Origin of the sequence: uncultured Nitratireductor sp. (assembly GCF_913053745.1) — a bacterium.
Taxonomy (GTDB): domain Bacteria; phylum Pseudomonadota; class Alphaproteobacteria; order Rhizobiales; family Rhizobiaceae; genus Nitratireductor.
The window spans coordinates 1-47,483 of the sequence record NZ_CAJXGF010000014.1; the positions used below are offsets into that span (position 1 = coordinate 1).

46 protein-coding genes, 3 pseudogenes and 1 riboswitch are annotated in these 47,483 nt (G+C 59.9%); of the genes and pseudogenes, 15 read left to right on the forward strand and 34 right to left on the reverse strand.

From position 1 onward, the window contains the following. Both QZ638_RS03925 and QZ638_RS03930 read left to right on the forward strand, forming a co-directional pair. On the forward strand, positions 1-414 hold a 414-nt coding region (locus tag QZ638_RS03925), incomplete at its 5' end, for a DAK2 domain-containing protein (RefSeq protein ID WP_295807133.1). Positions 415-922: 508 nt separating this feature from the next. Beyond that, a pseudogene (locus QZ638_RS03930) lies at positions 923-1,042 on the forward strand (NADH-quinone oxidoreductase subunit B); the annotation flags it as partial. Positions 1,043-1,085: 43 nt separating this feature from the next. On the opposite strand, the gene QZ638_RS03935 reads toward QZ638_RS03930, so the two are convergent. The 8 genes from QZ638_RS03935 to QZ638_RS03970 all read right to left on the reverse strand — a co-directional run bounded on the left by QZ638_RS03935 (position 1,086) and on the right by QZ638_RS03970 (position 5,800). Beyond that, complete coding sequence (locus QZ638_RS03935; protein ID WP_295807136.1) at positions 1,086-1,403, reverse strand: hypothetical protein; 318 nt, start codon at positions 1,401-1,403, stop codon at positions 1,086-1,088. A gap of 394 nt (positions 1,404-1,797) precedes the next feature. Continuing rightward, the gene (locus tag QZ638_RS03940) at positions 1,798-2,940 is read right to left on the reverse strand and encodes an FAD-dependent oxidoreductase (RefSeq protein ID WP_295807140.1); all 1,143 of its coding nucleotides are present in this window, start codon (positions 2,938-2,940) and stop codon (positions 1,798-1,800) included. Then, positions 2,937-3,419, reverse strand: coding sequence for an SgcJ/EcaC family oxidoreductase (locus tag QZ638_RS03945; RefSeq protein ID WP_295807143.1), 483 nt, complete (start codon positions 3,417-3,419; stop codon positions 2,937-2,939). Before QZ638_RS03945 ends, QZ638_RS03940 begins: the two co-directional genes overlap by 4 nt. 124 nt (positions 3,420-3,543) lie before the next feature. Then, entirely contained in the window at positions 3,544-3,915 is a 372-nt protein-coding gene (locus QZ638_RS03950; protein WP_295807147.1) for an NAD(P)-dependent oxidoreductase, read from the reverse strand. A 5-nt stretch (positions 3,916-3,920) separates the two neighbouring features. Then, positions 3,921-4,526: an EamA family transporter gene (locus tag QZ638_RS03955; RefSeq protein WP_295807150.1), complete on the reverse strand. Its 606-nt coding sequence runs from the start codon at positions 4,524-4,526 to the stop codon at positions 3,921-3,923. Continuing rightward, positions 4,523-4,930: a PaaI family thioesterase gene (locus QZ638_RS03960; RefSeq protein WP_295807152.1), complete on the reverse strand. Its 408-nt coding sequence runs from the start codon at positions 4,928-4,930 to the stop codon at positions 4,523-4,525. Before QZ638_RS03960 ends, QZ638_RS03955 begins: the two co-directional genes overlap by 4 nt. Positions 4,931-4,953: 23 nt before the next feature. Next, a complete protein-coding gene (locus QZ638_RS03965; protein ID WP_295807155.1) occupies positions 4,954-5,289 on the reverse strand; it encodes a cupin domain-containing protein in 336 nt (111 codons plus the stop codon). Positions 5,290-5,341: 52 nt separating this feature from the next. Then, positions 5,342-5,800: a carboxymuconolactone decarboxylase family protein gene (locus tag QZ638_RS03970; protein ID WP_295807159.1), complete on the reverse strand. Its 459-nt coding sequence runs from the start codon at positions 5,798-5,800 to the stop codon at positions 5,342-5,344. 115 nt (positions 5,801-5,915) lie between these two features. On the opposite strand from QZ638_RS03970, the gene QZ638_RS03975 reads away from it, so the two are divergent. Together QZ638_RS03975 and QZ638_RS03980 are read left to right on the forward strand one after the other, a co-directional pair. After that, the gene (locus QZ638_RS03975; RefSeq protein ID WP_295807161.1) at positions 5,916-6,866 is read left to right on the forward strand and encodes an RNA polymerase sigma-70 factor; all 951 of its coding nucleotides are present in this window, start codon (positions 5,916-5,918) and stop codon (positions 6,864-6,866) included. Positions 6,867-7,264: 398 nt separating this feature from the next. Then, a pseudogene (locus QZ638_RS03980) lies at positions 7,265-7,428 on the forward strand (chloramphenicol/florfenicol efflux MFS transporter FloR); the annotation flags it as partial. A gap of 589 nt (positions 7,429-8,017) precedes the next feature. On the opposite strand, the gene QZ638_RS03985 reads toward QZ638_RS03980, so the two are convergent. Continuing rightward, entirely contained in the window at positions 8,018-8,698 is a 681-nt protein-coding gene (locus QZ638_RS03985; RefSeq protein ID WP_295807163.1) for a DJ-1/PfpI family protein, read from the reverse strand. 187 nt (positions 8,699-8,885) lie between these two features. On the opposite strand from QZ638_RS03985, the gene QZ638_RS03990 reads away from it, so the two are divergent. Continuing rightward, positions 8,886-9,881, forward strand: coding sequence for a GlxA family transcriptional regulator (locus tag QZ638_RS03990; protein WP_295807165.1), 996 nt, complete (start codon positions 8,886-8,888; stop codon positions 9,879-9,881). Positions 9,882-10,109: 228 nt separating this feature from the next. Then, positions 10,110-10,615: pseudogene (locus QZ638_RS03995) on the forward strand (hypothetical protein); the annotation flags it as partial. A gap of 151 nt (positions 10,616-10,766) precedes the next feature. Here the strand turns inward: QZ638_RS03995 and QZ638_RS04000 are convergent. The 5 genes from QZ638_RS04000 to QZ638_RS04020 are packed head-to-tail and all read right to left on the reverse strand — an operon-like array spanning position 10,767 to position 15,290. After that, a complete protein-coding gene (locus tag QZ638_RS04000) occupies positions 10,767-11,993 on the reverse strand; it encodes an MFS transporter (protein ID WP_295807167.1) in 1,227 nt (408 codons plus the stop codon). Between the two features lie 54 nt (positions 11,994-12,047). After that, positions 12,048-12,473 carry a pseudoazurin gene (locus QZ638_RS04005; protein ID WP_295807169.1) on the reverse strand — a complete coding sequence of 142 codons (426 nt, stop codon included), beginning with the start codon at positions 12,471-12,473 and terminating at the stop codon, positions 12,048-12,050. Continuing rightward, entirely contained in the window at positions 12,470-13,246 is a 777-nt protein-coding gene (locus QZ638_RS04010) for an ABC transporter ATP-binding protein (RefSeq protein ID WP_295807171.1), read from the reverse strand. Before QZ638_RS04010 ends, QZ638_RS04005 begins: the two co-directional genes overlap by 4 nt. Continuing rightward, positions 13,243-14,271: an iron ABC transporter permease gene (locus QZ638_RS04015; RefSeq protein ID WP_295807173.1), complete on the reverse strand. Its 1,029-nt coding sequence runs from the start codon at positions 14,269-14,271 to the stop codon at positions 13,243-13,245. The genes QZ638_RS04010 and QZ638_RS04015 overlap by 4 nt, the downstream gene beginning before the upstream one ends. A gap of 8 nt (positions 14,272-14,279) precedes the next feature. Continuing rightward, positions 14,280-15,290: an ABC transporter substrate-binding protein gene (locus QZ638_RS04020; RefSeq protein WP_295807180.1), complete on the reverse strand. Its 1,011-nt coding sequence runs from the start codon at positions 15,288-15,290 to the stop codon at positions 14,280-14,282. Between the two features lie 265 nt (positions 15,291-15,555). Then, positions 15,556-15,752: riboswitch (cobalamin riboswitch) on the reverse strand. Positions 15,753-16,245: 493 nt separating this feature from the next. Between QZ638_RS04020 and QZ638_RS04025 the strand changes: the two genes are divergently transcribed. The 3 genes from QZ638_RS04025 to QZ638_RS04035 are packed head-to-tail and all read left to right on the forward strand — an operon-like array spanning position 16,246 to position 19,054. Continuing rightward, a complete protein-coding gene (locus tag QZ638_RS04025) occupies positions 16,246-17,268 on the forward strand; it encodes an iron ABC transporter permease (RefSeq protein ID WP_295807182.1) in 1,023 nt (340 codons plus the stop codon). A gap of 2 nt (positions 17,269-17,270) precedes the next feature. Continuing rightward, on the forward strand, positions 17,271-18,062 hold the full coding sequence (locus QZ638_RS04030; protein ID WP_295807186.1) for an ABC transporter ATP-binding protein: 792 nt from the start codon (positions 17,271-17,273) through the stop codon (positions 18,060-18,062). Further along, complete coding sequence (locus QZ638_RS04035; protein WP_295807188.1) at positions 18,059-19,054, forward strand: ABC transporter substrate-binding protein; 996 nt, start codon at positions 18,059-18,061, stop codon at positions 19,052-19,054. Before QZ638_RS04030 ends, QZ638_RS04035 begins: the two co-directional genes overlap by 4 nt. Before the next feature lie 480 nt (positions 19,055-19,534). Here the strand turns inward: QZ638_RS04035 and QZ638_RS04040 are convergent, their stop codons facing one another. Together QZ638_RS04040 and QZ638_RS04045 are read right to left on the reverse strand one after the other, a co-directional pair. After that, positions 19,535-19,846, reverse strand: coding sequence for a putative quinol monooxygenase (locus tag QZ638_RS04040; protein WP_295807191.1), 312 nt, complete (start codon positions 19,844-19,846; stop codon positions 19,535-19,537). Positions 19,847-19,904: 58 nt separating this feature from the next. Continuing rightward, positions 19,905-20,471 carry an antibiotic biosynthesis monooxygenase family protein gene (locus QZ638_RS04045; protein WP_295807194.1) on the reverse strand — a complete coding sequence of 189 codons (567 nt, stop codon included), beginning with the start codon at positions 20,469-20,471 and terminating at the stop codon, positions 19,905-19,907. A gap of 203 nt (positions 20,472-20,674) precedes the next feature. Here QZ638_RS04045 and QZ638_RS04050 point away from each other — a divergent pair, with 203 nt between their 5' ends. Beyond that, entirely contained in the window at positions 20,675-21,595 is a 921-nt protein-coding gene (locus QZ638_RS04050; protein ID WP_295807197.1) for a LysR family transcriptional regulator, read from the forward strand. Between the two features lie 115 nt (positions 21,596-21,710). Here the strand turns inward: QZ638_RS04050 and QZ638_RS04055 are convergent, their stop codons facing one another. Further along, entirely contained in the window at positions 21,711-22,514 is an 804-nt protein-coding gene (locus QZ638_RS04055) for a helix-turn-helix transcriptional regulator (protein ID WP_295807200.1), read from the reverse strand. Positions 22,515-22,604: 90 nt separating this feature from the next. Here QZ638_RS04055 and QZ638_RS04060 point away from each other — a divergent pair, with 90 nt between their 5' ends. Continuing rightward, on the forward strand, positions 22,605-24,182 hold the full coding sequence (locus QZ638_RS04060) for an MFS transporter (protein WP_295807202.1): 1,578 nt from the start codon (positions 22,605-22,607) through the stop codon (positions 24,180-24,182). A 23-nt stretch (positions 24,183-24,205) separates the two neighbouring features. Here QZ638_RS04060 and QZ638_RS04065 read toward each other — a convergent pair whose 3' ends face one another. The 5 genes from QZ638_RS04065 to QZ638_RS04085 all read right to left on the reverse strand — a co-directional run bounded on the left by QZ638_RS04065 (position 24,206) and on the right by QZ638_RS04085 (position 28,832). After that, complete coding sequence (locus QZ638_RS04065; protein WP_295807204.1) at positions 24,206-24,994, reverse strand: phosphodiesterase; 789 nt, start codon at positions 24,992-24,994, stop codon at positions 24,206-24,208. Further along, complete coding sequence (gene arsH / locus QZ638_RS04070) at positions 24,991-25,758, reverse strand: arsenical resistance protein ArsH (RefSeq protein WP_295807206.1); 768 nt, start codon at positions 25,756-25,758, stop codon at positions 24,991-24,993. Before arsH ends, QZ638_RS04065 begins: the two co-directional genes overlap by 4 nt. Next, on the reverse strand, positions 25,755-26,942 hold the full coding sequence (locus QZ638_RS04075; RefSeq protein ID WP_295807209.1) for an MFS transporter: 1,188 nt from the start codon (positions 26,940-26,942) through the stop codon (positions 25,755-25,757). Before QZ638_RS04075 ends, arsH begins: the two co-directional genes overlap by 4 nt. 97 nt (positions 26,943-27,039) lie before the next feature. Next, a complete protein-coding gene (locus QZ638_RS04080; RefSeq protein WP_007009413.1) occupies positions 27,040-27,360 on the reverse strand; it encodes a PadR family transcriptional regulator in 321 nt (106 codons plus the stop codon). A gap of 236 nt (positions 27,361-27,596) precedes the next feature. Then, positions 27,597-28,832 carry an MFS transporter gene (locus tag QZ638_RS04085; RefSeq protein ID WP_295807217.1) on the reverse strand — a complete coding sequence of 412 codons (1,236 nt, stop codon included), beginning with the start codon at positions 28,830-28,832 and terminating at the stop codon, positions 27,597-27,599. 176 nt (positions 28,833-29,008) lie between these two features. Here QZ638_RS04085 and QZ638_RS04090 point away from each other — a divergent pair, with 176 nt between their 5' ends. Then, positions 29,009-29,914, forward strand: coding sequence for a LysR family transcriptional regulator (locus QZ638_RS04090; RefSeq protein WP_295807221.1), 906 nt, complete (start codon positions 29,009-29,011; stop codon positions 29,912-29,914). A gap of 579 nt (positions 29,915-30,493) precedes the next feature. Here QZ638_RS04090 and QZ638_RS04095 read toward each other — a convergent pair. The 9 genes from QZ638_RS04095 to QZ638_RS04135 form a co-directional block, all read right to left on the reverse strand. Then, on the reverse strand, positions 30,494-31,423 hold the full coding sequence (locus tag QZ638_RS04095; RefSeq protein WP_295807224.1) for a GntR family transcriptional regulator: 930 nt from the start codon (positions 31,421-31,423) through the stop codon (positions 30,494-30,496). A 576-nt stretch (positions 31,424-31,999) separates the two neighbouring features. Continuing rightward, positions 32,000-32,830, reverse strand: coding sequence for a carbon-nitrogen hydrolase family protein (locus QZ638_RS04100; RefSeq protein ID WP_295807227.1), 831 nt, complete (start codon positions 32,828-32,830; stop codon positions 32,000-32,002). Positions 32,831-32,853: 23 nt separating this feature from the next. Next, the gene (locus tag QZ638_RS04105) at positions 32,854-34,680 is read right to left on the reverse strand and encodes an ABC transporter ATP-binding protein (RefSeq protein WP_295807231.1); all 1,827 of its coding nucleotides are present in this window, start codon (positions 34,678-34,680) and stop codon (positions 32,854-32,856) included. Further along, a complete protein-coding gene (locus QZ638_RS04110) occupies positions 34,677-35,498 on the reverse strand; it encodes an ABC transporter permease (protein WP_295807233.1) in 822 nt (273 codons plus the stop codon). Before QZ638_RS04110 ends, QZ638_RS04105 begins: the two co-directional genes overlap by 4 nt. Next, positions 35,495-36,433 (reverse strand): ABC transporter permease, encoded by a 939-nt coding sequence (locus QZ638_RS04115; protein ID WP_295807236.1) that lies wholly within the window; start codon positions 36,431-36,433, stop codon positions 35,495-35,497. Before QZ638_RS04115 ends, QZ638_RS04110 begins: the two co-directional genes overlap by 4 nt. A gap of 36 nt (positions 36,434-36,469) precedes the next feature. After that, positions 36,470-38,077 (reverse strand): ABC transporter substrate-binding protein, encoded by a 1,608-nt coding sequence (locus tag QZ638_RS04120; RefSeq protein WP_295807239.1) that lies wholly within the window; start codon positions 38,075-38,077, stop codon positions 36,470-36,472. A gap of 39 nt (positions 38,078-38,116) precedes the next feature. After that, on the reverse strand, positions 38,117-39,205 hold the full coding sequence (locus tag QZ638_RS04125; RefSeq protein ID WP_295807241.1) for a C45 family peptidase: 1,089 nt from the start codon (positions 39,203-39,205) through the stop codon (positions 38,117-38,119). Beyond that, positions 39,202-40,047, reverse strand: a complete 846-nt coding sequence (locus QZ638_RS04130) for an alpha/beta hydrolase (protein ID WP_295807243.1) — start codon at positions 40,045-40,047, stop codon at positions 39,202-39,204. Before QZ638_RS04130 ends, QZ638_RS04125 begins: the two co-directional genes overlap by 4 nt. Positions 40,048-40,569: 522 nt before the next feature. Further along, positions 40,570-41,367 carry an SDR family NAD(P)-dependent oxidoreductase gene (locus QZ638_RS04135; protein ID WP_295807246.1) on the reverse strand — a complete coding sequence of 266 codons (798 nt, stop codon included), beginning with the start codon at positions 41,365-41,367 and terminating at the stop codon, positions 40,570-40,572. A gap of 102 nt (positions 41,368-41,469) precedes the next feature. On the opposite strand from QZ638_RS04135, the gene QZ638_RS04140 reads away from it, so the two are divergent. Beyond that, positions 41,470-42,363, forward strand: a complete 894-nt coding sequence (locus QZ638_RS04140; protein WP_295807250.1) for a LysR family transcriptional regulator — start codon at positions 41,470-41,472, stop codon at positions 42,361-42,363. 236 nt (positions 42,364-42,599) lie between these two features. Here the strand turns inward: QZ638_RS04140 and QZ638_RS04145 are convergent, their stop codons facing one another. From QZ638_RS04145 to QZ638_RS04155, 3 genes are read right to left on the reverse strand one after another with little or no spacing between them, the layout of a single operon-like run. After that, positions 42,600-43,850, reverse strand: a complete 1,251-nt coding sequence (locus QZ638_RS04145; protein ID WP_295807252.1) for a cyclopropane-fatty-acyl-phospholipid synthase family protein — start codon at positions 43,848-43,850, stop codon at positions 42,600-42,602. Then, on the reverse strand, positions 43,847-44,635 hold the full coding sequence (locus tag QZ638_RS04150) for a DUF1365 family protein (protein WP_295807254.1): 789 nt from the start codon (positions 44,633-44,635) through the stop codon (positions 43,847-43,849). The genes QZ638_RS04145 and QZ638_RS04150 overlap by 4 nt, the downstream gene beginning before the upstream one ends. Continuing rightward, positions 44,632-45,990, reverse strand: a complete 1,359-nt coding sequence (locus QZ638_RS04155) for an NAD(P)/FAD-dependent oxidoreductase (RefSeq protein ID WP_295807256.1) — start codon at positions 45,988-45,990, stop codon at positions 44,632-44,634. Before QZ638_RS04155 ends, QZ638_RS04150 begins: the two co-directional genes overlap by 4 nt. Before the next feature lie 244 nt (positions 45,991-46,234). Here QZ638_RS04155 and QZ638_RS04160 point away from each other — a divergent pair, with 244 nt between their 5' ends. Beyond that, positions 46,235-46,801, forward strand: coding sequence for a sigma-70 family RNA polymerase sigma factor (locus tag QZ638_RS04160; RefSeq protein WP_295807258.1), 567 nt, complete (start codon positions 46,235-46,237; stop codon positions 46,799-46,801). Between the two features lie 142 nt (positions 46,802-46,943). Further along, positions 46,944-47,372 carry a cupin domain-containing protein gene (locus QZ638_RS04165; RefSeq protein WP_295807260.1) on the forward strand — a complete coding sequence of 143 codons (429 nt, stop codon included), beginning with the start codon at positions 46,944-46,946 and terminating at the stop codon, positions 47,370-47,372. Positions 47,373-47,483 lie beyond the last annotated feature (111 nt).

The window sequence follows — 47,483 nt, forward strand, 5'->3', positions numbered from 1 at the left end:
TTGTCCGATCACACACAGCTCCTGCGCGCGCTGGGTCAGGAACTCAGTCAGACCATGGGTGGTTCATCGGGAGTATTGCTTGCGATCTTCTTCGCGGCAGCGGGCGATGCCGCTTCCAGCGGCGAGCCGATGGGGGCTGCGCTGAAGACCGGGCTTGCGCGCATGCAGGAAATTGGTGGTGCTGGGCCGGGTGACCGCACCATGGTGGATGCGCTGGCGCCCGCCCTTGAAGCCTTGCAGAGCGGTCTTCCCGCTGCCGCAGCGGCAGCCCGTGCCGGGGCGCAGGAAACGGCCACGATGGCACAGGCGCGCGCTGGGCGATCTGCCTATATCAACGCCCGGCAACTGGAGGGAAATGTCGATCCGGGCGCGGAGGCCGTCGCTGTATTGTTTGAGCATTTGGCGCGACGATAGACTTGGCCCAGTCGCCGTCCGCTTCGGGCGACGGCGTTCTGCGGGTGACCGAACCGCGCGATGGCCCTGTCAACGCATCGACGCGGAAGTCCGCTGGGACGGTATCGGATAAACGTCAATTGGCACCTTGAATGAGGCCGGTCCATCATCGCACGAGATACGGGAGCCGACCTGCTCTCCTGGAGCGAATAGGCCCGTTCGCAGACCGGCTCGACAAGGACGACTCATTGCACAACGTGGTGATCGCTTTCTCAGTTGGAAGACTCTCTATGCCGCTCCGGGTGTCAGGTCTGTAGTCTCTTCGCGCCATCGCTGGGACCGGGGGCAGGGCCTATACGCTCAGCGAGCTGTTGAAAGCAAACCTGGACTATCCTGGGCGGCTATGCCGCCGCTTGGAAAAGGCCCTGCTGACATTGATGGTTGCCTGCCCCCGCAAACCAATGTGATCGAATAGGCCCCGTCACCCTTGTGACGGGGCTTTTTTGATGTCGTCAATGAGGTGCCGGCCGATCGGTTGCTTCCGGTCGATGTCTGTGTGCCCGGCTGCCCTCCAACCGCAGAAGCGTCGCTCTATGGTGTTCTTCTGCTTCAGAAAAAGATTCCGAGGACTGGCACCATCGAAAGGTGACTGCGATCGAAGCTGTGCAGGCTCGCTCCTGCGCCCTTCGTTTTCAACCCGCCAGAAACATCGTCCCGGCAGCATGCATCGCAAACCCTACCAGGAAAATGATCGTGATCCCTACCGAACGGCGGTCTCGCATGGAGAACAGCAAAGGCTGTAGCGTGGATCGAAGAAGCCAGAAACCTGCGCCGGCAACCAGGAGGAATGGATGCGGCTGATTGGAGCTCAAGGCGCTCCAGGTAAGCGCCCCGCCATACATCAGAAAGCAATAGGTCAGAACGATGTTGAGTGTCTGGGTAATCGCGGCATTGATCGCGCCCGAAGGTCGCAGCCCGGCGGGCCATCGAAACAGGGCCCAGAAAGCCATGTGAAAGACTGCAAAACCCAAATTGTAGAGACCACATACCAAGAGATACGTTGTTTCGGGTTGGAGCAGGGCGGTAGCCGTGTTCAAATTGTTCATGGGAGGGGTTCAGTTCCAATGATGGCGGCAGGGCGGCGCAACATTGCCGGTGTCGATAGGCTGGTCACCACAGCGGATCAATCACCAATGGCAGTTCGCGCTAATCCTTGGCGGCGTGGCGTGGTTGCACCCCTATCCAACAGCGGTGAAGGTTTGTCTGCTTCCGGTAGTGGAAGCCGTTGAACGGCGTCGTTCAAGGCTTCGGCAACGCTTGTCACGCTTCCCGATGGAGGCACAGTGTAATCTATGACGGAGTAGAAGCCATTCAAAGGTCTCATCTGCCGTTCCTTCGTGTCGATCATTCTGTCCCCGACAGCGTCCGGGCCACCTGGCGGCGGATGAACGGAAACGTAGATGCCGTACGGATGATAGCGTTACGCGCAATGCGCAATGGCTGGTTCTTCAAGGTGGCAATCGCGGTGAGGCGATCGGTCATGTGGAGAATGTCTTCAGCCGCGGCACGACGCGTTTTGGCATAAGTCTCCAGCGGCTGTTCGGTGTCACCCTCCAAGGCCTGCTGCAGTGCGTCCGCCAGGGAGACGGCATCCTTGAGGCCGAGATTCATGCCCTGACCGCCGGCGGGAGAGTGAACGTGCGCGGCATCGCCCATCAATATGACGGGCTCTTGATAGAACCGGTCAGCCAGTTTGTGGTGGACCTGAAAGCGAGACCCCCAAAGCACTTCGCTCACGCGTGCACCAGTTTCGGGTCCGCGTTCGTCGATGACGGCCTGGACATCCGCAATCGTCGGGTCAGAAGGCGCATTCTGCCTCTGTGCGACCACGCGATAGCGGTCTTTCGACATGGGTGCGACGACCAGCGTTCCCTCGCGCGAGAAAAACAGCGTTACCTCGTCTTTGGCTATGGGCCATGCCATCCGCACGTCGGCCAGCATGAAGGAGCCGTAGGTTTCACCCGGGAAAGGGATGTCTGTCTGCGTTCGTACAGTGCTTTTTTCACCATCGGCACCCACGACATGCCGGGCGTGGATGAGTGAACCGTCATCGGTTGTGAGGATGACTCCCACCGAACGGCGCTCGATGGCTACGAGCCTGTGTGGCCTTCGCACCTGATGACCCAGAGATAACAGCTTCGCGGTCATGAGCGCTTCCGACTCATCCTGCGGGATCATCAGGGCATAGGGAGTTGGCGACGTCAGCACGCCGAAATCGGCACGGAGCAGGACTTTCGAGCGCTCGCGAATGCGGAAGTTGCGAACCTTGATACCGGCCTTTATCAGATCGTCCGCAATGGCGAGCTTGCTGAGGGCCTCCAGCGTGCCGGCGTGAATGACCGCCGCCCGCGAGGTGTTCTGTGCCTCGGGCAGAGCATCGAGAATGACAAAATCGATGCCGCGTTGGGCCAGGCCAATCGCAAGAGCAAGGCCCGTGGGGCCCGCGCCGACAATGGCGACATCTACCTTCTTCGGTAATGATCTCATTCCAGGACCTCGACAGCTCTTGATTGTGCCTCCACTGCGTTGGCCTGAAACCGCGTGTTCTGCCCGACAGCGATTAGCCAGTTCCCGTCGACCTTCGACATGACATAGAGCGGTCGCCCCTCCGGCTCGTTTCTATCCGGCTTCCCTTTGCCATCAATTGGCTTTTGAACCACGTTCACCGCAGCGACAGTGTCCGAGAGAAACGTGACATGCGCAATCTCGTAGGAGGCGTAATGTTCGCCCAATGCCGGAGTGAGCACCTTGTGGGTGAATGCGCTGATCTCCTCCCAGCCGGTCAAGCGCTTGCCGATGGCCGTGACCCAGACGGCTTCGCGTGCCAAAAGGCGCATGAAACCTTGGGGGTCACGATCGCGCTGGGTTGCCTCGACCTCGGCAACCACCTTCTCGATGCGTGCGAGATCGTGTGTGCGCGCACTGTGTTGCGGGGTGGTGCTTTCTGATGGAGGTTCGACGGTCATGAAAGGCTCCGATCCGAAGATGAATGCGGTGGGCAGGAATTGTATCGATAGGCGACGGTAAAGCGCTCACAGCGATGCTGGAGCATCTCGAGGAAAGCTATGGCGAGATTTCCCATGGAGATCATCACAGGCCGTGATGATCGAGAATAAGTGCGTCCCCGTCAGGTACTTTGACCTTGCCGGCGCCGCCGACAAGAATGAGCCGCGTGCCGGTAAGTCGGAGGCATTTGAGAAGATTCTCGGCAGTGCTTGGATGCTCTTGCTTGGAGCCCAGCTTTGGTCGGGTCGCGCTCACCGCAACATCCTGATCGGCGCTCAGCCGGGCGACATTCCTGGGCTCGGCTGCATTGCCGACGGCAGCGCTTGCGTTTTCGGGGGAGCGGCGCGCGTGGTCGGGATCACGGACGACGGCGTTCACCTCATGCCCAGGTTGCAGGGCTCCGGCGACCATATGGCGTCCCACACTCTCCGCAGCTCCCAAGACAAGGATACGCATGATTGTCAAACTCCGGTTCTGGCAGATGGATCGATCGCGGTTCGTGATGTGGGAGCAGGTTGCGGCTGCCTTGTGGAGCGGCGCAGAAGGAGGAGGATCGCAAGGATCACGACGACACTGCCCGGTAGCCAATGCCAGCCGATCGCTCCCGGGGCATTGACGAACAGAACGAGCATGGAGACGAATGGGATGAGGTGGGTGTAGACTGTGACCTTGCCTGGAGTCAGGATCTCTGTTCCTTGTTGCAAAAGCCAGAAAGTGACACCGCTGGAAAAGATGCCGAGATAGGCAACGAGCAGGAGGTCGGTAGCAGTTATCCTGCCCAGCGCATGGCTTGGCTCGAAGACGACGCCGAGCAGCCCGATCAGGAGCCCGCCGGCGATGAGGCTCCAGAATGTCGGTATTGCCCATCCATTCTTCCCACGCTGAACCAGCGGTTTAAAGAATTGCGGGAGGCGCTGCTGGTGCGCCGGGTTCCGGAGGGCTATTGGGTAACGCCTCTTGAACTTGCCATTTATGACAAGTTCGTGCCTTTGGGGCGCTTGCCAAGAAATGGGGCACGGCGCTTGAGGACAGGGAATCCGACAAGGCGGAAGGCCGAGCCCGTTCATTTGACAAGGGCGACAATTGTGCCCTGAGCCAGTGCACAGAGCGTCGCCTCGCCGCCTTCAATGGCATAGATCTCACAGAGGCAGACGGCTTGGCGCCGCCCGGCACCCTTCGCTTCCGCCCTTGCCTCAAGGCGGCTGCCTTTCGCAGGCTTGAGATAGTTGAGCTTGAATTCGGAGGTGACGGCATCGCCCCCCAAGGCAAGTCCCCCGGCAAAGGTGAGCGCATTGTCGGCGAGATAACTGATGACCCCACCGTGGACGTAACCATGCTGTTGCGTGTGATGATCGACGATGGGCAGGCTCAATGTCACGCCATCGGCATCCGCGCGGGTGAGTTCGGCGCCGAGAAACCGGGAGAAGGGTTGCGCGTCGAAAAGCTGTCTTGCCAGTTCGAAGAGGTTCATTCTCTTTCCTCCCTGAGGTCTGTTCAAACCAGTTCCTGAACAATCCTGTCGCCGGGGTGAATGCAGACCATTTGAAGCGGCCCAGTGCCCGTATTGATATAGCGGTGAGCAACATTCGGTGGGGCGATGATGATGTCACCTGCGGTGCCGACAATCTGCTCATCCCCTATCGTGAACTCAGCCGTTCCAGCACGCACAACCCATGTTTCCGCATAGGGATGCGTGTGCAGGTCCGATCCCTTTCCAGGATCGGTGTCGATGAGAAAGAAGGAGATCGGACTGCCATGGTCGCGTCCTTCGAAGCGGGTGGAACGGCTCTCTGGCGAGAGGGTGGGAAACGAACGAAGAATGGTCGCCATCCCCGAACTCCGATTGATCAAACTCATGCCAATTGTCCTAACGCGGCGCTCATCAGGTTTCCTTGCCTGACCTGACCGGGTGGATCGCATGAAAGGCGATGCAGAGCCGGTTGAAGATGTTCATCATGCCAAGAGCAACCGTCAGCTTTGTCAGTTCGCTCTTGCTGAAATGCTCGAGCGCCTCTTCATACAAGGCATCGGGAACGCCGCCCTGCGAGATGAGCGTCACCTGCTCTGTCCAGGCGAGTGCTGCGCGTTCGCGTGGAGAGAAAAGGGGAGATTCTTTCCACGCCGAGACAAGGAACACGCGCTGCTCGCTTTCACCATCGCCGCGGGCTTCCCGGCTGTGCATGTCGACGCAATAGGAGCAGCCATTGATCTGCGAGGTGCGCAGATTGATCAGATGAAGCAGCCCTTTCTCCAGCCCGCAATCGTCCACGGCCTTCTTCAGCTCCATCTGTGTGTTCATAAGTTCGGGGGCTTCTTTGTAGAAATTGAGTCTCGGTTCCACGGGGTGATCCTCTTCATTTGCTTCTCTGGATCGATCGTGCTGTGTGATCGATGCACTGACTGCAAAGACGGGGACGCGGCTCGGCTGTGACAGTCCGTGCGAAATTTTTTGAATAGTGATCAACGAGAACTCGTGCTGTGCTGTCACAACAGGAGGTGTTGCCACGTCTGATGTCATGAGTGCAGTGGGTGAGCGGAAGATCGGGATGCAGACAAACGAAGACATCGAAAAGCTGCGACCGCGCCTGTTTGGCCTTGCATACCGCGTGCTTGGCTCCCGGCAGGAGGCCGAAGACGTGGTGCAGGAGGCTTTCTTGCGTTGGCACGGTGCTGAGAGGGGCGAAATCCGATCTGCGGAGGCGTGGCTGGTTACCGTGTCCTCACGCCTGTGCCTTGATCGGTTGCGGACCCTTCAAACGGAGCGCCAGAGATATGTGGGACCGTGGTTGCCCGAGCCTTTATTGGCCGACGAGCGGTCCCCGGATCATGCGATCGAGCTGGCATCCGACTTCTCGATGGCGCTTCTGATGGTCCTGCAGCGGCTTTCTGCGGAGGAGCGGGTAGGATTTCTGATGCACGACGTCTTTGACTGCGCCTATTCTGAAATTGCGGTTGCCCTTGGCAAGAGTGAGGCAGCCTGCAGACAGCTCGTCCACCGGGCGCGAGAGCGGGTCAGGCGCGACAAACCGCGGTTTGAAGTATCTGACACTGCACACCGCCAACTTGTTGAGCGCTATGTAAAAGCCGTGCAGGAGAGGGATGCCGAGCGTATCGCCGAACTGTTGGCGCCGGATGCCGTCTTTGTCAGTGATGGCGGCGGAAAGACATGGGCGGCGCTTCGCCCGGTCACGGGCGCCGACCGAATTGCACGTATGGAGGTGGGCGTACTTGCAAAGCTGCCGCAGGGTTTTGCGGTGGAACTGGTGAATGTGAATGGGCAGGCAGGTATGATCGGGAAGGTTGATGGGAGAACTCATGCGGTGACGTCGTTCATGACAGCTGGATTGCGGATTTTGTCCGTTATGCGTGTGTTGAATCCCGAAAAGCTGAAACTCAACCATTCTTAGGCTGAACCGCGAAGCACGCCCTTCTTCCTCGTCCGACACCTGAGAAATGCGCAGCAGTGCGCCACGAGTTCAGCCAGTGGTGAAATACTGCGCGCGACCTGGAGATGAGCTGTCAGGAATTGCATTCCCACCCAAAGCAGGGGCTTCGTTATGGGAAGTTCCAAATCAGCAGAGCGATAAGCCGAAACCGCTGTCTCGTCGTTGCGGCGCTGGTCATACAAAAAACTTGGAAACACTGACGAGCTGCCGCTGCCCTTCATCTCTTGAAAGAGCGGTATAATTCTCGTGACTGCAAAGCGCTCTCAATGGGCTCTAACGCTACCGGCAGCGCTGCTGTTGTTGGCGCCTTTCGATATTCTGGCCTTTCTGGCAATGGATACCTATCTTCCCACCGTGCCGGCCATGCCGGCTACCCGGAGGTTTGCTTCGGTCTTGCCTTTTCAACCGTTGCACTTGCCATGATCGCGGCGACACGGTTTGCAAGAAACTTCATCGTGAGTGGGGTGTCGCCGGATGTGTTGCCCGGAGCATGACGCTGCTCGCGACCGGATCGCTCCTTCTTTAGATAGGGCAGATCTTTTCGTCGCCATCCTTCTTCGGTTTCATCGTGCCGATGTGGGTTTCCGAGTGCGGAACGCCATGGCGAGACACCGCACATCTGGCATATGTCTGTGCATTTTGAACATCGGGGAAAGGGGAACAGGCCGTGCCTTGATTGATTCCGCCCGGCGGTCGGCCAGCGTGCAGGGCTATCGTCGCTCACGCTGACCACCTTTCGCGATATCCCGTGGAACGCACCGTTCTGCGAGTCTTGCGGCTTCATGCTGGTGGAACCCGGCAGTTTGCCCCTTTCTCGGCGACCTGTTCTTTTGGGCGTAGCGCATTGTCCGGCTGGGTGCCGGGCCAAAACCGGTCGACAAACGAAATATCGCTGCCAATGCGAGCCACAGCCTTTGGCCGGGAAGTTCAGAAAGAGGGTAGCATCGGAAACGCCCTCTCATTTCTCGAAGAGCGCTTGGTGATAATATCCCAAGACGAAAGGGTGTAATCATATGCAGCTACCCGCTTGCTCAAGCAGTGAGCCGATGGTTACAGGGGCGGGGCTACTGGCGGCGAACGCGCCGCCAGCTATCCCATTATTGTTCATGCCTTCATTTTACAATGCGCAGTTTGCTCGCTTCCTGGACAAATGGAGCGAACAGCGCTGTCATGGGCTCGGATACATTCTTGGGCGTGGACGACAAGGTCCCACCTTCGAAAGGTGGTTCTGGATGATATTCTGCTGTTAGCATCGAGGCGGCGGCATAAGGCTGACCTCGCAAACGAGCAACGATCGATAGTCCGAAATCCAGTCCCGCAGATACTCCGGCGCCCGTGATCAGATTGCCATCTTGAACCACACGCGCGTCGACAGGTTCGGCGTCGAACTGGGTAAGGAGAGGAAGCACAGACCAGTGTGTGGTGGCGCGCTTCCCTTGAAGCAACCCGGCTCTTCCAAGAATGAGCGCGCCGGTACAAACGCTGGTTACGAACTGCGTATGTGAAGCGCGATCACGGATGAAATCGATTGTTGCAGGATCACGTGCTGCAGCAAGCGTGCCATCTGTGCCGCCAGGCGCAAACAGGATCGTTAGGGCCTGCGGGCAATCTGCCAGCGTAACCGTCGGCTCTATGGCTAATCCCATGTCGCTCTCTACGGGGCGAAGGTCCGTCTGATTGGTAACCAGATGCACGCGTGCGCCCATCATCCCGGCAAAGAAGTGGTAGGGACCAACCAAATCCAGTGCCGTAAACCCGGGATAGAGGAGCATTGCAATATCTTCGTTACCCATAAGCTTGACGCCAGGCAAGCTGGCGAACTCGTTTTGCCAGTTGTCGCTTTGTCCGTCGGCAGCCTTGGCTGAGTTCAGATACTGTGCCGAAAAAAAAGGTGCCGTAGGCCAAGGCCATCAATACATCTCTCCGATGCAACATTTTGGGTCCTCAAATGTTCGTGCGGTGTTTCCTGTTCGAGCCCCAATGTGCGTGGTTATTTCTCCTGGCAGCAATGACATAGTTCCGTTAAATACGGCCATGGTTCATCGTGTGGGAATTCTGCTCTTTCCAGACTTCCAATTGCTTGATGCTGCCGGGCCTATGGCCGTGCTGGAGTCAGCCGCAAGCGATCCGGAGAAGCCCGAGTATCGGGTTGAATTGCTGTCTGAAAAGGGCGGCGGCATGCGGAGTTCGGGTGGAGCTACGCTGCAAACGCAAAGTTTTTCCGGCGCAGGAGTTTTCGATACAGTCCTCGTGTGCGGCGGCGTTGGGGCAGTCGACGCCCAGATTGATGAGCAGACCATGGGGTCTCTTATTCGTCACTTCGAAAACGGTCAGCGAACGGGAAGCGTTTGCACCGGCGCGTTCATCTTGGCGCGCGGGGGATGCTTGCGTGGGAAGCGCGTTACGACACACTGGCGCTATGCAAGTGCGTTGGCGCAGCGTTACCCCGATGTCACTGTTGAAGCCGATCGGATCTGGGTTCGCGACGGATCGATATGGACATCGGCGGGGGTTAGCGCTGGCATGGATTTAGCCATGGCTATCGTCGCCGAAGATCACGGCGCTTCGGTTGCCCGCCAGATCGCTCAGGAACTGGTGATCTACTACCGGCGCCCGGGCGGCCAGTCACAATTCTCCGCCTTGCTTGAAAAAGGAGAAGCGAGTGGCCGTTTTTCGGCTTTGCTGGCCTGGATACGAGAAAACATCGACGCCAGCCACTCCGTTGAGAGTTTGGCTGCAAGGGCTGCTATGAGTCCGAGGCATTTCTCGCGCACATTTCTTAAAGAAACGGGGGTCACGCCTGCACGCGCAGTCGAGCAAATCCGGCTTGAAACTGCAAGGGAGTGGGTGGAACGTAGGACACATTCGCTTGCCCATATTGCCAGCGCGACAGGCTATGGATCGACGGACCGGATGCGGAATTCTTTCCTGCGCGGTTTCGGTATCACTCCGCAATCGCTCCGCCGGGTCTTTTGAGGGAACTCACACTTTCTACTCGGTGGAAACACCGGGGGACAGTTCTCGACGCCCAGATTTTGCGTCTCTATGCGATAGCCCTGGTGAATGGCGTGTCGTCGATGGCGTTTATTCCGTAAAGATGGGTTTACCGGTTGCCTGTTCGGCGCGAAAGCCATGGGCGGTATCGTTCGCCACGCATGGTTTCGGCATTGGATATTTTCTGGCATCGGCCTTGGGCTATCTCTGCGCCGGCAGACTCGCATCGACGATCCGCGGCTCGATCTCGGCCTGTTCCGTGATCGCAACGTCTCCATTGTGATCCTGACTGGCCTTCTTTCGTTGGTGCTCACCAGCACCGACGCCGGTGCCGTGGCCTTCATCGTCTCGAGCATGATCGCCGGCATCGGCTACGGTTTGTCGTTCAGCCTTGTTGCCGAGGTCGCGGTGTCGGCGGTTCCCGCTGAACGGGCCGGAGCCGCCGGGTCGATCGCGGAGACCAGCAACGAACCAGGCAATGCACTCGGTATCACGCTGCTAGGAGCGCTCGCGCCCTTAGCTCCCGGCTGCTTGGCCCGGAGTTTCTGGAACATTTAACGAAACCTCGATTATGTAGCATTGCCCTGGAAACCGCCGCCCAGGCAAAGGAAGCCTCCCTCACCGATCTGCATATCGCGGTCGGCGTCGACGGGCCGCTTACGCTGATAGTCGGCATCGTTGCGTGGCGTCGGCCGCCGAGAAGTCTATCGGAGTAACCGTGCTGCGGCGGCAAACGCCGATGATTGATCGTCAGTGGGGAGTGCCGGCCGATAGGGTTGCGCACTCCCTCTCACGTCGCTGATCCGCACGCTTGCCGTCTTTCTGGACCCTGGAAGCAAGGCGTGCCGCTGCCCAGACACTGGTCAGTTACCCACGGTTACGGAAGCGCCGGGTCCCTCGGGTCAGCATCGCCATTGCTGGCACGCAGCAGCACAGCAAGCCGCTGGTGATCAGGACAGGACCGGTTCCGAAAGTCCCTATCAAGGGGGCGATGAGCGCTAGGCTGACCGGGGCTAGCCCGTATGAGCAAAGAAAGTCGATTGCCGATACGCGGGCAAGCCTCTCTGCGGGAATCTCTCGCTGGATCGCGGTAAACCAGGGTACGTTGAAAAGTTCGATGCCCAGACCGGCCATGAAAAAGGCCGCAATTGGCACTGCCATGGAACCGGGAACCAGCAGGCCGAACGGAACGAAACCATAGAGCGTGAGCCCGCCAAGCGCCCACCAGCCAATCGATTGCGGCTTCCATCTGGCAATGACGAAGGCACCGAAAAGGGCACCGAGCGTGTAGCTCGTGACCGACGCGGTCAGCAGTTGCGGTCCGCCATACCGGGCCTCGCTGACGAGCGGCAGGACAATGCTCGTGACCGAATATCCAAAGGCGATTACCACGGTGAGGGCGGCCAGTCCCGCCGTGAACCATGGATGGCGTCTGGCTTCCTGAAGTCCCTCGGAAAGCTCCGCAACAAAACGGCCGGGGCTGAGCGCCTCCGGGCGCTTGCCGCTGCTTGAAGACACCGGCCACGGTGGCAGGAAGGCGCTGACAACCCACATCCCCGCAATTGCATAAAGGGTGGAGGCCACCCCGAACTGTAGCGCTGCCCAGGTGGCAAGTGCGGGGCCGGCAAAGGTGCTGACCCGCACCGATATGGTCAGCAAGGCATTGCCCGCCTGGCGTTGCGTGTCGGGCACAATCCTCGGAAACAGGGCCTGATACGCGGTTCGGCAGGCACCCTGCCCAAAACCGGCAATGCCCGCTCCGACGATGGCGGCAACAACGCCGCCCAACCCAGCAATGCTTGCGAGGATCGGCAGAAGCCCCAGTGCCGCGGTCAGGCTGGCCAGCCGGATCATGCGGCGCGGGCCCGACCTGTCCGCAAGAACGCCCCCCACCGGCATTGCCAGAACGAAACCGAGCGTGCGGGCAGCGAGCGCAAGCCCGGCTTCGCCCGCGCTCATCCCACCCTCGACGATGGCAAGTCCCAGCACGAAGGGCAGCGCCCATGTTGCCAGACCCGAAGCGGTGCTGCCGGTCCACAGCCTTAGAAAATCGGGGCTCCGCAACAGGCTTCTATCGGCTGTCAGGCTCGTCATCGCTTGCTCTTCTTGCCCGTGGACCTTGGATCGTGGACCGTGAACCGGCCTTGCTCACGGCGCATTCTCCCGAATGATTTTTTCAAACCGTTCGCGGGCGCGTTTCGGCAGGCTTTCCGGCAGGACTGGCCCTACAGTCTCTCCCACTCGTATCAGCATCACCATGCCCATGGAGAAGTGAGGCGAACACTTGATGCCGTAGATGCCCGGCTCCGAGAGGGTTACGGTGAAATCCTCGTTGATCTTGCTGCGAAACGGCTCCGCGCTTTCGGGCGTCATGCCTTCAATGGTGGCTGCGTTGTGCGTTGGCTGTTCGGGCAGGAAGCGCACGCTGTCGCCGGGCGCGATGGCGAGAAATTCGGGCTCATAGATCATCGTCCCGTTTTCGCTTCGCGTGTACATCTTCACTTCATGGGTCTCCGCATAAGCGGTGGGAGCAAACATGATGACGGTTATGAACAGGAAGGCATGAATTCTCACGAGGCTGAAATCTCCATATGGTGAAAGCGAAAAACGGTCGCGTTGTCGGCGGGGTCGCGCAGCGGCGTGGCGTTGACGCGAAAAACCGAAGCGAGCCGCTCCGGTGTCAAAACCTCTCCGGGAGGGCCGCAGGCAACCATCTCCCCGCGTTCCATGATCGCCAGCCGGTCGCAGCCCATGGCCTGGTTCAGGTCGTGCACGGCAACGATCACCGTCACGGGCAGGTGGCCGATGAGGCGCAGGAGCGCGAGCTGATGATGAATGTCGAGATGATTGGTAGGCTCATCGAGAAGCAGAAGCCGTGGGCGTTGCGCAAGCGCGCGGGCGATCTGAACGCGCTGTCGCTCGCCGCCCGAAAGCGTGTCCCAGCGGTTTTCCGCCATGCTGTTCATGCCGACCGTGTGCAGGGCGTTCTGCACGATGGACCTATCTTCCTGTCCGAAGGGCGCGAGCGAGGAAAGCCAAGGCGTGCGGCCCAGTTCAACCACGTCGCGCACGGTGAGCGCCTCCGAAGTTTCCGCATGCTGTTCGACGAAAGCCATGCGGCGGGCGATCTCTCGCCTTGAAAGTTCGTGTGCCGGCTTCCCATCGAGCAGGACCGAGCCTCTGGCGCGTGGCAAAAGTCCGGCAATCAGCTTGAGCAACGTCGATTTGCCTGAGCCGTTGGGGCCGATAAGGCCAAAGGTTTCCCCCGCGTTGATCTCCATGGAGACGCCGTTCACGATGGATTTCGTCCCGGCGGACCATCCCAGATCGTTTGCAACAACTCTCACAATTGCCTCCGTTTTTGCAGGAGAATGAGCGCGAAGCCCGGTGCGCCGACAAGTGCGGTGACGACCCCGATGGGCACCACCTGGCCGGGGATCAGAATGCGGGAGGCGACATCCGCCGCGATCATGAAAATGGCTCCGGCCAGAGCGGATGCGGGAACCAGCCTCGCGTGGCGCGGGCCGACGAGAAAGCGCATTGCATGCGGAATGACGAGGCCGACAAAGCTGATTGAGCCAACGAGGCTCACCATGCTTGCGGTCATCAGGGTTGCCGCGCCAATGAGCACGATCTGAACCTTCCGGACGGCAACGCCAAGCGATGCAGCCGACGACACGCCGAATGAAAAGGCGTCCATCGCGCGCACACACCACAGGCATATGACAAACCCCACGGCCACCACCGGCACGGCCAGGCCAATGTCGTCCCACCGCGCCCCGGAGAGATTGCCAAGCAGCCAGAACATGATGCCGCGCGCCTGTTCGGCGCTTGCCGATTTCGCGATGATGAAAGAGGTGAGAGCATTGAAGAGCTGCGATCCGGCGATGCCTGCCAGAACAAGCTGTGCAGACCCGCCTCCCGATGCGTGTGCCAGAATTGCCACGAGCACAAAGGCCAGCGAGGCGCCGACGAAGGCACCTGCCGATATGCCGAGCAGACCGCCACCCACACCGAGTATGGTAACGGCTACGGCGCCGGTCGACGCACCGGCGGACACGCCGAGAAGATAGGGGTCGGCAAGCGCGTTGCGCACGATCGATTGCAGAACCACGCCCGAAAGGGCAAGGCCCGCGCCGCAAGCGGCTGCGATAAGCGTGCGCGGCAGTCTGTAATTCCAGATGATTCCGCCATCGATCGGGTCCACCGCATGCCCGGCGTTCCACAGATTGTTGCCAATCACCGCCATCACGGTGTCGACGGGCAGCGGAAGCTCGCCGACGACAACGCCGGCAAGCACCGCGGCCACGAGCAGACAGCAACCGGGCAAACCCCATAAAGCGAAAGGCCGCAGGGAAGAGCCTGCGGCCATTGCCACACTCATTTGAGATCGAACGCGGGAAGCGCCTCGACCAGGGTTTCGAGCGCATCAACATTGCGGATCGAAGGGTCCATCGAGTGGGCGTCGAGGATCACGATCCGGCCGTTCTTCACGGCATCCATCTGGCTCACGACCGGATCGGTCTTGAGGAACTCCAGCTTCTTCTCCACATCGTCGGCCGGCATGCGGCGGCGTTCCATCCGGGCCAGAACGATGATGGACGGGTTCGCGCGCGCGATGCTCTCCCAGCTCACGGTCGGCCATTCCTCGTCGCTTTCCACGACATTTCCAAGGCCAAGCTGTTCCATCATGAATGCGGGTGGACCCTTGCGCCCGGCAACATAGGGATCGGCATCCATCTCCGCTGAAGAGAACCAGAACACCGCCGTTGCGCCGTCGAGATCGAGCGCGTTCGCTTTCTCGACCGCCGCTTTCTGACGCGCTTTGAGATTGGCGATCAGCGCATCGCCTCGATCGGCCACATCGAATATACGGGAAAGCTCGTGTACCCCCGCATAGATACCTTCCATCTCGAACATGGCACTGCGTGTGCCGTCCGATCCGATCGAATTGTCTTTTTGCCAGCAATCGGCAGGCAGGATATAGGTCTTGATGCCGACATCGGCGAACTGTTCACGCGTTGCGACGATGCCCTGCGGACCGATATGCCACTCATACTGGGCGGCGACGAGTTCCGGTCGTTTGCCGACCACGCTTTCAAAGCTGGGATCGTCATCCGCCAGTCGCTCGACCTTTGCATTCACGTCTTTGTATTGCGGCAGCACATCCGTAAACCAGACGGATGTGCCGGAAACCTTGTCGCCAAGACCGAGCGAGTAGAGAACTTCCGTGGCCGCCTGTCCCACGGTGACCGCGCTTTCGGGCGCTTTTTCGAATGTGAGGTCAACACCGCAATTGGTGAGGTTCAGTGGATAGGTAGTTTCCGCATGCGCGGAACCGGCAAGGCAGACAGCGCCGACGGCTGCGGCGGATAGGACGCGGAAAAGCATGAATGTCTCCGGAATGCGGTTAAGACGGAGACACGGGAAAGATTGCCGAGTTTATGGTTGAACGTCGAGCGGTCCCCGACGGGACGCGCATACGTTCTGGCTGTCGCCAACGCCTTATGAGAAGGCTGACAAGACTGCATTCGACACCTCTCCGGACACCCCGCCCGGTTTGCGTTTCGTCAGAGCAGCGGCCGGAAAAGTGAATTCCGGTTCTCCCGATGCTCCATCAACAGGCCGGGATCGTCCTTCGCGTGTTCGAACGAACATTGGGCGACCCGGTGTCGGCAGGTCTCCTGACTGACGGATCGTGGCGTGTGGCGCCTTCCCATGGCTCGAAAACCACAGTGGCATTTGGCTTCACGCTCATCGCCTACAGTTGCGGGGGCAGTTTCGTTTCGCCGGACAGGCCGGCGGCGAATTCCCTTTTCATTCCTTACGGAAACCGACATCTCTCTTGTAGAGATATTTCTCAACGACTGACAATAGTTTTGTTCATCTCGTTTCTCCGTCAATGTTCCACACACACTCAAGTCGAGAGCAGCCGGCCTCTGGGAGTTTCATCCAGGTCGATGGACGAGCGAGAAAGGAGTCCTTATCTCCCCAAGAAAGCAATTTCCTCCGGATGCACGAACGTTAACAACAAAAACGCCCGAACCTGCGGTGGCGGAAGGTGCACAAAATCACGCGAACTTGCCGGGGTCCTTCATTACATTGAATCCGCTGCTTGGAGCCTCTGATCAGTTTACGTCTTGACGAGGTACCAAGCGCTTAGTAACTACATAACGTCTGTTATGTTATTTCATTAAGAAATGCAACAAGACGCACTGCTGTTTTCATTCGTCCTTGTTCCCGGTCCCAACATCCCAGCGCTTCTATGACGACGTCGATATCACCGCCGGCCACAAACGTTGATGACCGCCAGTCCCGAGTGTTCCCAATCAGCAAAAGAGTGAACATGAACATAGGCGCGGTGGTCCTCGCCTTGTTTTTGATGGCGTCGATCCTGGTTGCCATCGGTCTGGGCTCGGCGGTGATCTATCCTCAGGACACTGTGCGCTATATCTGGGCAGCATTGACTGGTGGTCAGATATCTGCAGACGAGATTACACGCTATCAGATCATCTGGCAGATCCGCACACCTCGCGTCCTTTTGGCGGCCGTGGTGGGAGCGGGGCTAAGCGTGGTCGGCGTTGCGATTCAGGCTTTGGTGCGGAATGCACTGGCAGATCCGTTCATTCTCGGTGTTTCCTCGGGCGCATCCGTGGGTGCGGTCCTGGTCAACACATTTGGAACTCTCGGGTTTTTAGGGATCTATGCAGTATCTGGTGGAGCATTCGTCGGTGCTCTGGTTGCCACGATCCTGGTTTATGGCGTCGCCTATGGGCGCACGGGCGTAACGCCCTTGCGGCTGGTCTTGACGGGTGTTGCCTTGAGCCTTGGCTTTCAGGCGGCAATGAGCCTCGTGATATATTATGTTCCCACAAGCGAAGCGACCAGCGCCGTCCTGTTCTGGACCATGGGAAGTTTCGGCGCCGCAACGTGGGGCAGTTTGCCAATCTCCGCATTGATCGTGTTGATTGGAATTGTCACTCTTCACCGCACCAGCCGCGCGCTCGATATCATGACGTTCGGGGATGAGGCCGCCGCAAGCCTTGGTTTCGACGCCAATAGCCTGCGCCGCTGGCTGTTCGTTCTGACGGCGTTGATGACCGGGGCCATGGTTGCGGTCAGCGGCGCCGTCGGCTTTGTCGGCTTGGTCGTGCCTCACATTGTGCGCATTCTCACAGGGGCAAGCCATGCTCGCGTTCTGCTGATCGCGCCATTCGTCGGCGGCATCTTCATGGTTCTGGTTGACCTGGTTTCCCGTACACTGGTAGCGCCCCGGGAGTTGCCCCTCGGCGTTATTACAGCCCTGGTTGGAGTTCCGGTCTTCATCGCACTCATGCGCCGGAACAACTATGCCTTCGGGGGCCATTGAGCATGGACCTCAGGCTCGACGGTGTCTCGGTCGACATCAATGGAAAGCTCCTCGTCGACTCGTTGAGTCTGGACGTGCCCCGCGGGCAGATCGTGGGTCTTGTCGGTCCGAACGGCTCTGGAAAGTCGACGGCCCTGAGGTGCATCTATCGGTCACTGCGCCCCAGCCGGGGTGCCGTCTGGATCGATGGCCAGAATATGCGCTCTCTCTCTTTGCGCGCCAATGCGCAGTCGCTTGCGGCGCTCACACAGGAAGCCACTTCCGACCTCGATTTCACCGTCGCCGAGATCGTTGCCCTCGGTCGGGCACCTCATCTGCGTGGCAACGAAAGGCTTTCGCAACGCGAAGAGCGCCTGTGCCTTGAGGCGATGGAGCAGATGGATGTCCTCCATCTCGCCGGGCGCGGCATGCTGAGCCTTTCGGGAGGCGAACGCCAACGCGTTATGATCGCGCGCGCGCTTGTTCAGGAACCGAAGGTTCTGGTTCTGGACGAGCCGACCAATCATCTCGATATGCGACATCAGATCGAATTGCTTTCCCTTCTGCGACGCTCCGGCTTGACGGTTCTCGTTGTCCTGCATGACCTCAATCTTGCGGCGGCAAGCTGTGACTGGATCGGCGTGCTTTCTGACGGTGCTCTCCACTGCGCCGGCACGCCCCGTGAGATTTTGACTGCTCCGATGATCCGCGAAGTCTTTGGCATCGACGTCAGCATCGTGGATCATCCACTGAGCGGCCAACCGCAACTTTTTTACACTCTCCCAACGCAGCAATCTCAGGAGCATACTCAATGACGGCTGCCATTTCTCTTGTACGGCTACTTGTGCCGCTTTCCGCCATGTGCCTGATTGTTGCCGGCTGTGGTGCGGAGGTTGAAGATTCCGAGGCTGAAGCCCGTTCCGTAAGCGTCAAACGCTGCGGAGAGGATGTGGAATATACCATTCCCCAGCGCACTGTGGCCTATGAAGGAGGAAGCGCGGACAAGCTTTTTGTACTCGGCTTGACGGACCATGTGCTTGGCTACGTCATGCCGCCTGCCAATCCGCCGGTGTCCGAGTCGCCATGGGCGGAGGAATACAAGAAAGTCGAATTTCTCGGTGACGATTTGCTCAATCGTGAGCTCGTTGTCGATGCCAATGCCGATTTCGTTGTCGCCGGCTGGAATTCGGGTTTCGCCGACCAGCGAGGCATTACGCCTGAAATCCTCGATAGGCTCGGGATCATGAGCTTCATGCATACCGAGTCTTGTTTCAACTACCCCAACTACCCGGAGCACGTCGAACCTTTCGAGGCGCTGTTCACCGATATGCTACGGCTAGGGAAAATCTTTGATGTTGAGGATCGTGCTGCGGAGGTGGTTTCCGACATGCGCAGACGGGTTGACGCCGTGCAAGAACAGATTCCCGACCGCGAGCCTGTTCCGGTTTTTCTTTATGATTCAGGTGAGGACCAACCTTTCACTGCAGCAAATCAGGTGCCACCGAACGAGATCATCAGCCGGGCCGGGGGGCGCAATATCTTCGATGAGGTAGAGGCGCGCTGGACGCGTGTCAGTTGGGAGTCTGTGGTCCAGGCGGAGCCAGAAGTGATCGTCATTCTCGATTACGGCGACAAACCCGCCGAGGAGAAGATTGCTTTCCTGAAATCGAACCCGATGCTCGCAACACTGCCTGCCATTCTCAATGACAGGTTCTTTATCCTGAACTTCAATGAAGGGATAAGTGGTCCGCGCAATATTGATGGGCTGGAGAAATTCGCTGCGTATATGCGTTCTTTGGTATTCTAGAGGGTTCTGAAGTCAGTCGAATTCCGATGTTTTTTGCATAATTGCGGATAAGCAGACGGGTAAAATAGAGCGGTTTTCCCTGAAACGGCGAACCGCTCTAAAAACGGCACTCATCTGATCTAGGCTTGCCAGAATGTTCCGATCTTGGCGAGACGACTTGAACTGTCTCACAATTTTCTCTCGTTTCTAGGTTGCGCCCACGGTACGCGGCAGACGATGAACGATGTCTGGCAAGCGAGATGATCATTGCTTCCTGCCGCTAAAATGACCATGACATTGCCAATCCGGTTCTGTTCGTACACGGCAAGAACAACTCCCGCTGTCCATCGGGGACCGGCAAGCACTTCCAGCTGTGATCGCGAAAGCAAAGTTGCCCGAGCTGCCGGGCCAGGGGCGCGAGTTTCTGCCCCGATTTCGGCCATCGTGGAAAACATGGCATAACACATGCAGCCATCCGCGAGAGCGAATGTTACCGCAGGCTCATGAAGGGGCCGGCACGGATGCCATGGAGTACAGTTTTATGTCCATGTTCTCGGACAGGACCTCGTCCTTGCGGGCAATGAAGTTCTCCAGATACGGCATCTTGAAATGGGCATCGAGCGCAGCCTTCGAAACCCAGTTCTCATAGAGCATCCAGACCGATCCATCGTCATTCAGCCGGTGAAGATCGTAGTTGATGCAACCCGGCTCCGTGCGGGTCGGCTCGACCAGTGCGGTAAGACGCCGGCCTAACTCTTCCTCTTGCCCTGCCTTGGCCTTGATATGCGCAATGAGTGTTACCTGCTCTGACATTTGATACTCCATTCCATTCAGGTGGTGTTTCGCCGCGCGTAGCGCCGGCGGGCGCCACTCAGCCGCAGTCGGCGGGCATGTTGTCTTGAGACTTTGCCGCTACCTGTTCCCTTGGTGCGGGATCGAGATCCGAGATGAAGCGGAGACCGCCTTCGGTCACAGGGCGCACGAGCGTCCTGTCGAACATCTCAAAGAGCGCCTTGGTGTAGGGTTGCTCGAAATGGCGCTCGAGCGCCTCGGTATCCCGCCAGATTTCGTAAAGGACGTAGTCGTTTTGCTGGTCGACGACTTTGTGGATATTGAAGGCCACATTGCCCGGCTCCGACCGAGAGCATGTGACAGAGCGCCGGAAATATTCCTCGAACTCCGTTTCCGAACCTTCTTTCACCTCGAAATCGACGATCAGAACGACCTCGCCGTTTTCGTTGGTTGGTTCAATGGCGATCTGGGCTTGGGCTGGATGGATTGCCGCAGACAGGGCGAGTGCGATGCCAGTGGCGAATAGACGAAGATTATGCATGAACTTATTCTCTTTGATGGGGTTGGGATTTGGTAAGCCTGTCGTATCAAGCGATGCTGTAGCCGCCGTCGGCGAGCAGCCCATGACCCGAGACGAACGAGGCATCGGCGGTTCCGCCCCGTCTTTGCCGGGTGCTCTATATTTTATGGTCCATTCACCTCCGGCCGGTTGCTACGTGTCTTCGCCGCGGAAGGGTGTGCCGACATCGGCCGTCCTCCGCTCCGCAGGCGTCGATCCAGAACGTGGCAGTTGGCGAATTTTTCTTCTATCCATATAATATTGGATGATATGATGAATGAGTTTCATTAATGAAGCCGACCGAAGTCTCTGATCTGATGGCTTTCGTCGCAGTGGCCAAGCGGCGCAGTTTTCGCAAGGCGGCCGTCGATCTGGCCATCACACCGTCAGCAATCAGTCATCGGATCCGCACCCTTGAGGACCGGCTCGGTGTCCGCCTTCTCAACAGGACGACACGCAGCGTTGCGCCGACCTCCGCGGGGCAGAGGCTGCTCAAGCAGTTGCATTCCGCATTCGAAAGTCTCGAAGGCGCGCTCGACGCGGTGAATGACTTTCGTGATCAGCCGGCAGGCACGCTGCGGCTGAATGCGCCCCATCTGGCGGTCGACGTGATCCTCGCTCCGATCATGAAGCCATTCCTTCAGGCATACCCCGACATCCACCTGGAAATATCCGCCAATGACGGTTTGGTCGACATTGTCGCCGAAGGATACGACGCAGGCATTCGGTTCGGCGAACGGCTGCAACAGGACATGATCGCCATGAAACTTGGTCCGCAGCAGCGCGACGCGATTGTGGCCTCGCCGGAATACTTCTTGAAGAACCCGGAACCGAAGATCCCGGAAGATCTCGCGGGACACGCCTGCATCGGCTACCGGTTCCCCGGAGGTGAACTCTATGCTTGGGAGTTCGCGAAAGGCGAAAAGGAGATCGAGATCGATGTCCAGGGGCCGCTGACGTTGGACAGCCAGCGGACCAGTCTGCGCGCAGCGTCTGAGGGGCTCGGTATAGCCAATGTACTGGAAAGCCTGGCAAGGCCACTTCTGAACGACGGACGCGTCGTGCGCGTGCTGGATGACTGGTGCCCATCCTATCCGGGACTGTTTCTCTACTACCCAAGCCGTCGCCGCATGCCTTCACCATTGCGCGCCTTTGTCGATTTCACCAGATCCTTGGATGACATGCAGCATCTGCTGATGGGTGGCGTCTGACGGCAGGAGGTTGTCGCTAACCTATACGCTTTCAATGGGGACCAACTCTTCTCAACAGGCACAGGATTGCTACTTCCCTCGAGATGCTGGGCAAATCCCTTCGGTACATTCGCATCTATGTGTCTGCTCCGATGGTTTCGAACAGCACAACCATTCGCAGGTGACGGTGTTCGTCGATGGTCATGATCTCTTGATCGAACTGTCGGACGCTTGTCTCGTCCGCAATGGTGGTCGGCCCACGAACCGGCCGGTTATCTTGCCTTTGGCGCCACCAGCCTCGGAAATCTGGCGAAAGCTTCTCCAGTTCTTCAATAAGTTGGAGCATAATGGGATCTTCGGGAACGAGAGCCAGGTCGTGCCGGAGCGCCTCGACAAATCCTGGCGCTTCGTCTCGCCACGCGGGCAGGCGGCGACGCAACTCCGGATCGGAGAAAACCATGCGAAGCAGGCTCCGATCCGAGGCGCCTTTCTCCGAGAAGCTGAATAGCCTGTCGGCGGCTGTGTTCCAGGCAATGATGTCCCACCGTAGATTCAAGGCATAGGCTGGCCGGTTCTCGATCTCGTCCATAAGCTTTTGCACGAGAGGAGAGACAGCGTCCCATTGATAGGCCTCAGCAGGTGGCGGGCGGCGATGCGCGAGGACAAAAAGATGACAGCATTCCGCATCGTCGAGCTTCAGAACCTTCGCGAGTCTCAGAAGGAAATCCTCCGAAACGCCAATCTCCCGACCCTGTTCCAGCCACGTGTACCAGGTGAGGCCGACCCCGGCGAGCGCAGCCACTTCCTCCCGGCGCAAACCGGGGGTCCGTCGCCGTCCGCCGCTCGGCAGGCCGACGTCGGCTGGTCGCAGTCTCTCTCTGTGTCGGCGCAGAAATTCGGCGAGGTCCAGCCTGGTGCGCTCAAGGGATCGGGGCGGCATCGTCTATTACCTTTAGTAACAGCATAAAGTGCTAAATTGTAACATCTTATAGATCATTGGATATCTGCCGCCAATCGCACAGGAGGCAGCATGACTTTCGAAACCGACCAACATCATACCGGTGTTTCGCAGCCATTCACGATGAGCGAAACGACAGCCAGCCGAAAGAAGGCCGGACCGATCGAATGGGCCGGTTTAGCGGTGCTCGCGCTGCCGACCGCGCTTCTCGGGCTTGACATGACGCTGCTCTATCTGGCCTTGCCCGCGCTGGCCGAAGACCTGCGGCCAAGCAGCACGCAGGCCCTGTGGATTATGGACGCCTATGGTTTCATGATCGCCGGGTTCCTGATCACAATGGGAACCTTGGGTGACCGCATCGGCCGAAGGCGATTGCTGATGATCGGAGCCATTGCGTTTGGCGCCGCTTCGGTTCTGGCTGCGTTCTCCCCCACCGCAAACACACTGATTGCCGCCCGGGCGGTGCTTGGCGTGGCTGGCGCAACCCTCATGCCGTCGACGCTGGCGCTGATCAGCAACATGTTCCTTCAGCCGAGCCAGCGTGCGCTGGCAATTGGAGTGTGGGCCACGATGTTCGCCCTCGGCATGGCCCTCGGACCACTCGTCGGCGGAATCCTCCTCTCACATTTTTGGTGGGGATCCGCCTTCCTCGTCGCGCTTCCGGTCGTCGCCATCGTGCTGATCGCCGGACCGTGGCTTCTGCCGGAATATCGCGCGCCGGTCAGTGGCCGGTTCGATTTGCTCAGTGTAGCGCTATCGCTGGCTGCGATCCTGCCGGTGGTTTACTTCGTCAAGGAAAGTGCAAAGACCGGTCTCACGCCTGTTCCAATACTGGTCCTGATGACCGGTGTCGTCTGCGGTGCGATCTTCGTCAAGAGACAGCGCATCTTGTCGAGCCCGCTGCTCGACGTCCGGCTGTTCCGCAACGGCACGTTCAGTGCCGCGCTCGGCATATTGCTCTTCGGGCTGGTCGGTGTCGGAGGCGCCATGCTGTTGGTCACCCAGTATCTTCAACTCGTTCTCGACCTACCGCCGGTCATCGCCGGCCTGTGGATGGGACCTCCCGCCTTCATGATGATCGTGGCCGGTATCGGTGCGCCGCTTCTGGCACGCAATATACGTCCAGCCTTCGTGATGGCCGGATCATTGGCACTTTCTGCAGTCGGCTACCTGCTCCTCGCAATGCTTCCCTGGATGCCCGGTCTCACTCCTGTCACGATCGGTTACGCGCTCGTCTATCTAGGGCTGGGTACAATCGCGGCGCTGGGCACCGACCTGGTCGTGGGAGCAACTCCGCCGGAAAAGGCCGGCTCGGCCTCGGCCATGTCGGAAACGGTCCAGGAATTGGGCATAGCCCTCGGTGTTGCTTTGTTCGGGAGTCTGACCACGCTTGTTTATCGTGAGGCGATATTCGACCGCATATCAAAGAACCTGCCGCAAGATGTTTCAGCAGCGTTCGCGGACAGTTTGTGGGCGGCGTCGACGATTGCCACTCCGGTGGCGAAAGATCTCATCGTTGACGCCAAGGCTTCTTTCGTTTCGGGGATGAGTGCTTCCGCTGCGGTAGCGGCGGTCGGTGTTGCGCTGCTCTCGGTCCTTTGCGCCTGGACTCTGGGGCAGGCGCCGACACTCTCGGACAGCAGGAAGTGAGCTTACCAAACGCTGGTGCAGCTCTAAGTGGAGTGTCTTGAAACCGTGTCCGAAGGGATATCCCTGTAATTGACGGTAATCTGTTCGTTGGTGAAATGAATGACCGCGAATGCGGGAGGCTCCCCGCTGCGTTCCAGCTTCTCTCCAGTCATATCCAGATCGAATTGGACATGCGTGCTCTTCAGTGCCGCAAAGGGATGACCTGCCCAGATTCCCGAAACATTGCGGTGAACATGTCCACAGAAGAGATGCGTGAGGCCGCGGCGCGTTCGAAGCAGATCTGCCAATGGACCTGTATCTCGGAGCTTCAACCGATCAAGTGCAGGCACACCGATATTGCATGGCGGGTGGTGAAGGAACATGAGGAGCGGTGCGTCACCCGCGGCCTCGAACTGCTCGGCGATCCACTCCATCCGAGTCGAACAAAGCTCACCATGATGCTTGCCGTCGCTTGCAAGCGTATCGAGATACAGAATTCGGGCGCCCCCAATCTCCTCGGCGTACTGAACAAAGCCATTGCTCCCATCGACCTCCGGGAAAACCGACAACAGCGCATTGCGGTCATCATGGTTCCCCACAAGCAGCCGATGGGGCAAGTGCAAGGGCTCGAGTTCGCGGCGCAGCACCTCATACGCTAGCGTGTTGTTCAGCTGGATCAGGTCACCGGAGATGATGATACGATCCGCATCGGCGTGCAGCGCGTCGATTTCTTTCAGACAGGCTCGAAGGCGCGCCAGTGGATCCACGCCTGCAGGCCAGTCCCGATCCGGTTCGACGAGATGCAGATCGGTTATCCATATCAGCTTCGTCATACGCGAGTACCATCGTTCTGCGGAGCGACAGCAATCGCCGAGAGATCGGTGGTCGCGCGGCGCGGCGGGCTCCCGGCTTCCTTGCGCTCCGAATAGCGATCGGTCAAAAGATCGACGTGAGGCCGTAGCAAAACTGTAAAGCGCATGAGTTCCTCGACCACGTCGGCGATGCGCTCGTAATAGCTCGACGGACGCATTCGCCCCGCCTCGTCGAACTCCTGAAACGCTTTGGCCACGCTCGACTGGTTGGGGATCGTGAACATGCGCATCCACCGTCCCAGAAGTCTCAGCGTGTTGACCGCGTTGAAGGATTGAGATCCGCCCGAAACCTGCATGACCGCGAGAGTGCGGCCTTGAGTGGGCCGCATACCGCCCATGTTCAAGGGAAGGTGGTCGATCTGCGCCTTCATGAGGCCGGTGATCTGACCATGCCGCTCGGGACTACACCAGATCTGGCCTTCGGACCACATCGCATGCTGGCGCAACTCGCGCACCGCGGGATGGTCGTCGCCTGCAACCTGATCCGGGAATGGCAGATCGGACGGATCGAATATACGTGGTTCGCCACCGAAGAACCGTACGAGACGTGCTGCCTCTTCCACGACCAGGCGGGAGTAAGAGCGGCCGCGCAGCGATCCGTAGAGCAATAAGATGCGCGGCGGGTGCTGGGGACCCGGAGGAAAGCCTTCGGCGGGGCGCTTAAGTGCATAATGCTGGTCGAGAGCGGGAAGTGATCGGGAATCGGGAAGAGTGCGGAGTCTCATATCGATTGAGCTTTCTGTGAGGGGTTGAGTAAAAGGAGAGCTGCCAGGCTGGCGAGACCGAGGACGGTCGTCAGAAGAAGCGCGGAAGCGCCATACCGCTCCATAAGCAGTGCGAAAAGAAGCGGTGCCCCTGCCTGTGCAAAGCGGGCAGGAACCATAAGTATGCCCTGACGAAAGCCGTAGTCGGCGGGACCGAAGATCGCGAGCGGGAGGGTCCCCTTGGCAATCGTCAGGATGCCGTTTCCTCCGCCGTGCAGCGCCGCAAAAACCATTGCCGCCGGAGCGCCCCAGCCGAGGACCGCCATTGCGCCGAGAGGATGCGCAATCGCAGCAATACGTGCCGACAACAAAGGGTGGAAATTGCGAAGAAAACCGAATTCCAGGAGGCGCCCGGCCACCTGAGTGGGGCCGATAAGTGAGGCCGCTGTAAGTGCCGCGGTCGGTGTGGCGCCAGCCAGCTGCAAAAGCTGAGGCAAGTGCGCTGCCATGGCAGTACTCGTGAACCAGGTTGCGGCGAACACAAAGGCGAGCAGCGTAATCGTGGCGGTTTGAGGAGGGGAAGCAGTCGACGATACGAATGGTGCAGGCTGCGCGTTCGCCGTTTCGGCGGGCCGGATACTTGCAGGAACTACGAAGCGGTTGAGCGGAAAGCCGATAGCGAGATGGGCCGCCGCCCAAGCGATGCACGTCCAGCGCCATCCCAATTCAGTTTCGAGCCATGCAGAAATCGGCCAGCAAATGGTGCTTGCGAAGCCCGCGATCAGTGTGATGCCGGTGATTGCGCCACGCGCCTCGCTGCCATAGAGCCGGGCGAGCGTCGAAAAGGCGGCTTCATAAAGACCCAGGGCCATGCCCGCGCCAACAATCAGCCACGCGGCAACCAGCATCGCTGTCCCCTGCGCAGCGGCTAGCAGCACGAGACCGGTGGCAAAAATCAGATTCGACAGCGCGAGCACGCCACGGCCTCCGAGACGGTCGATGCGCCGCCCGGCGAAGGGGCCAAGGAACGCCGCCATGACCAGCGCAGCCGAAAATGCCGCGAAAATCACACCTGAAGAGACGCCAAGGTCGTCTGCCATCGGCGCGGCCAATATAGCGGGCAGATAATAGGTCGATCCCCAAGCGAGGGTCTGCGTGCCGCCAAGCGTGGCGACGACAAGGGTTGTCCTGGATATCATCTGCATGATGCGGCAGCTCTGAAAGATACATTGCTCTTCAATGCCTCGAAGATCGATGTATGTAGGTGCAATGAATGCTGTCGCATTGGGGGCGGGACTTTCTCTAAGAGCGGGTTAGGGCATCAGCGGCTGCTTTGCCGGCGATGATGCAGTCCGTAGCTTCGAGCCAGGCCTCAACGGCCGTCTGGAAAGCCTCGCGTCCCTTGTCGGTCAGGGCATAGACTTTCCGCTCACGGCCCTGGACGGTCTCGCTATGCACGCGGAGATAGCCGCCAGCCTCGAAGTCGTTGAGCATTGGATAGACCGTGCCCTCGGTAGGGCTGCAGCACCCATTGGTCGATCTTTCGACCGCCTGGACCACCTCGTAGCCATGCATCGGCTTGTGATGAAGCACGCTCAGCACGAAGAACTTGGAGAGCGACATCTTGATCGTTCCCCGCCAATAGGCGCGTTGGGTGTAGTCGGGCGCTGGTCGGGAGGCGGAAGTTAATGATCTTGGGAGCGGAGCCATGATTCTTTTTATACCTTGATGATCGATGTATCAAGTCCCGACAGCTTGGTGCTTTCGGCTGGATTGGCCGCGTTGGCCCCTATCATGGTTTTGGGCAGGCTGTGCCCGCGTCGCCGAGATCGAAAATCTGATAAGCCATGTTGGTGTTCCTATCGAATGATGGTGGGGGCTGCAGCAGGCCGACTGGCTATCGATACAGAGTGTCTGTGAATTGCTATTGCAAAGATCAGACCAAGCACTGGCAAAACCGCTGCCAGAAGCAGGTTTGTCTGGAGACCAAAGCGGTCGACAATTTGCCCGCCGGCCAGTGATCCAAGTGCGATGCTGATGTTGAAGATCGAGACAAAAAGCGCCGTGGCGACCTCGATGGCTGAGGGGGCTGCTTTCATCATCCAGCTTTGCAGGCCGACGGAGACACCCCCGTAAGCGATCCCCCACAGGACCAGGATTAGCGTACCGCCCATGGGCGTGTCACCGAACAAAGCAAATCCGGAGATTGTTGCGGCGAGTGCGACAGCGATGGCGATCAGCGCGGCGGCGGTGTGTCGCGATACCATGAGCCCGCACAAAAAGTTCCCGGCGATGCCAGCAGCGCCATAGGCGAAGAGAAGAACGCCGATCCATTCGACGCCGATGCCCGACGTGTTTTGCAGAAGTGGGCGGACGAAGGTGTAGGCCATGAAGTGCCCGGCGACGAAAAGAAATGTGGTGGCCAGACCAAGCTGGATTGGGTGCCGCGCAATCTGATCTCTAAACGTACGAAGCCGCACTGACCGACTGACGGGGAGCTCCGGCAGGCTCCAGAGGTTAACGGCCAGAACGAGAACGCTGAAGAAGGCCATTGCCCCGAAAGCTGCGCGCCAGCCGGCGAAATCACCGATGGCCGCGCCGATCGGTACACCGAACACGGAAGCCGCGGCGACGCCTCCGAAGATGATCGCCGTTGCCAGGCCAATTGATCTTTTGGACACGAGCCTCGTTGCGAGGCCTCCGGCAATGGCCCAGATGCCCCCCATGCAAAATCCGACGATTACGCGCGCGGCCAGAAGCCACCCAATGGTGGGTGCCAGCGCAGATGTCAGATTGGCGATTATCAGCAGCAGGAGTAGGGCGGCCAGTATACGCCGCCTGTCCACGCCGCCGGCAGCGAGGACGGCAATGGGAGCGAAGAGAGCAGCGAGAACCGCCGGTACGGAAATTGTCAGCCCGGCCACGCCGACAGAGGTTCCCAATGTGTCGGCAATGGGTGTCATCAACCCCACCGGCAACATTTCGGTCGTCACGACGGAGAATGTGGACAGGGCAACCGCGTAGACGCAGATCCACCTCTCATTGCAGCCGGAGCCGCGTTGCTGATGCGGCGCTTGCTGTTCTAAGTGCTTCATCCACTCGTCCCTTCTGATGTTCGGGATGCAGGCGAGGAATGTGGCGCTCACCCCTTGTGTTTTGAATTGCCTGCATCGTTCATTTCCAGTGCTTTCCGCTGTTTACAGTATCGATAGGGGCGATAAAGTAGGCTAATGTAGCAACAGTGGGGACAAATCGTGCCCAATGGTGAGTCATGGGACTTAATCGTATCGGTGATGTGTTGGCATTCGTACGTGTCGCGGATAGCCAGAGCTTTACGGTCGCTGCCGACCGCCTCGGTCTCTCCCGATCCTCTGTTGGAAAGTGTATCGTTCGACTTGAGGAAAGCCTTTCAACGCGCCTGATTCATCGCACGACGCGCAGTGTCACGCTCACGGAAGAAGGCCGCATATTCTACGAACATGCGATGCGAATCCTCGGCGAGGCCGATGACGCCGAGGCTGCACTCGCGCAACGAAATGAGATTCCTCGGGGTCGGCTACGCCTCGATCTTCCGATTGCCATGGGCCGGTTGCATGTCCTGCCGGTGCTCCAGGACTTCCTTGCACAATGGCCCGACCTGGTGGCTGACATATCGTTCTCCGATGAGTATCGCGATCTCGTTGCGGAAGGGATCGATGTGGCAATCCGTATCGGAGGCGCGCCCGACAGTCGCCTGATCAGGCAGGTTTTGGCGCCTCATCGCTATATCACCTGCGCAGCGCCGAGCTTTCTCGAGCAGAACGGGATTCCGCGCTCGTTCGATGATATTCAACACTACGACAAGATCGTCTTTTCCCACGCCAACGGCGTGTCGCGCTGGCGTTACAAGGTAAATGGAGAAGACCGAGATGTCAGCGTTCAGGGGCGCTTGCGTCTGGGCAACACCGAGGCCATGCGCGATGCTGCTTTGGCCGGTCTCGGCCTTGTCCAGCTCAGTGCGTTTCTTGTCGGTGAGGACATCAGGCAAGGTAGGCTCATCGCAGTGATGACAGAATTTACGCGCGAAGAACCACCAATCTGCGCGGTCTATCCGACACGGCGGCATTTATCCCCGAAGGTCCGGATGTTCATCGAAGAAATTCGCCAGAGATGGAGAGCTGGGCCACCTTGGCATTGAGGTTTGGTTCAGGGTCCCTGTCCGGCGTCGTGCAAATCGGCATATGCCCGCTCTCTCAATTGCCGGTTCGAGGTTCTCCTGGGCATCGTCTAGTCGTCCGCCATTGGGGGCGGTTACCGAACGGCGGCTTACTGAGTTTTCCCGCCAGAACCGGACAGGCAGCAGGCGGCCCAATTTCGGTCTTTTGAATCGCACTGTTGCCGATGGGCAAGCAGGGACCCGAAAGAGCCATGAGTGCGAGCTTGGACGAGCTTAGCCCAACATGCCACCGCTTGGAAAAGGCCCTGCTGACATCGACGGTTGCGCACTCCCGCAACCAGTTCCAGCTAAAAATAATCCAATTTGGGCAATCGATTATCCTAGATTGGCCAATTCAACCGCCCCCAGGGTCACCGAAAATCGATAGCCTAGCTTGCAGGTTCAAATCACCTCGCTACCGATACCCGCGTGGGTGACGTTCCAAGGAACAACCTTTGATATGTCAATCGAAGCCGCCCCGTATTCTCGGTTCCAGTTCCCGAATTGATGGGGTTGAGAACGGTCGCCGGCGCTATTGAGCATCCGTCAAGCCGAACGACTTCAGACCGATATGTACATGCGCCGGGAGCCCGAAAGATGACTCTTCATCAGATTGGACGCATGATCGTTGTCCCAATCCTCCAAGGCCTTGATGATCTCCAAATGCTCTGTGCAGGAGAGTTTCATCCGATCGATGGACAGGCTGGGAAAAGAAACGAATTCATGTAGCTTTCTCAGGCGATTCTGATTTTCTACCGCTCGCTGGATGAAGGCGTTGTTGGAGCATTCGGCCAGTGTCAAATGGAAGTCGGAGTTGATAGCGAAGAATTCTGCGGCGGAGTTCTCCCCGAGTCGATCGAGAAACAAGGTATGCGCGTCGCGTATACGAGAAAAGGCTTGCGGATCAGGCCGAAAGCTGGGCTCAAGCAAGCCGCCACACTCAACAAGAATGCGGAATCTGTAACTCTGTTCCAGTGCCTCTGGCGTTGCCAGTCCTGGCTCGAAGTGCCAGCCCTTTCCGCGGCTGCGGCTTAGGATGCCGTGCTCGGCCAGCCTGAGGAGCGCAGTGCGTAACTCGCTTGCGCCCACCTCGTAGCGGGCAAGCAAATGGCTTTCATTCACGGTCTCCGATAGCTCGCCTTGAACATAGTCGCGCAGTATCCGGTCGTAGATGCTGTCGGCTCCGCTTTCGGGCTTGACTTGAATCCGCCGGGCCAGTGCTGCGCCGTCCTCGACGAGATAGAAACCCCGGTTGGTCCGAGCCTCGACGATTCCTCTCTCTTGTAGGCGCTTGAGCGCGCTGCGCACCGGTGAGCGGGATACACGCAATCGCTTTGCAAGCCCCTCTTCGGCAAGATGCGCGCCGCTCGGCATGTTCTCTTTGACGGCAATCATGACGATCTGTTCGGCCAGATCCTGATGCAGGGCGCTTGCTCCCTTGGCATCGTTGCCCCGCCGTACCCGCCGGCTAGAGAAAACAGTGTTTGGCACGCCGTTCTCCGTATCTGTCGCTTCTTGAGACTAAAAATGCGCCCTCCACCCACGGTTGCCGCAGGCAGACACGTACATTCCTTTTAGCCTAATTGCACGCGCACCCAAAGACGGCGCGCTGTGGGAAACCGTCAGGAACGTCGAACGCGGACTGCGTTTCCCGCGGTAGCGACGATCGGGGGGCATATGCTGCAGCGTCCGTATGCCCCTCGGTCGAGAACGATCACGCGGCTTTGTGCATCGGGCAGAGGTTGTGGCGCCAGTCCGGTTCACAGGCGGGGCCATCAATCCGGCAAGCCCGACAACCGCCGATCCGCCAGCCACCGGCTATGCGCCAAAACGGCCGTTCGCTGGATCGCGTATCGCCTTTTCCCGTCGCATCCGAAACGCTTCGCCCCAAAGGGACGGAACGCCTGCGATCACCGTCTGTTGCGCATGCACCGACTGTCTTTCCGTGATCGCGGTGGGCTGAAACCTCCAGTTCGGCAACGGACATAACGGCGATGTCGGTTTCCCGCTTTTACCTGACGGTGAGCAGGCGCCGCACTGCAAATGCTTCACTCGGCGCCTTGAAGCCTATCCGGTTGAAACGGGCGTTCCGAGAACATGATGCTCACGAACCGGCATCTCCCGCCGGACGGTATGTAGATGGTCGATTTCGAGATGTGCCGTCACGCCACACTCCATGTCCTCGGCGCGGGCCACAACGGTGCCCCAAGGACCAGCGACCATCGAATGACCATACTTGCGTCGCCTTTCGCCGTTCTCGATGTATTCCCCGATCTGACCGGGTGCCAGCACATAGGTCTGTGTTTCGATCGCACGAGCGCGGAGAAGCACTTCCCAATGGTCCTTGCCGGTCATCAGTGTGAAGGCGGCTGGCAACACGATGACATCTGCACCCTTGCGAGCCAACGCGGCGAAAAGCTCTGGAAAACGCAGATCATAGCAGATCGTGCAACCGAAGGTGATACCGTCCACTTGATAGGTAACGATCTCCGTGCCGCGGCCGTAGCTGTCCGACTCCCGGTAGATCATGCCGTCGGGGGTCGCCACATCGAACAGGTGGATCTTGCGGTAACGTGCGATCTCGCGGCCGGCGTCGTCGAAGACGACCGTCGTGTTGTAGACTTGGCCCTCGTGCAGTTCGGCCACACTGCCGGCATGGATGTAGACGCCGAGCTCGCGCGCGAGTTCCTGCATGAGCCGATAGGCGGCCGACTGCGGGAAGGGCTCGGCCGCTGCGCGGGCGGTTCCCGGTGGGCCGCCCTGGATGTCGAAGCATTCCGGCAGCGCAATCAACCGCGGCCGTTCCTTCTCGACGGTGCGGCGGATCATAGCGGCCGCCTTTTCGAGATTGGCGCGCTTGTCGTCGCGCACGTTCATCTGCAACAGTGTAACCTTCATGGGATTTCCTTTTTTACGCTAGACTAGCTGGCAGCCAAGCCGGGGCGGCATGAGACGAAGTGGCCGTCGGCGACCTCTATCAACCGCGCCGCTCCACCAGCTCCCCCACTGTCATTGCCGTCCTCGGCCCAATCGAACACCATGCCGTCTGGTGCGGCGGTCGGCTGGGAGTACGCACGTGTGCCGATGCGATAGGAGGCATCCGCACTGCGATGTAAATCCGGCACTGCCTTCAGAAGCAGCCGTGTGTAGGGATGCCGGGGCTGGTCGAAGATCATGTCGCGCGCGCCGTGCTCGACGATACGACCGGCCTGCATGACAATCACGCGGTCGGCAATCTGCTCCACGACGCCGAGATCGTGAGAGATGAAGAGATAGGCGAAGCCATGATCGACCTGCAGCCGCTTCATCAGTTCCAGAATCTTCGCCTGCACTGTGATATCGAGCGCGGAGACCGGTTCGTCAGCGACGATGAGCTTCGGCTTCATAATGAGCGCCCGGGCGATACAGACGCGCTGGCGCTGTCCGCCGGAAAGCTGGTGTGGAAAGCGCCCCAGATATTCGGCGGAAAGATCGACCTCGGCCAACGCCTGTCTTGCCCGGTCCCGATACTCCGCACGCGTGACATCAGGCACGTGGCGCAGGCCCTCCGACACAATCTCCCCGATCCTGCGGCGCGGATCGAGTGAGGAATAGGGATCCTGAAAGACGATTTGCATTTGCCGGCGCAGCGCCAGCAAACGTTCGGCCGAAAGCGCGTAGACATCTTCGCCTGCCACGCGGATGTCGCCTTCCACATGGTCGATCAGCCGTAGAATGGCGCGGCCGAGCGTCGTCTTGCCTGAACCGGATTCACCCACGACTGCGACGGTCTCGCTCCGACCGACCGTCAGCGAAACGCCTTTGAGCGCTTCCGTGCAAGTCGGCTTTGCCCAAGGTAGAAAGGATTTGCGTTCGAAGACGACGCGCAGGTTCTCCACTTCGACCAGCGGACCGCTTGCGGCGGGAATGTCGCGTCGCCAGGACTTCTCGCGGCTGGGAAGCGCCTCGATCAGCGCAACCGTATATGGGTGCTGCGGGCGAAGCAGGATGTCGCTCGTGGCGCCTTCCTCGACAAGTTCGCCCTTGCGCATGACCATCAGCCGTTCCGTATAGGCGCCGACCGCGCCTAGATCGTGCGAAATTAGCATCAGGGCCACGCCGAGGTCGCGGGTTACCTCCGACATGATCTCAAGCACTTCTTTCTGGATGACCGCGTCCAGGGCGGTCGTCGGCTCGTCGGCGATCAGAAGGTCGGGCTGCATCAGAAGCACAGAGGCAAGAAGGATGCGCTGGCGCATGCCGCCAGAAAACTCGTGCGGATATTTCTTCAGGCAGCCTTCCGGATCGGCGATGCGCACACGCTCCAGCATCGCGTGGATGCGGGGTGCCAATGCCTGCCGGGAACATTCGCCCTGAGTCCGTAGCCCTTCGGTAATCTGCGCCCCAATGGTCATAGATGGGTTGAGCGAAGTCATCGGTTCCTGGAACACCATCCCGATACCCGAACCCCGCACACGGCGCATATCTCCCGGCTTCAAATTGGCAAGATCGGTGCCCTTGAAGAGGATACGTCCTGAGGTGATCTTCCCCGGCTTCGGCAGAAGCTGCATGACCGCGCGGGCAAGCATGCTCTTGCCGCTGCCCGACTCGCCCACGATGCCGAACGCTTCGCCTGGGTACAGCGCCAAGCCGAGATCGCGCACCACCTCTCCGACGCCGGGAAACGATACACCGAGGTCGGCGATCTGAAGAAGGGGTTTATCCGATTGGTGTCGCAAATTCGTCTTCTGCATTGCTGCTCTGTTCATTCTGCTGCCCTCGGGTCGAGCCAATCGCGCAGCGAATCTCCGAACAGGTTCACGCCGAGAAGCAGGTAAGAGATCGCCAGCCCCGGAAAGATCACGGCCCATGGCGCTTGTGCGAAGATATTGCGACCGTCCGAAAGCATCGCTCCCCAGGTGGGGATTTCCGGCGGCACGCCGAGGCCGAGAAAGCTGAGTGCGCTTTCGGTCAGCACTGCCGAGCCGAACAATGCTGTACTGAGCACCGTCAAGGGTGCCACGCAGTTGGGAACGACATGGTAGAGGATCGTAAAGCCGTTGCGATTGCCAAGCGCACGTGAGGCCTCGATGAACTCTTTCTCTCGCAACGACAGCACGGCCGAGCGGACGACGCGGAAAACTGTTGGCGTGAAGGTAATGGCCATGGCGCCGATCATCCCGGCCACACTGGGTCCGGTCACGGCCATGATGCCGAGCGCGAGCAGTATGCCGGGCATCGCCAGGATTGCATCCATCAGAAGCATGAGCCCGCGGTCGAGCCAGCCCATGTAAAAGCCCGCAACGGCGCCGAGCACGGTCCCGGCCGCCAGCGCGCAGCATACAGCCACACCGCTGACGGCGATGCTGACCGACGCGCCGATCAGGATGCGGCTGAAGAGATCGCGCCCCAAATGATCGGTGCCGAATAGGGACTGCAGCGATGGCGGGGCATAGCGGTGGGCGAAATCGAGCGCGTTGGGATCGAATGGTGTCCACACAAGGCCGATCAGGGCGAGCAGCAGGACACTGCCGACAAGAATCGGCCCCGGGCTAAAATGCGACAGTCGTATGGTCGTTTGGCTCACAACTTCACCCTTGGGTCGAGCAGCGGATAACAAAGGTCCACCAGGAGATTGACGGTGATGAAAATGAAGGAAACGAAGAGCAGGCAGGCTTGGACAACTTGGTAATCGCGGGCATAGATCGCGTCGACGAGATAGCGCCCGAGACCGGGAATGGAGAAGACCGTCTCGGTGACCGCGGCACCGCCCAGGCTGTTGCCGAGTGTGATGCCGATCAAGGTCAGCGTGGGCGCAAGCGCGTTCGGCAAGACATGCCTCAACAGCACCCGGCGCTCGCTGAGTCCCTTCGCACGTGCGTGAGCCACATATTCGAGCTGTAGTACTTCCAGTGCGCTGGAGCGCGACATGCGAATGATGGAGGCGAGCTCACCAACGACGAGCGCCGTGACGGGCATGATCATGTAGAGAAGGCCTTTATATAAGTCGTCACTGAGCGAAACATATCCGACCACGGGCAGTAGGTGCGCCTGTATGCCGAAGACGAGAATCAGGATCAGCCCGACCCAGAATGTCGGCATCGATACCAGGATGATGGCGGTGAGCCGGGCTGCATAATCGAAGCTCGTTTTCGCGCGCCAAGCAGCGACCACACCGATTGGAACGGAAATCAGACTTGCCAGCAGGAGCGCTATCCCGGTGAACTTGGCTGTGATTGCGAAGCGGTAAAGCAGGGTCGGCAGGATTTCCTCGCCGCTATGCGCTGATCGCCCGAAATCGCCTTGCAGAATGTTCGAAAGCCAGATGCCGAACTGAACCGGCAATGGACGGTCGAGACCCATCTCGCGGCGTACGCGTTCGATCGCCCCGGCGTCGTCCAGGTCGCCGACCAGCAATTGGGCTGGGTCTCCGGGGATCAACCGCATGAGCGTGAAGACGATGATGGCGACGACCAGCAAGGTCGGTCCTGCCATGAAGATGCGTTTGACGGCGTAGGTCATGAAAATCCCCGGAGCGTTTCTTGTTGTCTCGGCGGCTTATTCGCTGAGCCACGCACCCCATAGGCGCGGATGACCCACACCGAATTCGGCATAGCCCTCAAGCGCCGTCGCACCGGCCGAAACGACAATCGGATTGTAAAGGCTGACACCCGGCAGGTCTTTCACCAGCACTTCGTGCAGCGCGTCGATATGATCCTGTCTTTGGTCCGGATCGACGGTCGTCGCCGCCTTCTCCAGCAATGCGGTAAAGGCGTCATCCACGATCTCGTGTGCCTTTGCGCTTTCCTGGTTGGTGTCGCTCACCAGTTCGAAGCTCAGATATGGGTCCGTGCGCGGGGAATAGCCGAAGAGCATCATCTGGTAGCCGCCCTCGTAGTAAGCGTCGAGCTGTGTCGCCCATTCCACCACCTCCAACTCGGCGTCGAAGCCCGCTTGCTTCAACTGTTGCTGGACAATAAGCGACGCATCATACTCGTCTTGAAAACGCCGGTTGGTCATGATCTTGAGCGTCTGGCCGTTATAGCCCGCTTCTTCGGCAGCTTTTTTTGCGCCTGTGGGATCGAAGCCCGGTCCCTCGTCCTGAACTGGTGTGTGATAGGCGCTCAACTTCGGTACGGCGGAGGGATTTCCCGTCGACACGCCGTTCGTCATGATCGCTGCGATCTGGTCGATGTCGATGGCACGGGCAATTGCGCGTCGCATCGCCGCGTCCGCGAACAACCCGTCCTTGCGGTTGAACAGCAGCACTTTCCACCCGAACGTCTCTGACGTGTAGACGTCGAGGTCAGCATTGGCCTTGAGTTCGTCAAGGTCGTTGGGTGTGAACTCCCGCGCAAGCTGCACGTCTCCGGCGAGCAGCGCCGCCTTGGCCACGGAGGCATCCGGCACGACCAGGAAAGTGACGGTATCGATGTAAGCTGTCCTGTCGCCGGCAAAACCGCTCGTCGGTGCCTGATTTGGAACGTAGTCCTCGAAACGCTCCAGGCGGACATATTCGCCCTGCTTCCATTCGTTGAGTCTGTAGGGGCCGGTTCCGATAGGGTTCACGAAACTGCCGTCGTCCGCAACCGAGTCCGGATGCAGGATCGCGCCGATGCATTGATGGTTGGCCATTTTAGGCAGGAACACCGCACTTGGCTTGTCGAGCGTGAAGACCACAGTCTGCGGGTCGGGTGCTTCGATTCCGTCGATGACCACGTCGCCGCCTTCGACATACCAGCTCCGGCAACGCCAGCCGGTTTCTTCGGCCAGCATCCGCTCCCAACTCCACTTCACCTCCTCGGAGGTGACGGGTTCGCCGTTATGAAAGGTCCATTCATCGCGGAGGGTGAACGTGTGCACAAGGCCATCCTCGGACACATCCAGCGCCTTGGCGCCGAGCAATCCGACGGTGCCGTCCTCCTTGTAGGCCACGAGCCCTTCCACCACATGGTTCATCACCGCGTCGGTATTGCTGTCGCGTTTTACGCCGGGATCGACGCCCTGAATATCCGTGGTGAGCGCGATGTTGACGCTCCCTCCGGGTTTAGGCTTCTCTTCGCAGAAGGCGGCGTTCAGCGGCGACACCACGGCTGCCGTGGCGAGCGCGCCGGCTGCAATCGCCCCCATTTTGCGAGATATTTGTGGTTGTTTAAGCAGTCCCATTTTGTTCTCCCTCTTGATTGCGGTTCGCGCCACGCTTGTTCAGGTGAATGAATATTCGTGGAAATCGCGTCCCTGATACGGAGTGCGGCAAACCCGCATCCTGCCTGCGGCAGGCTCCATAACGATTGTGGCCACGGTGGACTCCAGGACACCCGACTTGTTGGCCGACGGCGGCTGGAGAACCCCGTAGGGCTCGTCCGTCCGGTCCATGAAAGCGTTGATCACCATGTCCATGTCGACCGGCCGCGACCGGTGCGCCAGCCGTTGCTCGATCAGCATTTCCCGCACCAGCGAATCCGGCGAGGCGCGCACGCCATCGTCCGCCGTGGAGGCCAATGCGGCCGTGTTCTTGAAATGGTTCGTATGCACCAGAAGACCGTCTTCCGGTTTGATCCAGAAGACGTTTCGCGGCGTCGTCTCGAGGTCGATCGCCAGGCCCGAGGCGTGACTGATCATGAAATTGTGGGAATAGTTGCGCGGCGCCTTCATGACCACGCCGATGGCTTCTCCAAGCGTCCTCCGACGCAACAGGTTGCGGCGGATGACCGGGCTGCACACGCCGGCAGTGCGGCCTTCCGCATCGGTATGCAATCCGTTCGCGGTAAGCGCCAGGCCGGCCTTGTTCATGCCGCTGCGCGCCAATTGACCGGCCTCGGCAAGGGTCAATATCTCGGTGCCGTCCTCCTCTTTGATCCTCAGAACGACGGTGGACGCGGCCACAGCGTCCAGCCAGTCCCAGTTCTGCCCATGAAGAACCGTCGCCGATTGCGTGATCTCCGGCAGCGCCACAATGCCCGAACACTCGGCCGGAATCGCCGGACTGTTCTCGTATCGTCTGGCGTTGAGAACCTCTGTACGGGCGTTGATCATCAGAACGGATTCGACCGGCTGCTCCGCTCCCGCAGCGATCGCGACGATCTCACGTTCGCTGCCGGGATCGTAAGCTGCGATTTCCTTCCGAACGTTGTCGCAGATCAGGCACGCCTCCTGCCAATCCACGCCTCTCCGCGCAAATTCTTCGCGATAGAAGGCCAAGCTGCGCGCAATGTGGTCGCCGGCCGCGCGGCCATATTGCCGACCGCGCTCGTCTGGCCCGCCTTCGATCTCGATGAGGGGAAAGGCGTTCATGAGGCGCCCCGCTCGCCAAGACATTTTTCGAAGAAGGTGAAGACCGGCTCGAGTACGTCCAGACCACTGTGACCGACACCGTCGACCACGGCATGCTCGACTTCGATATCATGCGCTTCAAGATTGTCGCGCAGGGCTTTCAGACGCTGAACACGGTTCTCGCCTGCATCATTCGCGCCTGGTCGCCAAGTCCAGCTTCCTTCCTTCACACGGACGTTCCAGGTTTCGGTGTCTCTGCTTCCAACGACAAGCTGGACGGGCACTTGCCTGAGAGCCTCCACATCGATCGCGGTTCCGAAACGGTTCGCTACTCCGCCGATGCCCGGCCACCATTCGACTTCCGGCATCAGTCGCGTCACCGTGCCCGGCGCGCCGATTGAAACACCGCGCAAGGCGCTTGGGTGCAGGTAATAAAATCTGTGCGCGAATTGTCCGCCGCCGGAAAACCCGAACAGCAGAAAACGTTCGGCGACCTTGTCGAGCACCTTGCGCACCTCGCTCACCATGTTGAGAAGCGCAAGGTCGAACCGGATATCCTGATAGTCGAGATATTTGTAGTTGTGCGCTTCTTCTGGCGCTTCCGCGTAGGAACCGGTCACCCCGATCGGAAACAATGGAGCCAGGACAACGCTGTTCGTCCGCTCCGCGAACCGCGCGAACGCGTCACGATAGCCCTCTGCAGTCCGGCGGGTCCCGTGCAACGCGACGATCAGGCTCACTTCGGCCACATCTGCCCTGTGATAGGCCGCCGGAACGTAGAGGCAGTAGGAAAGCCGTTTGTCGCTCTGCAGCGAAAAGAACGGTGTCGCCTCATAGTAAGGAAAGAAGTCTTCGATGCTCATCCGGTTGTCCTCACTTGAAGGGCTTGCAGCTGCGAGCAGCCTGATTGTGCTCGATGGAAATTGTATTTAACTCATGTTAGATACAATGTAAAGATGCGGCCTTGAAGCACGGATCGTGGCCTTTATCGCCACGCAGCCGGTGAGTGACGGCGGCACGGGGAGGAGAGCCTTGCGGCGGAGTTGAGCGTTGGAGAATATCGTCGGAGGGGCTTTGTCCGGTACCGCTTGCTGACTGAGGCGGCGCTTTTGCAATCCGGACTGTTTCATGCGGAAAGCGCGCTCTACGTTCGCTACTCCTCCCATCTTCGGAGCTCGCAATCGATCGACGAGCAGCGTCAGCTCTGCCGCCAACTGGCGGAGTGGGAATGATGGGAGGGGTGCGGGCAACTACTTCGATGAGGCGCTGTCCGGTGCGAGCATTCGTGGATGTGCGGGACTGAGCCGCCCCCGGTGGACGCCCGCGACGGTCGGCTCATATCGTCCGGGCGGAGGCGCTCGACCGGATCTCCCGTGATCGGAGGACTAGGCGATCTCCCGCCTTAACTGGTCGACCTTTGCGCCGACCCATTGCCGGGCATCGTCGCCGAACACGAGCCGCGATGGCACGTGGTCCTGCAAAGCAAGCGCCACGATCTGCGTGGCGAGCATCTTTGGATCACCGGGCTGGCTGCCATTGGCCGCGTCCACAAACGATTGATACTGTGCGATCGCCTCTGCATAGTCTGGAATGTCGATGCTGCCGAAGTTCGCAGACTTCCGGTCCATGAAATCGGTGCGCAGCATCCCCGGCTCGACAAGAAGCGAGCGGACACCCAGCGGTGCCAATTCTTGCGCAAACCCCTCCATCCACCCTTCGACCGCAAACTTCGACGCTGAATACACCGCACCGCCGCCGTTGGAGACCAACCCGCTGACCGACGAAATGGTGACGATGAGGCCAGAGCGGCGCTCACGCATTTGGGGCACAACAGCACGCGCGACATTCATCGTGCCGAACAGGTTGACCTCGAACTGACGACGCACCGCGGCATCGGTGAACGTCTCGAAGAAACCCAGTTCGGCATAGCCCGCATTGTTGACCAGCACGTCGATCGCACCGAACCGTTCGGTGGTCTCGGCGGCAACCGAGTTCGCGGCTTCGGCGTCGGTGATATCGAGCGCGAGGGCGTGCATGCGTTCGTGTTCGCCCGAGAGGGCATCGCGCAGCGCGGCGACGGACCGCGCCGTTGCCACTACCGTTTCGCCCGCATTGAGTGCCGCGCGTGTGATCTCAAATCCAAGTCCCCGGCTCGCGCCCGTCACCAACCAAACCTTGCCCATCGTCTGTCTCTCGCTTCTTTCGCTGTGCTTAAATAGTTAGAAGTGCTAATTGATCAGAACAATGGCCTAATTAGTAATGGGCCCCAGTAGCAAGGATTATCAATGCGTCCGGATCAGCTCGGCGACCTCGCCGTCTTCGCGGCGATTGCCTCCGATCGCAGCTTCACGCGTGCCGCGAAGCGGCTCGGCGTCACGCAGTCGGCGTTGAGCCAAACCATGAAGCGGTTGGAGGGCCAACTCGGTTTTCGCCTGCTCTCCCGCACGACGCGCAGCGTCGCCCCGACCGCTGCCGGCGAACGCCTGCTCGCCACCTTGTCGCCGGCACTGGCCGGATTAGACGACGAGATCGAGGCGCTGTCCCAGGCACGCGGGGCAGCGACCGGTACCGTCCGGATCACGACGGGCAAACATGCCGCGGACACAGTGCTGTGGCCGATGCTCCCGTCTTTCATGCGCCGCCACCCCGGCATCGAGGTGGAGGTGTGTGTGGAAGACGGGATGGCAGACGTTGTGGCAGGCCGCTACGATGCGGGTATTCGGCTAGGCGAGCGGTTGGAGAAGGACATGATTGCGCTGCCGGTCGGGCCTGCGCTTCGTGTCGCGGTGGTGGCCACGCCCGGCTATCTGAACGACCATCCGGCGCCGATGAGGCCCGCCGACCTCACGGCGCATCGCTGCGTCGCCTACCGCGACGCACATGGCGACCTCTCTCCCTGGTCGTTTGAGCGTGATGGCCATGCGGTGACGGTCACGCCAGGCCACGGGCCGGTGTTCAACGACGGGGACCTGTTGGTGGCCGCCGCCCTTGAGGGGTTCGGCATCCTCTACATCCTCGAAGATCTGGTGGCGGCTCCGATTGCCGATGGCCGGCTCACCCGCCTGCTGGAACCGTGGTGCGAGCCATTCGCCGGCTACCACCTTTACTATCCCGATCGGAAGGGGACGATGGCCTTCGAACTGTTCAAGAAGACGCTACATAAATGCAGGACCGTGTGAAAACTCGGTCAGGCGTCGGTGTCGAATCTCGAAACTGGATCCTTTCTGGGAAGGAGATGGGAAGGAGAGGCGGCTCGCGATGGCAGCTAGCGGCTATCGCTTTTCCCAAACCAAGCCTGTCCGCAAACCACCCAAATCAGACTTCCTCTCTGATCGGGCGAACGGCAGTTTCCAGAAAAGTCGAAAGCAGACCGACCGAACGAGATGAGAGCGCTACGCCACAGTTTGGCAGGGTTTCAAATCGTTGCGAAACCTTGTCGACCGTTCGATGCCTGATCAGTTGAATGTACGAGCTTGTAAAAACCGACATCAATGCGACCGCTCCGGAAGCCGAGTTCGCAGTAGACGAGATAATAGAGCCACATACGCCTGAAGCGCTCGTCGAAGCCGAGGCGGGCGATGTCGGGCCACGCTGACAGGAAGCGGTCGCGCCAGGCACGCAAGGTCAATGCATATGACACGCCGAACGTCTCTTGATGCACGAGTGAGAGGCCTGCCCGAGCCGCCTCAACACGCAGGATCGTTTTCGTCGGCAGCATACCGCCCGGGAAGATGTAGCGTTGGATGAAGTCGGGCATACGCCGATAACCCTCGTAATGCTCGTCGGCGATAGTGATTGCTTGCAGAAGCGCCGAACCTCCCGGTCTCAGCGAGGCGCCCAGCTTGCCGAAATACGTCGCCCAGTACTCCGCCCCCACCGCCTCGATCATTTCGATCGACACGATCCGGTCGAACTGCCCGTCGCAATCCCTGTAATCCTGCAATCGGATATCGGCGGGAGTACCGGCCAGTCGAACGTCGGCGAATGCACGCTGTTCGTCCGACAGGGTCAGGCCGGTTACTTTGCCGACGCCGCACTCGATCAGGCGCTCGGCCATGGCACCCCAGCCGCAACCGATTTCCAGCACACTCTCGCCGCCGTCGATTCCCAGAAGTTTCACGGCGCGGTCGAGTTTGGCTTTCTGAGCCGTGTCCAGATCCTCCTCACCGGTGCGATAGAGGGCAGACGAATAATTCACACCGCTGTCCAGCCAGCGGGCATAGAAAGCGTTTCCAAGATCGTAATGGGCGACGATGTTGCGTCGGCTGCCGCGCCGTGTGTTCGCGTTGAGACGATGCTTCACCCTGTTCAGGAGTGCGGCGAACCGCGATCCGCTGTTTATACCGGCGAGCTGATCAGTGTTGTCGAGGCCGAAGGCCAGCATTGCGTCGAGATCAGGAGACGACCAGTCGCCGTCAATCCAGCCCTGCGCAAAGCCGATCTCGCCATCGCGCAGTATGCGCCAGAAGCCGCGCCAGTTCGTGAAAGAAATTGACGCCTCGACTCCCGCTGCACTGCCCGCGAGCATGATCGTCTCGCCATGCGGCAGCCCGATGATCAGGCGTCCGCGGGCCGGCACTGGGAGCAGCGCTGCAGCAACACGGGCGGCGATGCTTCGCCTGCGAGCAGATGCCGGAATCGCGAGTTTGGATCGAGATGCGGTCATGACTGCGTTCGGACATTTGTAATGATGGAGACAGGCGTTTGTGGCGGTGCCGGGCGGTCGTGCAGCCGCACGCCCTTGAGCAGCAACAGCAACGCGTTCCAGTGGATCGCTGCGATCACCTTGAAGGTAAGAAGCGGATGCGTGAAAAACAGACCGAGCAGTGCCCTGTCGGTGAGAACGCGCCGGCGCCCGGTGAGGGCTGCGGAAATCAGGGGACCGCTGCTGTCCGATCCCTTTATGGCGACGGTCACGCAATCACCCTCGAGCCGGACGCTGAAATCGTAACGCATCTCCATGTCCATGAAGGGCGAGACGTAAAACTGCTTGTCGGCGCTATGTCTGGCGGGAGGGTCCTGGGTCTCGTCGACCGCCACCAGATAGGCGTGGCGCTGGCGAAACGTGTTGTGGACCTCATACAGGATAGCCATCAGCGTGCCGTCGCGGTTATGGCAGAAGAAAACGCTGAGCGGGTTGAAGCCGTAGCTGAGGATGCGCGGCATGCACAGCAAGCTGATACTGACGCCACGCGTGTCTAGGCCTCCACGACGCAGCGTATCCTCCACATAAGCACGAACCGGCCGACCGTCGCCCGCGCCGTGGTCGCGGTCGAAGAAGGAGAAGAGGTTGAACCGGTTGCGCGAGAACCAGCGCAACGTCGCGGACAGACGGTCGATCTCGTCGAGATCGAGCAACAGCCAATACATGCGATAGCGAAGATAATGCTTCGCCGGTTTGAACCGACGGTGGCTGACCGAACCGACATACAGTTTAGAGAAGAAGCTCACGCGGCGATCTCCTGCGTTGATACTGCGACCGGAAGGGGATCCATGCATATTCTGCCGGATTCGTCTGGCACCTGCCAGGGTCTGCGCACGCCGCCCAGCGCTTCGGCGACTGCAAGTCCCGACTGCAAGCCGTCCTCATGGAAACCGGCGCCGAACCAGGCGCCGCAGTACCATGTGTTCAAATAGCCCTGCAGCGACCAGAGCCGCTGCTGCGCTGCCATGGCGCGCGGATCGAACAGCGGGTGTTCGTATTCCTCCCGATGAAGCTCCGCCCCGATTGCGATCTCACGGTCGGGATTGAGGGTGACGAAGAGGTTTTGCCGCGTCGGCAGTTGCTGGAGCCTGTTCATCCAGTAGGTGACCGAAATCGAGGTGTGCTCTGCCCCCGACTGCCCGAGATAGTTCCAGCTCGACCAGGCGGCGCGGCGGCGCGGCATGAACGACGGATCGGTGTGCAGCACGGCGACGCTGCGGCTGTAGCGGATGGCGCCAAGCAGTTCGCGCTCTGGCGATCCGGGAGTGTCCAGCATCGCAAGCGCCTGGTCAGGATGTGTGGCGATCACAACATGGTCGAAGCGAGCGCTCGAACCGTCAGTGCAATCCACCGTGACACCGCGCCCGTCGCGGCAGATGGCGGCGACCCGCGTCGATTTGCGGATGCGCGCGGCGAAGCCGGCCGTAAGCCGGACGACATAGCTGCGGCTTCCGCCGGCGACGGAGCGCCAGACGGGGCGGTTGGTGAGGCGCAACAACCCGTGATTCTCGTTGAAGCGGATGAACGCGCCGGCAGGGTAGTCGCGCAGCGCGCTGGCGGGAGCCGACCAGATAGCGCCCGCCATCGGCAGGAGATGATCGTCGCGGAACGCCACGCCGTAGGCGTTGCGGTCGAGATAGTCGCCGAGCGTCACGCCGTGATCGCCGAGCCGGGCGAGATCGCCGGGGGCGGAGCGATAGAAACGCAAAAGGTCGCGGAGCATCGACCAGAACCGCGGGCGCAAAAGATTGCGCTTTTGCGCCATCAGTCCGGCGAGCGTTCCACCCGAATACTCCAGTCGCCCGTCGTCGAGCGAAACGGCGAACGACATTTCGGTTGGATGACTTTGCACACCGAGGTGATCGAACAGCGCGATCAGGTTGGGATAGGTTGCTTCGTTGTAGACGATGAAGCCGGTATCGACTGAGACTGGACCGTCGAACGTTTCCACCGTCACCGTGTTCGAGTGGCCTCCGATTCGCGGCGCGCATTCGAACACGGTGATATCGTGGGCCTTGTTCAACAGCCAGGCAGCCGAGAGCCCGGAAATCCCGCTTCCCACAATGGCGATTTTCTTCCGTTCGGCCATGTTGCCCGTCATGCTCGATCTCCCGCGGCAACAAGGGGTGCGCCGTTCGTTCAGGGTTGGATACGCGCCGGAAGCCGGATTGGATCACCAGGCTATTTCCGCTGGCAGTGATCCGAATGCGCAGCCGATGCGTATTCTCTGCATGAAAACCGATTTTCTGATCCTTCAGGCATCCTGGCCGCCATCGGCGCGTTTCGCGCCGAGGCGAAACACGTCGCGGCTGGCGCGGAATGGTGCTGTCAGGCATAGTCAATTGGTGAGCGAGACGAATGACGATGCGGCGGCGCTGATCGAGGCGATCGCCAGAAACGGCAACCGCAGCGCCTTCAAGGCTCTGTTCGATCACTACGCGCCACGCATCAAGGCGTTGCTGATCCGACGCGGCGCGCCCGATCGCCTGGCAGAAGACCTGGCCCAGGAGGCCATGCTGAGCGTTTGGCGCAAGGCGGCGACCTTCGACCGAAACCGCGCATCGGCTGCCGCGTGGATTTTCACCATCGCGCGCAACAAGCGAATCGACGCCTTGCGCCGCGAGGGCCGGCCGGACTACGACCCGGCCGATCCCTCCCTGATCCCGGCAGCGCCGGCGACGGCGGAGCAGGTGGTGGAGGTGACGCAGCAGGTAGAGCGTCTGGCGCGGGCCATGGAGGTTCTGCCGGAAGCGCAAGCGGAGTTGGTCAGGATGGCCTATTTCGAGGACAAGGCCCACGGGCGCATCGCCACGGAAACCGGCCTGCCGCTGGGCACCGTGAAGTCGCGGCTGCGCCTGGCCGTCGGGCATCTGCGCAAGGCGCTCAACGCTGCGGGGGAGGAGGACGCATGACCGCTGCCTGCAATACCCCGGCGCACCATTTTCCTGAGGAGATGCTGCTCGACTACACCGCCGGCAGCCTGCCCGAGGGCCTCTCCATCCTGGTCGCCACCCATCTGTCGCTCTGCCCCGCCTGCCGGGCCGTCGTGGCCGATTGCGAGGCGGTCGGCGGCGAACTCTTGAGCGGACTGGCGCCGGTGGCGCTGGCCTCCGACGCCCTCGACAAGGTCCTGGGGACGCCCCCGACGAGCTGGCCTGGCAGGCGCTGGCCCCGGGCATCGAGCTGGTCGCCTTGCCGCCCAAGGGGGGCGATGCCTGGCCGGGGACGAGCGGCGTCAGCCTGGTGCGTATGGACCCCGGCACCGTGGCGCCCCGCCACACCCATGCGGGAATCGAGGCGACGGTGATCGTCCGGGGCGGCTTCGCGGATGAACTGGGCCAGTATGAGGAAGGCGATGCCTGGATCGTCGATGCCAGCGTCACCCACGCGCCCGTGGCGCTGCCCGGCGAGCCCTGCCTCTGCCTCGTTTACCTGGAAGCCCCGCTGAAGCCGGTCGGCGACCGGCACGTGGCGAGCATCTAGCCCGCCGGTCACTGACCAGCGCGGATTACTTCTTCGTTCGGATGACTTGGGCGCCCTGCACGTGTTCGGGCAGGGGCTCCGGCTCGGCGCGGGAGTTGACCGCGCGGCGGG

Excerpts from the sequence above, each read along its gene's own strand:
- QZ638_RS04035 (WP_295807188.1), top strand. The coding sequence starts at position 18,059 with ATGACGGCTGCCATTTCTCTTGTACGGCTACTTGTGCCGCTTTCCGCC.
- QZ638_RS03940 (WP_295807140.1), bottom strand. The coding sequence starts at position 2,940 with ATGAGATCATTACCGAAGAAGGTAGATGTCGCCATTGTCGGCGCGGGC.
- QZ638_RS04025 (WP_295807182.1), top strand. The coding sequence starts at position 16,246 with ATGAACATAGGCGCGGTGGTCCTCGCCTTGTTTTTGATGGCGTCGATC.
- QZ638_RS03965 (WP_295807155.1), bottom strand. The coding sequence starts at position 5,289 with ATGGCGACCATTCTTCGTTCGTTTCCCACCCTCTCGCCAGAGAGCCGT.
- QZ638_RS03990 (WP_295807165.1), top strand. The coding sequence starts at position 8,886 with ATGTGCGTGGTTATTTCTCCTGGCAGCAATGACATAGTTCCGTTAAAT.
- QZ638_RS03935 (WP_295807136.1), bottom strand. The coding sequence starts at position 1,403 with ATGGCTTTCTGGGCCCTGTTTCGATGGCCCGCCGGGCTGCGACCTTCG.
- QZ638_RS04140 (WP_295807250.1), top strand. The coding sequence starts at position 41,470 with ATGCGTCCGGATCAGCTCGGCGACCTCGCCGTCTTCGCGGCGATTGCC.
- QZ638_RS03945 (WP_295807143.1), bottom strand. The coding sequence starts at position 3,419 with ATGACCGTCGAACCTCCATCAGAAAGCACCACCCCGCAACACAGTGCG.
- QZ638_RS04065 (WP_295807204.1), bottom strand. The coding sequence starts at position 24,994 with ATGACGAAGCTGATATGGATAACCGATCTGCATCTCGTCGAACCGGAT.
- QZ638_RS04130 (WP_295807243.1), bottom strand. The coding sequence starts at position 40,047 with ATGAGCATCGAAGACTTCTTTCCTTACTATGAGGCGACACCGTTCTTT.
- QZ638_RS04125 (WP_295807241.1), bottom strand. The coding sequence starts at position 39,205 with ATGAACGCCTTTCCCCTCATCGAGATCGAAGGCGGGCCAGACGAGCGC.
- arsH (WP_295807206.1), bottom strand. The coding sequence starts at position 25,758 with ATGAGACTCCGCACTCTTCCCGATTCCCGATCACTTCCCGCTCTCGAC.
- QZ638_RS04105 (WP_295807231.1), bottom strand. The coding sequence starts at position 34,680 with ATGAACAGAGCAGCAATGCAGAAGACGAATTTGCGACACCAATCGGAT.
- QZ638_RS04085 (WP_295807217.1), bottom strand. The coding sequence starts at position 28,832 with ATGAAGCACTTAGAACAGCAAGCGCCGCATCAGCAACGCGGCTCCGGC.
- QZ638_RS04050 (WP_295807197.1), top strand. The coding sequence starts at position 20,675 with ATGAAGCCGACCGAAGTCTCTGATCTGATGGCTTTCGTCGCAGTGGCC.
- QZ638_RS04120 (WP_295807239.1), bottom strand. The coding sequence starts at position 38,077 with ATGGGACTGCTTAAACAACCACAAATATCTCGCAAAATGGGGGCGATT.
- QZ638_RS04100 (WP_295807227.1), bottom strand. The coding sequence starts at position 32,830 with ATGAAGGTTACACTGTTGCAGATGAACGTGCGCGACGACAAGCGCGCC.
- QZ638_RS04055 (WP_295807200.1), bottom strand. The coding sequence starts at position 22,514 with ATGCCGCCCCGATCCCTTGAGCGCACCAGGCTGGACCTCGCCGAATTT.
- QZ638_RS04090 (WP_295807221.1), top strand. The coding sequence starts at position 29,009 with ATGGGACTTAATCGTATCGGTGATGTGTTGGCATTCGTACGTGTCGCG.
- QZ638_RS04135 (WP_295807246.1), bottom strand. The coding sequence starts at position 41,367 with ATGGGCAAGGTTTGGTTGGTGACGGGCGCGAGCCGGGGACTTGGATTT.
- QZ638_RS04080 (WP_007009413.1), bottom strand. The coding sequence starts at position 27,360 with ATGTCGCTCTCCAAGTTCTTCGTGCTGAGCGTGCTTCATCACAAGCCG.
- QZ638_RS04060 (WP_295807202.1), top strand. The coding sequence starts at position 22,605 with ATGACTTTCGAAACCGACCAACATCATACCGGTGTTTCGCAGCCATTC.
- QZ638_RS04040 (WP_295807191.1), bottom strand. The coding sequence starts at position 19,846 with ATGTCAGAGCAGGTAACACTCATTGCGCATATCAAGGCCAAGGCAGGG.
- QZ638_RS03950 (WP_295807147.1), bottom strand. The coding sequence starts at position 3,915 with ATGCGTATCCTTGTCTTGGGAGCTGCGGAGAGTGTGGGACGCCATATG.
- QZ638_RS04075 (WP_295807209.1), bottom strand. The coding sequence starts at position 26,942 with ATGCAGATGATATCCAGGACAACCCTTGTCGTCGCCACGCTTGGCGGC.
- QZ638_RS03960 (WP_295807152.1), bottom strand. The coding sequence starts at position 4,930 with ATGAACCTCTTCGAACTGGCAAGACAGCTTTTCGACGCGCAACCCTTC.
- QZ638_RS03985 (WP_295807163.1), bottom strand. The coding sequence starts at position 8,698 with ATGGGTAACGAAGATATTGCAATGCTCCTCTATCCCGGGTTTACGGCA.
- QZ638_RS04115 (WP_295807236.1), bottom strand. The coding sequence starts at position 36,433 with ATGACCTACGCCGTCAAACGCATCTTCATGGCAGGACCGACCTTGCTG.
- QZ638_RS04145 (WP_295807252.1), bottom strand. The coding sequence starts at position 43,850 with ATGACCGCATCTCGATCCAAACTCGCGATTCCGGCATCTGCTCGCAGG.
- QZ638_RS04045 (WP_295807194.1), bottom strand. The coding sequence starts at position 20,471 with ATGCCTCGTTCGTCTCGGGTCATGGGCTGCTCGCCGACGGCGGCTACA.
- QZ638_RS03955 (WP_295807150.1), bottom strand. The coding sequence starts at position 4,526 with ATGAACGGGCTCGGCCTTCCGCCTTGTCGGATTCCCTGTCCTCAAGCG.
- QZ638_RS04000 (WP_295807167.1), bottom strand. The coding sequence starts at position 11,993 with ATGACGAGCCTGACAGCCGATAGAAGCCTGTTGCGGAGCCCCGATTTT.
- QZ638_RS04015 (WP_295807173.1), bottom strand. The coding sequence starts at position 14,271 with ATGGCCGCAGGCTCTTCCCTGCGGCCTTTCGCTTTATGGGGTTTGCCC.
- QZ638_RS04020 (WP_295807180.1), bottom strand. The coding sequence starts at position 15,290 with ATGCTTTTCCGCGTCCTATCCGCCGCAGCCGTCGGCGCTGTCTGCCTT.
- QZ638_RS04155 (WP_295807256.1), bottom strand. The coding sequence starts at position 45,990 with ATGACGGGCAACATGGCCGAACGGAAGAAAATCGCCATTGTGGGAAGC.
- QZ638_RS04030 (WP_295807186.1), top strand. The coding sequence starts at position 17,271 with ATGGACCTCAGGCTCGACGGTGTCTCGGTCGACATCAATGGAAAGCTC.